The organism is Azospirillum brasilense, assembly GCF_005222205.1.
Classification (GTDB): Bacteria; Pseudomonadota; Alphaproteobacteria; order Azospirillales; family Azospirillaceae; genus Azospirillum; species Azospirillum brasilense_G.
The window spans coordinates 337,371-393,960 of record NZ_CP032346.1 but is presented as its reverse complement, the minus strand read 5'-3'; the positions used below and the strand labels follow the sequence as shown (position 1 = coordinate 393,960).

Annotated in this window: 50 protein-coding genes (2 of these 50 only partly in view); 14 read left to right on the top strand and 36 right to left on the bottom strand. The window is 69.6% G+C overall.

From position 1 onward, the window contains the following. The 4 genes from D3869_RS15860 to D3869_RS15845 all read left to right on the top strand — a co-directional run. On the top strand, positions 1 to 1,455 hold the 3' portion of the coding sequence (locus D3869_RS15860) for a DEAD/DEAH box helicase (RefSeq protein WP_137140953.1). Its footprint begins 108 nt before the window's first position; only the last 1,455 of its 1,563 coding nucleotides appear in the window; the start codon falls outside the window, past its left edge; its stop codon occupies positions 1,453 to 1,455. 5 nt (positions 1,456 to 1,460) lie between these two features. Continuing rightward, a complete protein-coding gene (locus tag D3869_RS15855) occupies positions 1,461 to 1,703 on the top strand; it encodes an Lrp/AsnC ligand binding domain-containing protein (protein WP_014198771.1) in 243 nt (80 codons plus the stop codon). Between the two features lie 172 nt (positions 1,704 to 1,875). Beyond that, entirely contained in the window at positions 1,876 to 4,284 is a 2,409-nt protein-coding gene (locus D3869_RS15850; protein ID WP_137140952.1) for an LPS-assembly protein LptD, read from the top strand. A gap of 96 nt (positions 4,285 to 4,380) precedes the next feature. Next, complete coding sequence (locus tag D3869_RS15845) at positions 4,381 to 5,106, top strand: hypothetical protein (protein WP_137140951.1); 726 nt, start codon at positions 4,381 to 4,383, stop codon at positions 5,104 to 5,106. 13 nt (positions 5,107 to 5,119) lie between these two features. On the opposite strand, the gene D3869_RS15840 is transcribed toward D3869_RS15845, so the two are convergent. The 6 genes from D3869_RS15840 to D3869_RS15815 form a co-directional block, all read right to left on the bottom strand. Then, a complete protein-coding gene (locus D3869_RS15840; RefSeq protein ID WP_247895652.1) occupies positions 5,120 to 5,704 on the bottom strand; it encodes an IS630 family transposase in 585 nt (194 codons plus the stop codon). A gap of 20 nt (positions 5,705 to 5,724) precedes the next feature. Beyond that, on the bottom strand, positions 5,725 to 6,084 hold the full coding sequence (locus D3869_RS15835) for an IS630 transposase-related protein (protein ID WP_137140950.1): 360 nt from the start codon (positions 6,082 to 6,084) through the stop codon (positions 5,725 to 5,727). 192 nt (positions 6,085 to 6,276) lie between these two features. Beyond that, a complete protein-coding gene (locus tag D3869_RS15830; protein WP_137140949.1) occupies positions 6,277 to 8,289 on the bottom strand; it encodes a tetratricopeptide repeat protein in 2,013 nt (670 codons plus the stop codon). Positions 8,290 to 8,302: 13 nt separating this feature from the next. After that, entirely contained in the window at positions 8,303 to 8,638 is a 336-nt protein-coding gene (locus D3869_RS15825; protein ID WP_137140948.1) for a YdbL family protein, read from the bottom strand. Next, complete coding sequence (locus tag D3869_RS15820; protein WP_137140947.1) at positions 8,635 to 8,901, bottom strand: YnbE family lipoprotein; 267 nt, start codon at positions 8,899 to 8,901, stop codon at positions 8,635 to 8,637. The genes D3869_RS15825 and D3869_RS15820 overlap by 4 nt, the downstream gene beginning before the upstream one ends. Then, positions 8,898 to 10,301 carry a YdbH domain-containing protein gene (locus D3869_RS15815; RefSeq protein WP_247895874.1) on the bottom strand — a complete coding sequence of 468 codons (1,404 nt, stop codon included), beginning with the start codon at positions 10,299 to 10,301 and terminating at the stop codon, positions 8,898 to 8,900. Before D3869_RS15815 ends, D3869_RS15820 begins: the two co-directional genes overlap by 4 nt. A gap of 300 nt (positions 10,302 to 10,601) precedes the next feature. Here D3869_RS15815 and D3869_RS15810 point away from each other — a divergent pair, with 300 nt between their 5' ends. Then, positions 10,602 to 11,129: a peptidylprolyl isomerase gene (locus D3869_RS15810; protein ID WP_247895873.1), complete on the top strand. Its 528-nt coding sequence runs from the start codon at positions 10,602 to 10,604 to the stop codon at positions 11,127 to 11,129. 100 nt (positions 11,130 to 11,229) lie between these two features. Here the strand turns inward: D3869_RS15810 and D3869_RS15805 are convergent, their stop codons facing one another. Continuing rightward, positions 11,230 to 13,890, bottom strand: coding sequence for a serine/threonine-protein kinase (locus D3869_RS15805; protein WP_137140944.1), 2,661 nt, complete (start codon positions 13,888 to 13,890; stop codon positions 11,230 to 11,232). A gap of 279 nt (positions 13,891 to 14,169) precedes the next feature. On the opposite strand from D3869_RS15805, the gene D3869_RS15800 reads away from it, so the two are divergent. After that, a complete protein-coding gene (locus D3869_RS15800; RefSeq protein ID WP_175426506.1) occupies positions 14,170 to 15,108 on the top strand; it encodes an aldose 1-epimerase in 939 nt (312 codons plus the stop codon). 16 nt (positions 15,109 to 15,124) lie between these two features. Here the strand turns inward: D3869_RS15800 and D3869_RS15795 are convergent, their stop codons facing one another. Both D3869_RS15795 and D3869_RS15790 read right to left on the bottom strand, forming a co-directional pair. Beyond that, a complete protein-coding gene (locus D3869_RS15795) occupies positions 15,125 to 15,934 on the bottom strand; it encodes a lysozyme inhibitor LprI family protein (protein ID WP_137140942.1) in 810 nt (269 codons plus the stop codon). 12 nt (positions 15,935 to 15,946) lie between these two features. Continuing rightward, positions 15,947 to 16,873 carry a hypothetical protein gene (locus D3869_RS15790; protein ID WP_137140941.1) on the bottom strand — a complete coding sequence of 309 codons (927 nt, stop codon included), beginning with the start codon at positions 16,871 to 16,873 and terminating at the stop codon, positions 15,947 to 15,949. A gap of 261 nt (positions 16,874 to 17,134) precedes the next feature. On the opposite strand from D3869_RS15790, the gene D3869_RS15785 reads away from it, so the two are divergent. The 3 genes from D3869_RS15785 to D3869_RS15775 all read left to right on the top strand — a co-directional run bounded on the left by D3869_RS15785 (position 17,135) and on the right by D3869_RS15775 (position 24,156). Further along, entirely contained in the window at positions 17,135 to 20,479 is a 3,345-nt protein-coding gene (locus D3869_RS15785; RefSeq protein WP_137140940.1) for a DUF2126 domain-containing protein, read from the top strand. A 124-nt stretch (positions 20,480 to 20,603) separates the two neighbouring features. Continuing rightward, positions 20,604 to 23,198, top strand: coding sequence for a circularly permuted type 2 ATP-grasp protein (locus D3869_RS15780; RefSeq protein ID WP_247895872.1), 2,595 nt, complete (start codon positions 20,604 to 20,606; stop codon positions 23,196 to 23,198). Positions 23,199 to 23,211: 13 nt separating this feature from the next. Further along, a complete protein-coding gene (locus tag D3869_RS15775) occupies positions 23,212 to 24,156 on the top strand; it encodes a transglutaminase family protein (RefSeq protein ID WP_137140939.1) in 945 nt (314 codons plus the stop codon). Between the two features lie 182 nt (positions 24,157 to 24,338). Here D3869_RS15775 and D3869_RS15770 read toward each other — a convergent pair whose 3' ends face one another. The 3 genes from D3869_RS15770 to D3869_RS15760 all read right to left on the bottom strand — a co-directional run bounded on the left by D3869_RS15770 (position 24,339) and on the right by D3869_RS15760 (position 29,125). Continuing rightward, positions 24,339 to 27,476 carry an efflux RND transporter permease subunit gene (locus tag D3869_RS15770; protein WP_137140938.1) on the bottom strand — a complete coding sequence of 1,046 codons (3,138 nt, stop codon included), beginning with the start codon at positions 27,474 to 27,476 and terminating at the stop codon, positions 24,339 to 24,341. Between the two features lie 4 nt (positions 27,477 to 27,480). Beyond that, complete coding sequence (locus D3869_RS15765; protein WP_137140937.1) at positions 27,481 to 28,614, bottom strand: efflux RND transporter periplasmic adaptor subunit; 1,134 nt, start codon at positions 28,612 to 28,614, stop codon at positions 27,481 to 27,483. 142 nt (positions 28,615 to 28,756) lie between these two features. Next, on the bottom strand, positions 28,757 to 29,125 hold the full coding sequence (locus D3869_RS15760) for a hypothetical protein (RefSeq protein WP_137140936.1): 369 nt from the start codon (positions 29,123 to 29,125) through the stop codon (positions 28,757 to 28,759). Positions 29,126 to 29,291: 166 nt separating this feature from the next. Here D3869_RS15760 and D3869_RS15755 point away from each other — a divergent pair, with 166 nt between their 5' ends. Continuing rightward, the gene (locus D3869_RS15755; RefSeq protein WP_137140935.1) at positions 29,292 to 30,107 is read left to right on the top strand and encodes a phosphodiesterase; all 816 of its coding nucleotides are present in this window, start codon (positions 29,292 to 29,294) and stop codon (positions 30,105 to 30,107) included. Here the strand turns inward: D3869_RS15755 and D3869_RS15750 are convergent. Next, positions 30,065 to 30,925: a glycosyltransferase family 2 protein gene (locus D3869_RS15750; protein WP_137140934.1), complete on the bottom strand. Its 861-nt coding sequence runs from the start codon at positions 30,923 to 30,925 to the stop codon at positions 30,065 to 30,067. The genes D3869_RS15755 and D3869_RS15750 overlap by 43 nt on opposite strands. Positions 30,926 to 31,186: 261 nt before the next feature. On the opposite strand from D3869_RS15750, the gene D3869_RS15745 reads away from it, so the two are divergent. Beyond that, positions 31,187 to 31,813, top strand: a complete 627-nt coding sequence (locus tag D3869_RS15745) for an ATP-dependent Clp protease proteolytic subunit (RefSeq protein WP_137140933.1) — start codon at positions 31,187 to 31,189, stop codon at positions 31,811 to 31,813. Between the two features lie 97 nt (positions 31,814 to 31,910). On the opposite strand, the gene D3869_RS33100 is transcribed toward D3869_RS15745, so the two are convergent. Together D3869_RS33100 and D3869_RS15735 are read right to left on the bottom strand one after the other, a co-directional pair. Then, complete coding sequence (locus D3869_RS33100; protein ID WP_175426505.1) at positions 31,911 to 32,123, bottom strand: hypothetical protein; 213 nt, start codon at positions 32,121 to 32,123, stop codon at positions 31,911 to 31,913. Positions 32,124 to 32,185: 62 nt separating this feature from the next. Next, complete coding sequence (locus tag D3869_RS15735; protein WP_137140932.1) at positions 32,186 to 32,743, bottom strand: hypothetical protein; 558 nt, start codon at positions 32,741 to 32,743, stop codon at positions 32,186 to 32,188. 222 nt (positions 32,744 to 32,965) lie between these two features. Here D3869_RS15735 and D3869_RS15730 point away from each other — a divergent pair, with 222 nt between their 5' ends. Then, positions 32,966 to 34,450, top strand: a complete 1,485-nt coding sequence (locus tag D3869_RS15730) for a tetratricopeptide repeat protein (protein ID WP_137140931.1) — start codon at positions 32,966 to 32,968, stop codon at positions 34,448 to 34,450. Between the two features lie 4 nt (positions 34,451 to 34,454). On the opposite strand, the gene D3869_RS15725 is transcribed toward D3869_RS15730, so the two are convergent. The 9 genes from D3869_RS15725 to rpoZ form a co-directional block, all read right to left on the bottom strand. Next, the gene (locus D3869_RS15725) at positions 34,455 to 35,483 is read right to left on the bottom strand and encodes a YcjF family protein (RefSeq protein ID WP_137140930.1); all 1,029 of its coding nucleotides are present in this window, start codon (positions 35,481 to 35,483) and stop codon (positions 34,455 to 34,457) included. After that, positions 35,480 to 36,895: a YcjX family protein gene (locus D3869_RS15720; RefSeq protein ID WP_137140929.1), complete on the bottom strand. Its 1,416-nt coding sequence runs from the start codon at positions 36,893 to 36,895 to the stop codon at positions 35,480 to 35,482. The genes D3869_RS15725 and D3869_RS15720 overlap by 4 nt, the downstream gene beginning before the upstream one ends. Before the next feature lie 79 nt (positions 36,896 to 36,974). Further along, positions 36,975 to 38,003: a GTPase Era gene (gene era, locus D3869_RS15715; RefSeq protein ID WP_040134152.1), complete on the bottom strand. Its 1,029-nt coding sequence runs from the start codon at positions 38,001 to 38,003 to the stop codon at positions 36,975 to 36,977. Next, the gene (gene rnc, locus D3869_RS15710; RefSeq protein ID WP_137140928.1) at positions 37,996 to 38,745 is read right to left on the bottom strand and encodes a ribonuclease III; all 750 of its coding nucleotides are present in this window, start codon (positions 38,743 to 38,745) and stop codon (positions 37,996 to 37,998) included. The genes era and rnc overlap by 8 nt, the downstream gene beginning before the upstream one ends. Positions 38,746 to 38,808: 63 nt before the next feature. Continuing rightward, positions 38,809 to 39,579 (bottom strand): signal peptidase I, encoded by a 771-nt coding sequence (gene lepB, locus D3869_RS15705; protein ID WP_137140927.1) that lies wholly within the window; start codon positions 39,577 to 39,579, stop codon positions 38,809 to 38,811. Then, positions 39,576 to 40,031, bottom strand: a complete 456-nt coding sequence (gene acpS / locus D3869_RS15700) for a holo-ACP synthase (protein ID WP_114859997.1) — start codon at positions 40,029 to 40,031, stop codon at positions 39,576 to 39,578. The genes lepB and acpS overlap by 4 nt, the downstream gene beginning before the upstream one ends. After that, positions 40,028 to 40,780 (bottom strand): pyridoxine 5'-phosphate synthase, encoded by a 753-nt coding sequence (locus D3869_RS15695; RefSeq protein WP_137140926.1) that lies wholly within the window; start codon positions 40,778 to 40,780, stop codon positions 40,028 to 40,030. Before D3869_RS15695 ends, acpS begins: the two co-directional genes overlap by 4 nt. Positions 40,781 to 40,921: 141 nt before the next feature. Next, positions 40,922 to 43,093 (bottom strand): RelA/SpoT family protein, encoded by a 2,172-nt coding sequence (locus D3869_RS15690; RefSeq protein ID WP_094302571.1) that lies wholly within the window; start codon positions 43,091 to 43,093, stop codon positions 40,922 to 40,924. A 105-nt stretch (positions 43,094 to 43,198) separates the two neighbouring features. Then, entirely contained in the window at positions 43,199 to 43,645 is a 447-nt protein-coding gene (rpoZ, locus tag D3869_RS15685) for a DNA-directed RNA polymerase subunit omega (protein ID WP_137140925.1), read from the bottom strand. Positions 43,646 to 43,942: 297 nt separating this feature from the next. Between rpoZ and D3869_RS15680 the strand changes: the two genes are divergently transcribed. Next, positions 43,943 to 44,524, top strand: coding sequence for an NYN domain-containing protein (locus D3869_RS15680; RefSeq protein ID WP_114860002.1), 582 nt, complete (start codon positions 43,943 to 43,945; stop codon positions 44,522 to 44,524). Between the two features lie 33 nt (positions 44,525 to 44,557). Here D3869_RS15680 and D3869_RS15675 read toward each other — a convergent pair whose 3' ends face one another. Beyond that, positions 44,558 to 45,580 (bottom strand): esterase-like activity of phytase family protein, encoded by a 1,023-nt coding sequence (locus D3869_RS15675; RefSeq protein ID WP_137140924.1) that lies wholly within the window; start codon positions 45,578 to 45,580, stop codon positions 44,558 to 44,560. Between the two features lie 244 nt (positions 45,581 to 45,824). Here D3869_RS15675 and D3869_RS15670 point away from each other — a divergent pair, with 244 nt between their 5' ends. Beyond that, positions 45,825 to 46,517, top strand: coding sequence for a sensor histidine kinase (locus D3869_RS15670; protein WP_137140923.1), 693 nt, complete (start codon positions 45,825 to 45,827; stop codon positions 46,515 to 46,517). A gap of 21 nt (positions 46,518 to 46,538) precedes the next feature. Here D3869_RS15670 and D3869_RS15665 read toward each other — a convergent pair whose 3' ends face one another. The 11 genes from D3869_RS15665 to D3869_RS34465 all read right to left on the bottom strand — a co-directional run. Next, on the bottom strand, positions 46,539 to 46,943 hold the full coding sequence (locus tag D3869_RS15665; protein ID WP_137140922.1) for a NifB/NifX family molybdenum-iron cluster-binding protein: 405 nt from the start codon (positions 46,941 to 46,943) through the stop codon (positions 46,539 to 46,541). A gap of 78 nt (positions 46,944 to 47,021) precedes the next feature. Then, a complete protein-coding gene (locus D3869_RS15660) occupies positions 47,022 to 47,555 on the bottom strand; it encodes a MarR family transcriptional regulator (RefSeq protein ID WP_014198729.1) in 534 nt (177 codons plus the stop codon). A 159-nt stretch (positions 47,556 to 47,714) separates the two neighbouring features. Beyond that, positions 47,715 to 48,548 carry a DUF2076 domain-containing protein gene (locus tag D3869_RS15655; protein ID WP_137140921.1) on the bottom strand — a complete coding sequence of 278 codons (834 nt, stop codon included), beginning with the start codon at positions 48,546 to 48,548 and terminating at the stop codon, positions 47,715 to 47,717. A gap of 92 nt (positions 48,549 to 48,640) precedes the next feature. Next, entirely contained in the window at positions 48,641 to 51,058 is a 2,418-nt protein-coding gene (lon, locus tag D3869_RS15650) for an endopeptidase La (protein ID WP_137140920.1), read from the bottom strand. Positions 51,059 to 51,068: 10 nt separating this feature from the next. Beyond that, entirely contained in the window at positions 51,069 to 51,476 is a 408-nt protein-coding gene (locus D3869_RS15645; protein ID WP_137140919.1) for an Hsp20/alpha crystallin family protein, read from the bottom strand. 33 nt (positions 51,477 to 51,509) lie between these two features. Then, a complete protein-coding gene (locus tag D3869_RS15640; protein WP_137105237.1) occupies positions 51,510 to 51,701 on the bottom strand; it encodes a DUF2934 domain-containing protein in 192 nt (63 codons plus the stop codon). A gap of 167 nt (positions 51,702 to 51,868) precedes the next feature. Continuing rightward, positions 51,869 to 52,120 carry a hypothetical protein gene (locus D3869_RS15635; protein WP_137140918.1) on the bottom strand — a complete coding sequence of 84 codons (252 nt, stop codon included), beginning with the start codon at positions 52,118 to 52,120 and terminating at the stop codon, positions 51,869 to 51,871. A 93-nt stretch (positions 52,121 to 52,213) separates the two neighbouring features. Next, entirely contained in the window at positions 52,214 to 53,038 is an 825-nt protein-coding gene (locus D3869_RS15630) for a universal stress protein (RefSeq protein ID WP_137140917.1), read from the bottom strand. A gap of 147 nt (positions 53,039 to 53,185) precedes the next feature. After that, positions 53,186 to 55,015 carry an autotransporter domain-containing protein gene (locus D3869_RS15625; protein WP_137140916.1) on the bottom strand — a complete coding sequence of 610 codons (1,830 nt, stop codon included), beginning with the start codon at positions 55,013 to 55,015 and terminating at the stop codon, positions 53,186 to 53,188. Between the two features lie 220 nt (positions 55,016 to 55,235). Then, positions 55,236 to 55,826, bottom strand: a complete 591-nt coding sequence (locus tag D3869_RS15620; RefSeq protein WP_137140915.1) for a cytochrome b — start codon at positions 55,824 to 55,826, stop codon at positions 55,236 to 55,238. Between the two features lie 203 nt (positions 55,827 to 56,029). Continuing rightward, positions 56,030 to 56,590: the 3' portion of a PP2C family protein-serine/threonine phosphatase gene (locus tag D3869_RS34465; protein ID WP_137140914.1), read on the bottom strand. Its footprint extends 1,428 nt past the window's final position; the window shows 561 of its 1,989 coding nt (coding positions 1,429–1,989); its start codon lies beyond the right edge, outside the window — the gene reads right to left on this strand; it ends in the stop codon at positions 56,030 to 56,032.

Genomic DNA, 56,590 nt, shown 5'->3' with positions numbered 1-56,590 from the left:
CAAGGCCGCGACGTGCTCGGCTGCGCGCAAACCGGCACCGGGAAGACGGCCAGCTTCACCTTGCCGATGATCAGCATCCTGGCGTCGGGCCGGGCGCGGGCGCGCATGCCCCGGTCGCTCATCCTGGAGCCGACTCGTGAGCTGGCGGCGCAGGTCGCCGAGAGCTTCGAGACCTACGGCAAGCACCACAAGCTCAGCATGGCGCTCCTGATCGGCGGCGAGACCTTCACCGAGCAGGTGAAGCGGCTGGACCGCGGGGTGGACGTGCTGATCGCGACGCCGGGCCGTCTGATCGACCTGTTCGAGCGCGGCAACATCATGCTCAACGACATCAAGGTCTTCGTCATCGACGAGGCGGACCGGATGCTCGACATGGGCTTCATCCCGGACATCGAGCGGATCGTCAGCAAGCTGCCCAAGCTGCGGCAGACGCTGTTCTTCTCCGCCACCATGCCGCCGGAGATCCGCCGTCTGGCCGACGCCTTCCTGTCGAACCCGAAGGAAGTGACCGTCGCCCCGCCCGCCTCCCCGTCGGAGACGGTGACCCAGGCCATGGTGCTGGTGCACGAGGAGGACAAGCGCAAGGCGCTGCGCCACCTGCTGCGCACCGAGGACGTCAAGAACGCCTTCATCTTCTGCAACCGCAAGCGCGACGTCGCCATCCTGCAGAAGTCGCTGGAGAGCCACGGCTTCAACGCCGGCGCGCTGCACGGCGACATGGTGCAGTCGAAGCGGATGGAGACGCTGGAGGCCTTCAAGAAGGGCGAGATCACGCTGCTCGTCTGCTCCGACGTGGCGGCGCGCGGCCTCGATGTGCAGGGGCTCAGCCACGTCTTCAATTTCGACGTGCCGATCAGCGCCGAAGATTATGTCCACCGCATCGGACGCACCGGCCGGGCCGGTCGCTCGGGACGCGCCTTCACGCTCGCCAGCCCGCTGGACGGCAAGCAGGTTTCGGCCATCGGCCGTCTCATCAAGCGGGAGATTCCGTTGATCGCCATTGACGGCCTCGAGTCGGCCGAGTTCCTCAGCGAGGACGAGGCGCGCCGTGGCCGCAGCCGTGGCCGTGGCAAGGACAAGGAACGCGGCGACCGCGCGCCGCGTGGCGAGCGCGCCGAACGCCCTGACCGCGAGGAACGGGCGCCCCGTGAGGAGCGTCAGGCCCGCGACGATCGTCAACCGCGCGAGGAGCGGCCCAGCCGCGACGAACGTCCGGTGCGCGAGGACCGGCAGCCCCGTGAGGAGCGCCAGCCGCGCGAATCGCTGGCCGCCGCCGAGAGCCGCCGGCAGGAACCGCGTCGGGATCGTGACCGCGATCGCCGCCGCCGCCGCGACGAGGACGAGGACGACACACCCGTGATCGGCTTCGGCGACCACATGCCGGCCTTCATGCTCCGCTCCGCGCGGCGCCCGGCCCCGGCCGAACCCGCCGAGCAATCCTCGCAGGAGGGCTGACCGCCATGCAGACCATCTTCGTCATGGTCAAATGCGAGCTGGGCAAGGCCTATCAGGTGGCCGATCAGGCCGTTCAGGACATCGAGCAGGTGTCGGAGGTGCACTCCATCTCCGGCCAGTACGATCTGCTGATGAAGTGTTATCTGCCCCAGGATCTGGACATCGGCCGATTCGTGACCGAAAACATCCAGACCCTGACCGGGGTGCGCGACACCTTCACCCTCATCGCCTACAAGGCGTTTGCCTGAGGGTCGGAGGGCGGTCGGACCGCTTCGGAAAAGGCTTGTACAAGGGACCGTCCGCCGGTTGCGGGCGGTCCCTTTTTTCATGACTCGCCCGGCCGGCAACAGACGTCGGACAATTCGCGAAACATGCCGCGAAACCGTTGACTTGGCCGGTTGGTTACCTCAAACGTTCCGCATGTCCCAGCTCCCGTCCCGACATGCCCGGCGCGCCCGCGCCACCAGCCCGAAGATGCACCGCCCGTTGGACCGCCGGTCGCTGGTCCTGCGATCCGGCATCGTCGCCCTGATGGCCGCCTGCGGCGTCGTCCTGGCCGATCTGGCCGATGCGCAGCAGCCCCCCCCTCCGGCAGCGCAGGCGGACGCCGCGCCGCCCGCCGGGGCGGACCAGGGCGGACGGCTCGAAGTGGTGGTTCCAACGCCGGGCCCGTCCAACGGAAGGCCGCAGGACCCCCCGGTCCTTCTGGGAGCGGACACGGTCACCTTCGACGAGGCGAACAGCCTCGTGACGGCGTCGGGCAACGTCGAGCTGTCGCAGGGCGCGCGGACGGTCCACGCCGACACGATCACTTACAACCAGAAGACCAAGGTGGTCATCGCCTCCGGCAACGTCCGTCTGGTCGAGCCTTCGGGCGACATCCTGTTCTCGAACTACGCGGAACTGACCGACGACATGCGCGACGCGTTCGTCGAGAACGTCCGCGTGCTGATGACCGACAACAGCCGCATGGCCGGCACCGAGGGCGAGCGGCGCGGCGGGCGGCTGATCCGCCTGAATCGCGCCGTCTACAGCCCCTGCGAACTCTGCCAGACCGATCCGACCCGTGCGCCGATCTGGCAGATTCGTGCCGCCCGCGTGGTGCAGGACAACGAGGATCACGAGGTCCGCTACCGCGACGCCGTGATGGAGATGTTCGGCGTTCCGTTCTTCTACACGCCCTACCTGTCCCACCCCGACCCGACGGTCGACCGGCGCTCCGGCTTCCTGACGCCCAGCTTCCGGAACAACTCGAATCTCGGTTTCGGGGCCATCTCCCATTACTATTGGGACATCGCACCGGACCAGGATGCGACCTTCGACGTCGGCGGCTACTCCGAACAGGGACTCTTCCTGGGCGCGCAGTACCGCAAGCGCTTCGAAAACGGACGGCTGCAGCTCGATGTGTCGGGAACGCAGGGTGAGATCCCCAACGGCACGCTGAAGGGCGCCGACGACCGCCGGTGGCGTGGCCATGCCTTCGCCAGCGGCCTGTTCGACATCGACGAGACGTGGCGCTGGGGCTTCAACCTGAAGCGGGCCAGCGACGAGCTGTATCTGCGCCGCTACTTCAACATCCGCGACGAGGTGCTGACCAGCCGCGCCTTCGTCGAAGGCTTCAACGGGCGCAACTACGCCGCGGTCAACGCCTACGCCTTCCAGGATCTGCGCTGGGGCAACCCGGTCCAGGAGCCCTACGTCCTTCCCGAAGCGCGCTACAACGCGTTGGGTGAGCCGGGAAGTCTGCTGGGCGGGCGCTGGTCCCTGGACAGCAGCCTGCTGGCGATTGCCCGGCCGGGCAGCGGCGGCCCCGACACCCAGCGGCTGGCCATGCAGCCCGGCTGGCAGCGGGACATCTATTCCAACCTGGGTTTCGTCACCACCATCGAAGGCAGCGTCCTGCTGGCCGGCTACACCGCCCAGCGGTTCGATCCGAACGACCCGGCCGGAACCGGCGGCAACGACAGTGTTCAGCGCCTGCGCTTCTTCCCGCAGGCCACGACCACGGTCCGCTACCCCTTCGTCCGCTATGGGGAGAGCAGTTTCCAGACCATCGAGCCCATCGGGCAGGTCAGCGTGTCGCCGAAGGTGGACAATGATCCGGCTTTCCCGAACGAGGACAGCCTCGACGTCGAGTTCGACGAGGTCAACCTGCTGATGCCCAACCGCTTCACCGGCATCGACCGGCTGGACGGCGGCCTGCGCGCCACCTACGGCCTGCGCACGACGTTCCAGGGCTACAAGACCGGGTCGGCCAGCCTGTTCGTCGGCCAGAGCTTCCGCGCCGACGACACGGAGAATTTCCGCGGTGGGTCGGGCCTCGACAAGAAGTCGTCGGATTACGTCGGCCGCCTCGACCTCCGCCCGGCGGACTGGCTGGATGTGAATTACGGCTTCCGCATCGACCATGACACGCTGAAGCCGCGCCGACACTCGGTCAACGCATCGGCCGGCGTGCCGCTGCTGCGCGTTGCCGGCACCTACACCTATGTCGACCAGACGGAAAATCCCTACGTCGTCGAACGGAACGAGGTGGAGCAGGCAGGCATCTCGGTGTCGTCGCAGTTTTCGGAACACTGGTCGATCGGCGTGTCCCATTCCCAGGCCTTCCGTCCCGATGCCGGGCCGCGCTCCAGCGCAGGCGTGCTCCGCTATCAGGACGAATGCCTGATCTTCGAAACCATCGCCCAGCGCGACTACACCGTCATCCAGAACGGCGAGCAGGAAGGGAACACCATCTTCTTCCGCTTCGTGTTCAAGAATGTCGGCGAGTTCCGCACGCCGGGCATCAGCGCCGGATTCCTCGGGCCGTCCGGGGCCAGCAACTGATCTGGGGCGGCGTCTCCAGCCAAGGTCAAGGGGTTGCATCGGGCGGCCGATCTGGGTAGCCATAGCACCCTCCTCTTCCGCTCGGGTTTGCTGCACATGGCCTTGGGACGCTACGACTACGAACGCCGTTATCGCCGCCGCTTCTGGGCGGGGTTCGCGAAGTTCGGTCTGTTCGCCGCCGTTCTCCTCGGTGTCGGTCTGTTCGCCTACCAGATGGGCATCGAGCAGTTGAAGGGCCGCGACGTCACGTTGCGGGAAGAGATCTCCACCCTGTCGCGCCAGAAGGCGGAGCTGGAACTGCTCGCCAGCCAGATGCAGCACGCCGCCCGCACGGCGGAGGCTCGCGCAACGGAGCTGGAAGGCCGGCTCCAGCGCGAAGTGCCGTCGGGCGATCTGGCGCGGCTGGCCGGCCTGGTGTCGGAACGGCTGAAGGGCGGCATGGACCCCAACCGCCTCGCCTTCGTGATCGCCCAGGTCCAGGCGGTGCGCAACTGCCAGCCGGCGGAAACCAAGCGATTCGCCCTGGCCACCCCTCTCCTGAAGTCGGGCAACCGCAGCACCAGCTTCAACAACGGCGCGGTGACGGTCAGCGGCGAGGGCCAGTCCTCGCGCAACGCGCAGGGCAACGCCGAAAGCTGGTTCGACCCGGCCCAGCCGGTGACCATCAAGATCGCCGGCATGGGCGGCAAGGAGACGGTCGCCAAGGGCGTTCTGCCGCTCCACCAGACGGTGGTGATCGACAACACCGAGTACCGCTTCACCTTCGCGCCCGGCGCCCGCTCATTCGTCGAGGTGACCGCCGACCGCTGTCCCTTCCCTTAAAGCGGATTTCGGCTCAGTTTAGATTCGGGTAGCCGCATAGCTTGAACCACGCTTTGGCGTCGGTGGCGGTGATCGCATTGAGGGCTGGGCCGAGTTCCTCGTTGAGGGCCTCGACGGTGCGGGCTTCCTTGGCGCGCAGGATTCCTTTGAGCTTGGCCCAGCCGGGCTCGATGGGCGACAGGTCGGGCGAGTAGCGCGGGAGGAAGCGGACACGGATCCCTGCGGTCTCAAAGGCGGCGAGGATATCGGCCCGCTTGTGAGCGGAAAGGTTGTCCATCACGACCACGGCGCCGGGTTTGTCGCGCCGGAGCACGGGCAAGAGCACCTGCTCGACAAAGGCGAGAAACACGGCCGAGGAGGTAGACGCCTCGATGCTCATGGCGGCCAGCATGCCTTCGGCGCTCAACGCCCCGAGCACCGTGACGCGGTGCCACGACCCACAGGGCACGGACCCGAGCGCCCGCTGGCCGCGCGGCGCCCGGGCCTGGGTGGGCGTCATCTGGGTGTTGATGCCGGTTTCATCGAGGAAAACCAAACGCGCCGGTTCGTGGACCACCGCATCGTCCCGGTAGGCCGCGCGTTCCGCGGCGATATCCATGCGCTCTTGCTCGCTGGCCCTCAGCGTCTTTTTTTGCGCGCCAACCCCAGCCGCTTCAAGGTGCGGCACACCACCGCCGGGCTCAGCGCGATGCCGGTGCGTGCGGCCAACCGGTCGCGGTACTGTGCCAGTGTCGCGTCATTATCCTCCCGCACCAAGGCCCGCAGCACGCTCACGCCCTCCGCGTCCAGTTTGGCTGGTACGCCGCCGGCATGGGGCTTGGCGACCCGCCGCCCCTCAAGGCGCGCGGCCCGCACCCAGTTGTACGCGCAGGCTCGGCTGATCTGGAAGCGCCGCGCCAGCAACTCGGGGCCGCCCTCGTGGCGCTCATAAGCCAGCAGAACCCGTTCGCGCAGATCGGCGGAATATGGCTGGCCCATGGCGCGCGGTCCTTCAGCGGTGTCTTCCTCCAACCGCTCAGGCCAGCCAAAATTCCGTCTATACTCAGCGACAATCCGCTTTAAAGCGAACGTCCGTTCGCTTTAGATTCACATCGCCTCACTCGCCGGCGGGCTTCGGCCGCACGTGCGGCCGGGACCGCCGTCGCGGTGCAAAGCGGATTGCAATCCGCTTTAATCCTCGTCAGCGACGGTAAAGGGGCGAGGCGGCTTTCCCGTCGCATGGATGTCCCACATCGTCGCGTAGGCGCGCTCCAGGGCGCGGGCGAAACGATCGGTGTCGAACAGCGGCGCGCGGTCCCGTTCCGCCGACAGCCGCGCTTTCAACCGGGCGAGGCCGTCCGGATCGCGGGCCAACCGCAAGGCCATGGCTTCATAATCGGCAAGCGAGCGGACGGCCAACTCCGGCAGGCCGGCGGCGCGCAGCAGGCTTGCCCCGACGCGGGACGCGAACCCTTCCCCCGGCACCGTCAGCACCGGCAGGCCCGCCCACAGCGCGTCGCTGGCCGTGGTGTGGGCGCCGACCGGCGTGGTGTCGAGGAACAGGTCGGCCAGGCGGTGGCGCGCCAGATGCTCCGCCGGTGGGCGCCGGGGGGCGAAGACCAGCCGGTCCGCCGCCACGCCGCGGCGCACCGCCTCCCGCCGCAGGTTCCCGCTCGCCTCCGGGTGGCTGTCGAGCAGCCACAGCACGCTGTCCGGGACCGCGGTCAACAGACGGCACCACAGCTCGAACACGGCCGGCGTGATTTTGTAGGCGGCGTTGAAACAGCAGAAGACCATGCCCCGCTCCGGCAGGCCGCAGGCGGCGCGGGATGGGGTCGGGCCGATCGGCCGGTTGCGGTCGTTTGGCTGGTAGCAGACCGGAAGCTGAACGATCCGCTCCGTGTAGAAGGGCTGTTGGTCGAGCGGCGTCACCAGAGGGTCGCCGATCACGTAGTCGATGAAACCGGCGCCCATCGTCCCCGGATAGCCCAGCCATTGCACCTGCACGGGGGCGGGCCGGTGGGCGGTGATCTCCGGCCGGGCGTGCTGGGTGTAGCCCTTGAGGTCCACCAGGATGTCGACTCCGTCCGCACGGATGCGCGCCGCCGCATCGGCATGGGAGCAGCCGGTCAGATCCACGAGGCGGTCGAAACCGGCGGCCAGCCGGCGCCGCATCCGGCCGCCGTCGTCCGGCCCATAGCTGTAACCGACGGGCTCCACCCGCTCCCGGTCGTGGCGCTCGATCAGTTCGGCGATGAGGGCGGCGGTGGCGTGCTCGTGAAAGTCGGCGGACAGGTAGCCGACGCGCAGCCGGGCGCGCGGTCCGGTGTCGCGGCGGGCCGGCATGGCGGCGATGCCGCGGGTCCGCCAGTCCGCGTAGCGGCCGGCGCAGGCCAGTTCCGCCGCCGGTCCGGCCCCCTCGCCGAGGAAGATCCAGGGATGGGCCTGCCGCGTCGCGCCGCCGCGCACCAGGGCCGCCAGTTGCGCGGACCGCTCCGCCAGTCCGGTCCAGCGGCAGAGATGCCGCATTTGCTGAACCAGCTGGGCGAGCACGCCGCCCGCGTCGGTCAGGCCGACCGCCAGGGCGCGCTCGAAGGCCGGCAGGCTGTCCGCGAGGCGTCCGGCCTCCTTCACCACCAGCCCGAGATTCGCCTGGGCCTCGGCCAGATCGGGACGCAGGGCCAGGGCGTTGCGATAACAGGTGGCGGCGGCCTCCGCCTGCCCCCGTTCCTGGACCACCGCGCCGAGGTTGAGCCAGCCGGGAACCAGCGTGGGATCGAGCGCCACGGCCCGGCGCAACGCCGTCTCCGCCGCCGCGCAGCGGCCGAGCGCGCGGAGCAGGACGCCCTGGTTGCAGGGGGCCGGGGCGAAGCGCGGCATCAGCCGCGCGGCCTCGCCATAGGCGTCGGCCGCCTCCGCGGTGCGGCCCAGCGCCTGGAGAGTCAGGCCCAGATTGAAATGGTTGCCGCCGAAATCCGGCAGCCAGGACAGGGCGGCGCGATGGTGCGCCTCGGCCTCGGCCGCCCGACCCTGCCGCCGCAACGCCTCGCCGAAGGCGGAGCGGGCCACCGCCTCCTCCGGGGTTCCGGGCTCGCCCAGCGCGTCGAGCGCGTCGAACAGCCCGGCTAGCGCTCCGGACTCGCCCGGCGCGGCGGCCAGCGCCTTGCGGCACTCCCCGATCCGCGTGCGGAGGTCGGCGATCATGCCCCTTGGCGGCTTACTTGCGGACCCAGCGCCCGCCCGACAGCACATACTGGCCGGCGGGGGTCCGCTCGATCAGCTGCTTTCCGGCCAGGGCCTGGACCTGATCCACCGAGGTGCCGTTGCTTCCGGCGATCTCGCGGTAGCGGGCGATGCGCTGGGCGTTGACCTGCTCGGCGAGTTGGGCCGCGGCGGCCGGCGCGCCCGGGACCGCCCCGACCAGCCCATCCGGACGTTCGCCGATCTGCCCGGCGGCCTTGGCGGCGCCCAGGGCATCCTGGGCCGGCGCCGGGGCGGGACCCGACAGGGCAAGCGCCAGGACCAGCCCGGCGGCGGCAAGCATGCGCTTCATGGCTTTTTCCCTCCCTTCGCACCGCCCGAGCCGTCCTGGGCCGGCGGCAGGCCGAACAGGGCCGGATCGTCCGCGATGGCCTTTTCCAGGTCGCGTTCGACCTTCACCCGGACTTCCTGCTCGATCCGGATGTTCAGGTTGATCTCGATGGGCTTGTCGGGCGCCTCGACCTTGACGGTCGGGGTGCAGGCGCCCATTCCGGCCCCCAACCCGGCGATCAGTGCGGCGGTCAGGACGCGCCGGCTTCGAACCGTGTGTCTCATGGATTCTTTCGTTGGAACTCCGTCATGCGGTCGCGCACCGTCTCGGGTATGCGGTAGGTGTCCAGGCTCTGCCGCAGGATCCGGTCGAGCGCGCCGCTCACCTTAAGGTTAAGCGCGACCGGATAGCCATCGTAGAATGCCGGGTTGGATCCGCGGATGGCGATTCCGACCGCCAGCTCGCCGCCGGCCTGCCCTTCGACGGTGGCGCTCAGCGTGTCGTAGCGGAAGTCGGTCAGCGCCCCCATCAGGAGCGCCGTCGGGCTTCCCTCCTCCCCCTTCAGGAAGCCCGGCGGGTTCTCGGGGTCGTAACGCAGTGTGCCGGGACCATCGGCCTCCAGCAGCCCGCCGTCCAGATCGACGGAATTGGCGCCGATGCGCACCGGCAGGCGCCCGCTGACCGTTCCGCTCGCCTCCAGCCCGTCCACCGCGACCATCGCCAGCATCGGGCCGAGATGAACGCGTTCCGCCCGCAAAGTGACCGTCCCCCGCGGCGCCACCGGGTCGATGGCGAAGGGGTCGGCCCGCAGCACCCCGCCGGCCCAATGCCATTCGGCGCGCTCCACGCTCAGCCGGCCCTTCGTCCCGTAACCGAAGCGGAGGGTCCCGTCGGTCAGCGGCAACCCGACGTCGAGCAGCTTCACCGCCAGCGTCTGGCCGGGCGCGATCACCGGCGGGAACAGGCTGGGCAGCGACAGAACCCCGTTGATGCCGCTGGCCGACACCGGTCCGAATTGCCCGGCGAGGTCGGCGAGCAGAAGGTCGCCCTGGGCCTTCAGCGCCGCCCCGTCCCAGGTGAGGCGCGCCTTGGCGGTCAGGGTGCCCACCGTCTCGGCGATCGTGCCGGCGCCCGTCCAATGGGTCAGGACCGACAGACCCGTGGCCGGGGCGGTCAGGGTCGCCTGCCCGCGGTGCAGCGCGCCGTCGCGGGTCATGGTCAGGCGCAGCGTCCCGTTGGCGGTGCCCCGCGGTGTCGCCAGGGTCACCGCGGCGTCGCCGAGCTGGAGGGTGTCGATGGGAATCGCGACGGTGTCCTGGCCCGCCGCGTCGCCGCTGCCCGCCGTCCCTGCCGAACCGGTCACCGGGTAGCCGGCGATGCGCAGGCTGCCGTCCTTGGCCACGTCCAGCCTCAGGCGGACATCGGCAAGGTCGAGGCGCTCGATTCGCCCCTCCCGAAGCGCGTCCAGAGGGTGACGGACGATGAGGGTTCCCCCGACCGTCCCCTGACGGTCCAGCCGGACCAGGGCGCGGGTCCGCTCCACCGACAGATCGGTCACCGTCACGACGGCGTCCGGAAATCCGGCGCGGCGCAGCGCCTGGGTGGCGGCGGTGCCGGCCAGATCGGTCCGGTGCTCGACGAACAGGGCGGCCGCCCCGCCGATCAGCGCCAGCTTGACCAGCACCAGACATCGCCTCAACCACCGCAAGCTTTGCTGCCGCACGCCCTGCCCCTCGCCGTCGAATTGGCCATCGGTCTCTTTCGGGTATGAACACCCGAAGGGCAGTCTATCGTCCATCGCGGGCGCGGCGCGACCGTGCAGAGCTGCGACAACGGTTGGCCGGCGGTGCGCCAAGGGTCGGACATCCGCCGATGAAGGCAGCCCCGCAGGGCGTCTTTGCATCCGCGTCGGTTTCCCCTATGGTCGCGTCCGCGGAATCGGCACATCGGAGTGTTTCGCATGTTGCGGTGGACGCGCATTCTCATGGCGGCACTGTTCGCCACTTTCATCTTCGCTCAGGGGGAGGCCAAGGCCTTGGATCCGGAAAACACCCTCTATCTCGACCTCAAGGACGGCCGCGTGGTCATCGAACTGCGGCCCGACCTGGCACCGACCCATGTCGCCCGCATCAAGGAACTGACCCGCCAGGGCTTCTACAACGGCGTCGTCTTCCACCGTGTGATCGACGGCTTCATGGCCCAGACCGGCGACCCGACCGGCACCGGCACCGGCGGCTCCGGCAAGAAGCTGAAGGCCGAGTTCAGCGGCGAGCCGCATGTCCGCGGCACGCTGTCTATGGCCCGCACGCCGGACCCGGACAGCGCCGACAGCCAGTTCTTCATCTGCTTCGCCCCGGCCCCGTTCCTGGACAAGCAGTACACCGTCTGGGGCAAGGTCGTCGAAGGCATGGAATTCGTCGACAAGATCAAGAAGGGCAGCCAGTCCCGCAACGGGCAGGTCAGCGACCCGGACAAGATCGTCAAGATGCAGGTTGCCGCCGACGCCAAGTAACGGCGGCGGTTCGGGATCGCCGACCGCGGCGGTCCCGTTCAGGCGATTGGGGCGGTGAAACCGCGCGCCGCCCCGTTTCCTGCCAAACCGGTTGGGGCCGTCACGGCCCGTTCATCGCCGCGGTCAGCGCCACCAGGAGATCCCGCATGCTGCGGGGCCGATCCTGCCAGCGCATGGACAGGCCACTCAGCAGCACCTTCTCGAACCCCGGCGGCACCGTGGCGCCACCCTCGGCCAGACGGGGCACCCGATCGTTCATGAAGCGGCTGGTGGCGTCGGGCGGGGTCTTTCCGGTCAGCGCGTAGTAGACGGTGGCGCACAGCGCGTAGACGTCCGTCCAAGGCCCCTGCTTCCCATCCGGCGCGTACTGTTCCGGCGGCGCGTAGCCCGGCTTCAGGATCACCGTCAGGTCGGCGCTCTTGCCCGCGGCGTGGCGCGCCGCGCCGAAATCCAGCAGCTTGCGCTCGCCGGAGCTGGTAAGGAAAATGTTGTCCGGGCTGATGTCGCGGTGGATCAGTCCCTGTTCGTGCACGGCGTGCAGCGCCTTGATGATCGGCGACAGCAGGGTCAGCGTCTGCCGCGCCACGAGCCGGCCGCCGCTATCGGCGACATGCCGCTTCAGGGTCCGTCCGTCGAGCAACTCCATGACGAGATAGGCGGTCTCGTTCTCCTCGAAGAAATCCTGAACGCTGACGATCTCCTTCACCTCGCGCAGGCGGGCGAGCATCCGCGCCTCCTCCAGGAACTTCGCCAGCCCGGCGGCAAAGCCCCGCGCGTGCTCGTCGGAGAAGGGAACGACTCCCGGCGATCCTGCGGCGCGGGACACCAGATTGGCCGGATAGAACTCCTTCACCGCCACCTTGATCTGAAGCCGCTCGTCCCAGCCGAGATAGGTGGCTCCGAATCCCCCCTGCCCCAGGACCCGGCCGACGAGATAGCGCCCCAGCAGCCGCGTGCCTGGGAGCAGATGGATGCCGGCCCGGTTCTGGCCGCGGACCGGATATCCGCAATCCCGGCAGGTCTCGCGCGGAGCCTTTGGCCCGAAGCAGGCCGGGCACAGGCCCGACGCGGCCGCGGTCACCGGCAACTCCACCGTCAGCGCGGCGGCACCGGCCGGAGGAGCGAGGCCGCGGACCAGCGGCGCGACGACGGTCGGCAGCGCCGTTGCCCCACAGGGCTCGAAGGCGGAGCCTGGTCCCGACTGGACGGCAAGCGACTGAGGAGCCGGCGACGGCTTGGCCGAAGGCAGCGGCATCTGGCTCAGCCGGTCCAGCAATTCATAGAGGCGCCGGACCTCCGCCTGGGCGATGTCGTCGCCCTGGGCCGCGGCCAGCTCGGCCTGGAATTGCGGCTGGCGGACCGTTTCCAGGATGTGCTGGCGCAGGACCGAAAGCGCCCCGTCATCACCGACCAGACCGCAGCAGGCCAGTTCCGCCAGTCGGATGATGCGGCGGCGCGGCAGCGGTTCGATCTGGCGCAGCCGCTGGACGAGCCGGCCCCGGCGGACGAACTCGTCGACCACCGAGGCCGCGCGGGCGGCGATCCGCTCCCGGTCCTGGTCCGGCAGGGCAGCCCCCCGAATGGCCTCCACGGCGCCGGCCAGGGCCTGCCGGACCAGCGCCGTGTCGGGAGTCTGGAGCACCATGTTCTCCACCAGCAGCTCGTTCTTGAGCGCGGCGTCCAGAGCGTCCACGATCTCGCCCCTGTGCCGCTCCGCGGCGGGCACCGCGGAAACCGCGGTCAGATAATGGATCCGGCAGATCAGGTCCGCCTGCGTTTCGCTGAGCCCGACGATGGAACGCCGGTAGGCGCTCGCCCCGCCCTGCTCCAACCGGCGGGAGTAGCGGACCGTCAGGGCGTCGGCCATCGCTCCTCCACCGGTCAGCCCAGCCGGGGACAGCAGATGCCCCATCACCGTGCGCAGCAGGTCCGACTCCTGTTCCGCCGTGCCGCGTCCAAGCGCTTGCGGCGCGCGGAGCTGGCGCCGGATGCGGTCCAGCACCATGCCGCGGGCGGCGGGGAGGCGGCCCTGGCGGAACAGGCCATTGAGGACGCCCAGCCGGTTCGGCCCGAACGCGTCCATCGGCACACGCCCGAACAGAAGGTTGCACAGCGTCACCAGCGGCGCCCCGCCGGCCGGTGTGTTCCCGAACAGCTCCTGCGTGGCGGCGGGCGAGGCCAGCACATCACCGATCAGCTCATCCAGAGCCACGGACAGCGCATCCTGCCGCTCCGCCGGGAAGAGCTGAATCAACGCGTCGAGCTTCGACGTCCAGGTCCGGCACTCCTCCAGTTCCATGGAGAGCGCCGCCCGCAGGTCGAACCCGGCGTCGCCGGTCGGCGACTTTCCCGGCGCGGCGCGCAGGATCGAGTCGATGAGAGCACGCCCCCGCGTCTGCCCGGCGAAGGCGGTCTGGGCGGCGCGCGCCTTCGCCGTGGTTTCGGCAACCGCGCTGTCCAGCGCGCGGCGGCGGGCCTTGGCCTCCTGACCGGGAAGGCGGGCCTGCACCGTCGCGACCCGCCCCAGGGCGGAGTCCATCAGCGTGGTCTTGAGCTGAAGCGCCTTCAGATGCCGGCTGTTGTGGATCAACTCCGTCGGGGTCAGCACAAGGCCGTCGAGATGCGGACGCAGGACGATGCCGATGACCATCCGCGCCGGCCCCCCATGATGATCGGCGAGCGTGTGGCACAGCGCCGCCTCGTCGAGCGTGCCGACGGGGCCGGGTGCCCCTGCGGAAGCGGGCGTCCTGGAGGCTGGCATTGACACGGGCGGCCTTTGGCGGATTCGGCACGGCAGCGGATGGCGTGGACGGTCTGCCATCATCAGGGCGATCCGGTAAACAGCCGGTATACGGGGGGCAAAATGGCCGAACGCTCCGGTTGCGCGGCGATCCGGACCGCTAGCGCAAAGGTGTGGCAAGGGCCCATCGGGCTTGGTTCACGACACACTTTTGCGCGCAGCACCGCCCTTCCCTTCCCCTGCGGGCTGTGCGATACCCGGACGATACCGGCGCCCAACCACCGCCGGCAGGAGGTCCGGATGCAGCAGGTCGAGTTGGACCAGGGAATCGGCGCCCACACCCTCACATTGAATCGCAGCGCTGCGAACGGTTCTCTGGAGTGCACGCTGTGCCCAGGGCGCGGCGGCGTCGTGTCCCGCCTCGCCTGGCGCGGCGCGACCGGCACGATCGACCTGCTTCGCCCGGCCTCCGACTGGGCGCTGCACCACGGCTCGGCCATCGACATGGGCTGCTTTCCGCTGGTGCCCTTTTCCAACCGCATCGCCGGGGGGGAGTTCACTTTCGACGGGCGCCGGGTGCGGCTTCCTCTCGACGGAGACGGCAACCCGCACGTCATCCACGGCCATGGCTGGCGCGCCGCCTGGACGGTCGAGGAGGCCACCGAATCGGCCGTGCGCATGGTTTTCCGACACCCTGCCGACGCCTGGCCCTGGCGCTACCGCGCGACGCAAACCGTGGCGCTGGAGGAGGACGGGGCCAGCCTGACCCTCTCCCTCGTCAACGAGGACGACACGCCGATGCCCGCCGGGATCGGGCTGCACCCGTATTTTCCGAAGCCGCCGGGCACCCGGCTGACCGCCCGCGTCGGCGGCGTCTGGCTGAACGGCCCGACCATCCTTCCGGTGGAGCGCGCCGCCGTGCCGCCCGGCTGGGCCTTCACGGACGGGATCGTCATGGACCGGACCGTTCTCGACAACGGCTTCACCGGCTGGGACGGCAAGGCGGCGCTGGACTGGCCGACTCTCGGCCGGCGGCTGTCGATCGAGACGGAGGGGCCGTTCGGCCATCTCATCGTCTACGCCCCGCCGGACGCGGCTTATCTCTGTGTCGAACCGGTGTCCCACATGACCGATGCGGTCAACCGCCCGGAGGAGCCCGATACCGGCCTGCGCCGTCTCGAACCGGGCGGGGAGCTGAGCGGCACCCTGCGCCTGCGCCTGGAACCGCTCGCCCCGTGAAACCCTGAAGCCGGCGTTACCGGCAGCGGACGAAGGTGGCGCCGAACGCCGGCGGGTCCAGTGTCAGGAAGAGACGGTCCAGCCGCGGCGCCTCGGCGGCGTCCAGGCGCAGCACGCCTTCCGGCAACCCTTCCTCCCCGCCGAAGGACAGACCGTCCGCCAGATCGCCCTCGCCGGGCGCCAGGGGGCCCTCCAACGGGAAGGCCGCGATGCGCGGGTCGTGCAGGCTGAAGCCGCCGTCGCTGGTGATCTCCAGGTAGGAGGTCCGGCAATCGTCGATCGGCGTGCGGGTGGCCGGATCGGCCTTGGCCCAGCGGCCGGTGAGGGCCGGCAGGTCAGCCGCGCGCTTCGCCGCGCCCGGTCTCGCCGTTCCCGGCAGGCTGGCCGGAGCCGGCCGCTGCGGGGCTGCGGCCGAAATGGTCAGCGGCTCGTCGGCCACCGGGGCGCGGCGGGCGGCCAGTTCGGTCTCCAGCGCCTTGGTGCGCTCGGCGATCTGGCGCGCCAGACAGGAGGCGCGGTCCTTGCCCTTCTTAGGGTCGGCCAGATCGGCCTCCGCCACCGGACAGGCGGCGTCCCGCCGTTGGACCCACGCGCGCTGGCCGGCGGCGACCGCCTCCTCCCCGGCCTTCCCGGCCTCGTCGGACAGCGCCCGCAGCGCCGAATCGAGCTTGTCGCCGGCGCCGGCGAGGGCCGCGTCCCTGCAGAGCAGCAACGCAACCGGCGTTTCGCCGGCGCACTCCGCGGGCTTGGCAGCCTCCCCGCTGGTGTCCGCCGCCATGGCCGTTCCGGCCATCAGCATGCCCGCCAGAAGAATCGCTGCCCGCATCGCACCCATCCCTTACGCCGGAAACGCTTCCAGGACGGCCTTCACCTGCCTCTGGAAATCCTGGTCGCTGCGATAGCGCGTCAGGACCGTCTTGTCACGCTGAACGAGGAAAAAGATGTCCTCGCGGCTGGGCAGGGAGCGCGGGTTGGGCTTGTCCAGCAGCTCCCCGTTCCAGCCGATCCGCGCCATGAAGTAGACGGCGCGCGAGTTCAGCATGAACAGCTTGTTGTCCGGCGCCAGCTTCTCCCGGCGCAGCAGCGCGTAGAGGTAATAGTTCCGCCCGTGAAAATAATTGACATAGATCGACTGCAGCGCGGCGAAGCGCTCGTCGGGGCTGGTGTATTTCTTAATCTGCCGTTCCAGCTTGAAACCGGCAAAGAAATATTCCCGCGCCTCGTTCTCGAAGGAAAAGGCGGAGCCGCGGATCTGGGTAAGCTGCTCCCCGTATTTGCGCAGGACGCGCCCCATCAGCAGTTCGAGGAAGCGCCGCTCCGCCGCGAGATCGTCGGGAGTCTGCAGGATCATCTCGAAGACATGGCGGAGATGATAGGGATGACGGACCACGATGACCGGAACGCTCGACGCCGGACGTTTTTCCCGTCCCCCCCGCTCCCCCAGCATGGTCGCCGCCGGCGACACCGAGGCGATCACCGAGGAGATGGTGTCCTGGATCTTCCAGCGCCGCTTCACCTGGGCGGACTGCTTGCCGATGTGGAAACGGGCCAGACGGCGCTGCCACCGGTTGCGCCACGTCTCCTTCGGCGCCTTGTGGGTCGGCAGGTTGGCGACGACCAGCGGGTTGCCGAGCATGTCCGGCGGCGGTGGCAGCGGGTTGAAATTGAAGTATTTGCCGGTGACGACGCCGCGCGTGGCACCGCCGGGCGCTCCGTCGCCCGCCGAAGCACCGCCACCCAAGGACAGGCCCGCCAGCGTCGCCATTTCCGATTCACACTCTGCCTGGGTCGCTCCCGTCCGGCGGACAGGGCCGACGGTCAGGGATCAGGTCTTTATAAAGCGGGCCGGGCGGTGATGAAAGACGCAACCGATCCACTCTGGCACTGCATGTTTTTTGTGCAACCAGTTCGTGCCGCGTTTGCGAAGGCGCTCTGGTCTGCGCGAACTCTTCGATGGTACTATGCCCTTGTCCGTGCGGCGGAGAGCCGCAGGGGACCGGCCAGCGCAGACAACGGGTGGAACTTCATGGCGATCCACGTCGCTCTCAACCACAAGACCGTCTACCGTTACGACCGTTTGGTCAATCTGGGGCCACAGATCGTCCGGCTCCGCCCGGCTCCCCACTGCCGCACCCCGATCCTCAGCTACTCGCTGCGCGTCACCCCGAAGCATCATTTCCTGAACTGGCAGCAGGACCCGCAGTCCAACTATCAGGCCCGCTTCGTCTTCCCGGAACAGACCCGCGAATTCGTCGTCGAGGTCGATCTCGTCGCAGAGATCGCGGCGATCAACCCCTTCGACTTCTTCCTGGAGGAGAAGGCCCAGACCATCCCCTTCGCCTACGAGCCCTGGCTGGAGCGCGAGCTGCGCCCCTACCTGGAGGTGGAGGAGCCGGGGCCGCTGCTGGCCGACTACATGACCGGCATTTCGCGGGAACCGGCGGCGTCCATCAACTTCCTGGTCGACATCAACCAGCGCCTCCAGAAGGACATCGGTTACGTCATCCGCCTGGAACCCGGCATCCAGACCTGCGAGGAGACGCTGGGCAAGCGCACCGGCTCCTGCCGCGATTCGGCGTGGCTGCTGGTGCAGATCCTGCGCAACCTCGGTCTCGCGGCGCGCTTCGTCTCCGGCTACCTGATCCAGCTCACCGCCGACCAGAAGGCGCTCGACGGCCCGTCCGGTCCGGAAGAGGACTTCACCGACCTGCACGCCTGGACCGAGGTGTTCCTGCCCGGCGCCGGCTGGGTCGGACTCGACCCCACCTCCGGCCTGCTGGCCGGCGAAGGGCACATCCCGCTGGCCTGCACGCCCGATGCGTCCTCCGCCGCCCCCATCTCCGGCCTCATCGACGAGTGCGAGGTGGAGTTCGGGCACGAGATGTCGGTCACCCGCATCTATGAGGCGCCGCGCGTCACCAAGCCCTACACGCCCCGGCAATGGGCGGGGATCGAGGCGCTGGGCCACCGCATCGACGAGGAACTGGCTGCCGGCGATGTGCGCCTGACCATGGGCGGCGAGCCGACCTTCGTGTCCATCGACGACATGGACGGGGCGGAGTGGAACACCACGGCGCTCGGGCCCAACAAGCGCAAGCTCGCCGCCGACCTCGTGCACCGTTTGGCCAACCGCTTCGCTCCGGGCGGGCTGCTGCATTTCGGCCAGGGCAAATGGTATCCCGGCGAATCGCTGCCGCGCTGGGCGATGACCGTCTACTGGCGCCGCGACGGCGAGGCGCTGTGGGCGAACAGCGACCTGCTGGCCCGCGAGGACACCGATTACGGCCACACGGCGGAGGACGCCGGCGCCTTCCTGGTCACGCTGGCCAAGAAGCTGGGGCTCGACCCGGCGCTGGTGCTGGCCGCCTACGAGGACCCGTGGCACTACCTGCGCCGCGAATCGCTGCTGCCGGTCAACGTCGATCCGCTGGACAGCAAGCTGGAGGACAAGGAGGAGCGGGCGCGCCTCGCCCACGTCTTCACCCGCGGCCTGAACGAGCCGGTGGGCTTCGCCCTGCCGATCAACCGCAAGATGACCCAGCAGGGGCCGGTGTGGTTGTCCAGCGCCTGGCCGCTGCGCCAGGAACGGCTGCTGCTGATGCCGGGCGACAGCCCCGTCGGCTACCGCCTGCCGCTCGGCTCGCTGCCCTGGGTGGCGCCGCAGGACTATCCCTACTCCTGGGAGACCGACCCGTTCGAGGAGCGGGCGCCGCTGCCGCCCAACCGGGTGCCGCTGCGCCAGCACGCGCTGCGCGAGCAGGCCGAACGGCAGGACGCCTCCCGACGCAACGAACGCGTCCAGCGCGCCATGGCCGAGGTGCGCAGCGAGATGCCGGAGCACGGCAAGTCGGCGTGGTGGGTGGTCCGCACCGCCCTGACCTGCGAGGCGCGCAACGGCCGCATCCACCTGTTCATGCCGCCGATGAACACGCTGGAGGACTATCTGGCGATGCTGGCGGAGATCGAGGCGACGGCGGTCGAGCTGGACATGCCGGTGGTGATCGAAGGCTACCAGCCGCCGAAGGACCCGCGCCTGAACTCGCTGGCCGTCACCCCCGACCCCGGCGTGATCGAGGTGAACATCCATCCCTCGCACAATTGGGACGAGCTGGTCCGCAACACGCTGGAGCTTTACGAGGATGCCCGCCAGTCGCGGCTGGGTGCGGAGAAGTTCATGATCGACGGGCGCCATTGCGGCACCGGCGGCGGCAACCATGTGGTGATGGGCGGTGCCACCGCGGCGGACAGCCCCTTCCTGCGGCGGCCCGACATGCTGCGCAGCCTGATCACCTTCTGGCAGAACCACCCATCGCTGTCCTACGCCTTCTCCGGCCTGTTCATCGGCCCGACCAGCCAGGCGCCGCGCGTGGACGAGGCCCGCGACGACGCTCTCTACGAGCTGGAGATCGCCTTCAACCAGATCGACAAGGCCGCCGCGACGGGCGATTGCCCGCCCTGGATGGTCGACCGCGTGCTGCGCAACCTGCTGACCGACGTGCAGGGGAACACCCACCGGGCCGAGTTCTGCATCGACAAGCTCTATTCGCCGGACAGCTCCACCGGGCGGCTCGGGCTGGTCGAGTTCCGCGCCTTCGAAATGCCGCCCCACGCGGAAATGAGCCTGACCCAGCAGCTTCTGCTGCGCGCCCTGGTCGCGCGCTTCTGGAAAGCGCCCTACAAGGGCAAACTGGTGCGCTGGGGGACGGAGCTGCACGACCGCTTCATGCTGCCCTACTTCGTGCAGCAGGACCTGGCGGACGTCGTCGCCGACCTGCGCGACCACGGTTATCCCATCGAGGAGCGCTGGTTCGACCCGCACATGAACTTCCGCTTCCCGGTCTACGGCCACGTCAACCAGCGCGGCATCTCGCTGGAACTGCGCATGGCGCTGGAGCCCTGGCACGTCCTGGGCGAGGAGCCGGGCGGCGGCGGCACCGTGCGCTACGTCGACAGCTCGGTCGAGCGGGTTCAGGTGCGGGTCGCCGGCCTGACCGACGCGCGCTACGCCATCACCTGCAACGGTCGCCGCGTGCCGCTGATCCCCACCGGGACGGAGGGCGAGTTCGTGGCCGGCGTGCGGTACCGGGCGTGGCAGCCACCCTCCTGTCTGCACCCGACGATCCCGGTGCACACGCCGCTGGTCTTCGACATCCTGGACCTGTGGGCGGGCCGCTCCATCGGCGGCTGCACCTACCACGTCATGCATCCGGGCGGGCGCAACTACGACACCTTCCCGGTCAACGCCAACGAGGCGGAGGGGCGGCGCCTCGCCCGCTTCTTCCCCTTCGGCCACACCCCCGGCCCGATGGACGCACCGGCGGAGGAGCGCAACCCGCAGTTCCCGATGACCCTGGACCTGCGGCGCGGTTGACCAGGCATCCCCCCGGCCGGAATACGCCTTTCGGCCGGGGGGCACCGATGCGCCGCTTGCATCGGCGGGACCGGGCGTTCACACTTGCTGCGCATTGCACCGCCGTGAACGTACGATCCGAACCTTGGCTGACCGCGATTCGCCCTTTCCTGACCCCAGCGCGCCCCCTCCTCCGGGGCTGCGTCCGGTGCCGTTCCTCCAGGGATCGCTGTTCGGCGAGGCCGACGCCATGGGCTACGGCCGCGGCGAGGTCTATGACGAGATGGTCACCGGCCAGGGCCGCCTGCGCCCGCACTGGCAGACCTTCATGGGCACGCTGGGTCCCCTCGACCCGGAGTTGATGGCCGAACGCTGGGAGGAGGCGCGGCGCCTGCTGCACCAGAACGGCGTCACCTACAACATCTACGGCGACCCCAAGGGGATGGAGCGGCCCTGGCCGCTCGACATGGTGCCGCTGCTGATCCCCTCCCACGAGTGGAAGGCGGTCGAATCGGGCCTGATCCAGCGCGCCACGCTGCTGAACGCCGTCCTGGCCGACATCTACGGGCCGCAGACCCTGACGCGCAGCGGGCGGCTGTCCCCGGCGGTGATCCACGCCGATCCCGGATTCCGCCGCGCCGTGCACGGCATTCCGGTGCCCAACGACATCCACCTGCATTTCTACGCGGCGGACCTCGCCCGCGCGCCGGACGGGCGCTGGTGGGTGCTGTCCGATCGCACCCAGGCGCCGAGCGGCAGCGGCTACGCGCTGGAGAACCGGGCGGTGCTGGCCAAGGTCCTGCCGGACAGCTTCCGCCACTGTCAGGTGGAGCATCTGTCGCCCTTCTTCGAAGCGTACAAGGAAACGCTGCTGTCGCTGAGCCCGCGCCGCGACCAGCCGCGGATCGTCCTGCTGACGCCCGGCCCCTACAACGAGACCTATTTCGAGCACGTCTATCTCGCCCGCTATCTCGGCATCACGCTGGTGGAAGGGGCGGATCTGACCGTCCGCGACCGTCAGGTCTTTCTGAAGACCCTGTCGGGGCTGGAACCGGTGGACGTCATCCTGCGCCGCCTGGACGCCGATTTCGCCGACCCGCTGGAGCTGCGCGCCGACAGTTCGCTGGGCGTGGCCGGGCTGATCGAGGCGGTGCGCGCCGGCAACGTCGTCGTGGCCAACTCGCTCGGCTCCGGCTTCCTGGAATCCATGGCGGTCAAGCCGTCGCTCCCCATGCTCTGCCGCCATCTGCTCGGCGAGGAGCTGAAGATGCCGGGCGTCGCCGTCTGGTGGTGCGGCAACGACGACGAGCGCGCCTACGTCATCGAGCATCTGGACGGGCTGGTGGTGAAGCCGGCCTTCCCGTCCCTGTCCTTCGAGCCGATCTTCGGCGCCGACCTGTCGGCGGCGGAACGCGCCGCGCTGGTGGAGCGCATCAAGGCCCGCCCCTGGTGCTACGTCGCGCAGGAGCGGCTGGCCCTGTCCACCGCGCCGGTCTGGCAGGGCGGGCGGCTGCAGCCGCGCCCGCTGGTGCTGCGCGTCTTCCTCTGCGCCCGTCCGGACGGCAGCTACACCGTCATGCCCGGCGGCCTGACCCGCGTGTCCACCGAATCCGGGAAGCTGGTCGTCTCCATGCAGCGGGGCGGCGGCAGCAAGGACACCTGGATCCTCTCCGGGCGCCGCGCCGAAGCCATCCCGGCGACGCCGCGCCCCCAGCCCGCGCAGGAGCCGCAGCCGGCGCCCAAGGCGGCGTCCGCCGACCTGCCCAGCCGGGTGGCCGACAGCCTCTACTGGCTGGGCCGCTACGCGGAGCGGTCGGAGGGCACGGTGCGCCTGCTGCGCTCCACCCATTCCCGCCTGACCGACGGCAACGTGCCGGGCGCGTCGCTCCAGCTCCGCCCGCTGCTCCACCTGATGGCGTGGGAGGGCATGATCCCCTGGGACCTGACGCGGGTCACGTCGCTTGGCGGCGGGAGGGCGCTGCGGGCGGCGCTCTACAGCTCCGTCGTCGATCCCGACCATCCCAACAGCTTGCGCGCCCAGGTGCAGCGGGTGCACCGCACCGCCTATTCTGTGCGCGACCGCCTGTCGCTCGACATGTGGCGGGTGGTGACCATGCTGGAGCGGCAGAGCCAGCCGCCGGCGCACAAACTCGACGCCGCCGCCATGCTGCTGCGGCTGGACGACCTGATGACCAGCCTCGCCGCCATCGCCGGGCTGGAGCAGGAGAGCATGACGCGCGGCCAGGGCTGGCGCTTCCTTGACATCGGCCGGCGCATCGAGCGGGCGCTCCACATCATCTCGGTGATGCGCGGCATCCAGGTCCACGCGCTCGACCGCCAGGACGAGCCGGTCCAGGTGGCGACGCTGAGCGTGCTTCTGGAGTTGGGGGAAAGCGTAATGACCTACCGGTCGCGCTACCTGACCAGCGTGCGCCGCCGCCCGGTGCTGGAGCTGCTGCTGGCCGACGAGTCCAACCCGCGCGCCCTGGATTTCCAACTGGCGGCGCTGGAGCGGCACGTCGCGGCCCTGCCCAGCGGTTCGCAGGCCGTGCCGGGCGACACGGCCGCCTCGGCCCGCTCGATCCTCGGCGCTGCCCGCGCCTCCCTGCGCGCACCGGACGCCCTGGAGTCGGGCACCGCCCTTCACACGCTGCTCGACTCGCTCGCCCTGTCGCTGCCCGAAATTTCCAACCTCCTGACCCACGCCTATTTCAGCCATGCCTTTGCCCGACCGGCCTGACCTTTCCCCGACCGTGGCCGGCGCGGCCCCCGCTGACGATCCCTCCGGCGATGGATTCGGCGTCCGCTTCCGCGTGCGCCACACGACCCGCTACGAGTATGGCGAGGACGTGTCGGTGTCGCACCACCTGCTGCACCTGACGGCCCGCCCGCACCCGCGCCAGCGCGTCCACCGCAGCGCGCTGACCATCCTGCCGGCCCCGGCGGTGCAGTCGTCCCACGCCGACTATTTCGGCAACACGGTCACCTACGTCGCGATGCAGGAGCCGCACCGGCAACTGGTCGTCACCGCGGAAAGCGAGGTGGAGGTCGGGCCGCCGCCGCCGCTGGACGCCGCGTCGACGCCGTCCTGGGAACATGTGCGCGATTCGCTGGGCGGCCTGAGCGGCCCGGAGGACGGGGCAGAAGTGGTCCAGTACCGCTTCGACAGCACGCTGGTGGCGGCCAGCCCGACGCTCCAGGAGTACGCCGCGCAGTCCTTCACGCCCGGCCGCCCGGCGGCGGAGGCCGCGCTGGACCTGATGCGGCGCATCCACGACGATTTCACTTTCGACCCCACCGCGACAACGATCGCCACCCCGATGGCCGAGGTGATGCGGCACCGCCGCGGCGTCTGCCAGGACTTCGCCCACATCGTGGTCGGCTGCGTGCGCGCCATGGGACTGCCCGCCCGCTACGTCTCCGGCTATCTGCGCACCCTGCCCCCGCCGGGCCGGCCGCGCCTGATCGGCGCCGACGTCAGCCACGCCTGGGCCTCCGTCTGGTGCGGCGCCGAGGCCGGCTGGATCGACGTCTGCCCGACCAACGCGCGCCGCGCCGACCAGGACTTCATCACCATCGCCTGGGGCCGCGACTACGACGACGTCAGCCCCGCCCGCGGCGTCCTGATGGGGGCCGCCGGCCACACGCTGTCCGTCAGCGTCGACGTCGAGCCGCTGAACGGGCTCGGGGCGCCCTGATGGCCTCCTTAACCCTTTCCCCTTCCGGGGAGAGGGTGGCCCGAAGGGCCGGTGAGGGGGTTGCGCTTCTGCCGGACGTGCCGCGACGCGCAACCCCCTCACCCTAAACTCCCTCCCCAGAGGGGAGAGGGAACCTCGCTTCCATTCACACCGCTTATGAGATGCAACTCCTTGGCCGACGATCACTCCGCCGGCTGCGGGTGCGCGCCTGTGGGCGGATGGCCGGTCGGGTGGCTGGCGGAGCCGTCCACCGCCGGGAGGGGCTTCTTCCTGGCGATGTAGCTGTAGACCGTCGGCACCACGAACAGCGTCAGGAAGGTGCCCAGCAGCATGCCGCCGACGATCACCGCACCGATGGCCTGCCGGCTCTCCGCGCCCGCCCCATGGGCGTTGGCGAGCGGCACGGCGCCCAGCACCATGGCGCCCGTGGTCATCAGAATCGGGCGCAGGCGCAGCACGGCGGCCTCCTCCACCGCCTTGCGGATGTCCACCCCCTCGCGCTGGAGCTGGTTGGCGAACTCCACGATCAGGATGCCGTGCTTGGTGATGAGGCCGACGAGCGTCACCAAGCCGATCTGGCTGTAGACGTTCATCGTCCCTCCGGTGAAATGCAGGGCGGCCAGCGCCCCGGTCATCGACAGCGGCACCGTCAGCATGATCACGAAGGGATCGATGAAGCTCTCGAACTGCGCCGCCAGCACCAGATAGATGAAGGCCAGCGCCAGGATGAAGACGAAGTACAGGCCGGTCGCCGATTCCCGGAACTCGCGGCTCTGCCCCGCATAGTCGGTCTGGGCGGTGGCCGGCAGCACCCGGTTCGCCGCCGCCTGGAGATAGCCCAGCGCCTCGCCCAGCGAGGTGCCCGGCGCCAGCGTGGCGGTGATGGTGACGGAGCGCAGCTTGTTGAAGTGGTTCAGCTCCTTGGGCGCCACCCGCTCCTCGATGCGGACGAGGTTGGCGAGCGAGATCATCGCCCCGGTGCTGGTGGCCACACCGGCTTCCGACGCCATGGTCGGCGTGCCGCGGACATAGATGGAGGCGATGTCGTCCGGGTTGCGGCGGTCGACGTCGCCGACCTGGACCACCACGTCGTACTGCTTGCCCTCCTTCTTGAAGCGGGTGACCTGCCGCCCGCCCAGCAGCGTTTCCAGCGTCCGGCCCACCGTCTCCACGTCCACCCCGAGGTCGGCGGCCTTGTCGCGGTCGATGGTGATGCGCAGTTCCGGCTTGTTCAGCTTCAGGTCGGTGTCGAGGTTGGTCAGGCCGGGGAACTTCCGCGCTTCCGCCATCAGCCCGTCGACCATTTTCTGAAGCTCGTCGTAGGGCAGCGAGCTTTGGATGACGAAGTTGACCGGCTTGTCCACCGGGCTCTGGCCCAGCGACGGCGGGTTGGTCACGAAGGCGAGGATGCCGGGAATGCCGAACATTTTGGGGAAGAGCTGGGCGGTGATCGCCTGCTGCTTCACGTCGCGCTGGTCCCAGTCGATCAGGCGGACGAAGGAGATGCCCTGGTTGACCACCGGGAAGCCGACCACGACGAAGAACTTCTCGACGATGGGGATCTGGCGGAACAGGTCCTCCATCCGCTTGGCGTAGCTTTCCGTGTAGTCGAGGGTCGAGCCCTCCGGCGCGATGGCAATGCCAACGATGGTGCCGCGGTCCTCGACCGGCGCCAGTTCCGACTTCAGCCCGGTGAACAGCGTGTAGCTGAGCCCCGCCACCACCGCGCCGACCAGCAGCACCAGCGGGCGCGCCTTCAGCGACAGGCGGAGGACGGACCGGTAGCCGTTGGTCAGCCCGTTCAGCAGCCGCTCAATGGCGTTGTAGAGCGCGTTGTGCTTGGTCTGGTGCTTCAGCAGCTTGGAGCACATCATCGGCGACAGCGTCAGGGCGACGAAGCCCGACACGATCACCGCCCCCGCCAGCGTCAGCGCGAACTCGGAGAAAAGGCGGCCGGTGCGCCCGGTCATGAAGCCGATGGGCGCGTAGACCGCGGCCAGCGTGATGGTCATCGCGATGACCGCGAAGCCGATCTCCTTCGATCCCTGCAAGGCGGCCTGGAAGGGCGGCACGCCCTCCTCGATGTGGCGGTAGATGTTCTCCAGCATCACGATGGCGTCGTCCACGACGAGGCCGATGGCCAGCACCATGGACAGCAGGGTCAGCGTGTTGACCGAGAAGCCGAAGGCGTACATCAGCGCGAAGCCGCCGATCAGCGACACCGGGATGGTCACCAGCGGCACCAGCGTGGCGCGGAAGCTGCGCAGGAACACGAAGATGACCAGCACGACCAGGACGATGGCCTCGAAGATCGTGCTGAACACCGCGTCGATCGACTTGGCGATGAAGACGGAGCTGTCGTAGCCGACATCCACCCCCATGCCCTCGGGCAGGGCGGCGCGAATCTTCGGCAGCGCCTCGTTCACCGCCTTGGAGACGTCCAGCGGGTTGGCGGTGGACTGCTTGACCACGCCGATGGCGACGGCCCCGCGCCCGTTGAAGCGGGCGCTGACCCGCTCGTCCCGCGCGCCCAGCTCGGCGCGGCCGACGTCCTTCAGCCGGACCAGATAGCCGCCGTCGTCGCGCAGGATGATGCGGTCGAACTCCTCCGGCGTGCGCAGGTCGGTTTCGGAGACGACGGTGAACTCCCGCGCCTTGCTCTCGACGCGGCCCGCCGGGATCTCGACGTTCTGCTTGCGCAGCGCGTTCTCGACGTCCTGCGGGGTGACGCGGTAGGCGGCCATGCGCTGCGGGTCGAGCCAGAGACGCATGGCGAAGCGCCGCTCGCCGAAGATTCGCACCTGGGCGACGCCGGGCAGGTTCTGCAGCCGGTCCTTGACGTAGCGGTCGGCGAAGTCCGTCACGTCCAGCGGCGAATGGCGGTCGGACGAGAAGGCGAGATAGATGATCGGCTGCGCGTCGGCCTCCACCTTCGCGATGACCGGCTCGTCGATCTCGTTGGGAAGCTGGGCGCGCACGCGGCCGACGCGGTCGCGCACGTCGCTGGCCGCCGTGTCGACGTTGCGGTCCAGCCGGAAGCGCAGGGTGATCTGGCTCTTCTCCGCCCGGCTGATCGAGGACATCACGTCGATGCCCTCGATGCCCGACAGCGAATCCTCCAGGATCTGGGTGACTTGGCTTTCGATGATTTCGGCCGAGGCGCCCTTGTAGGTGGTCTCCACCGTGACGACGGGTTCGTCGATCTTCGGGTATTCGCGCACGGACAGGCGCTGGTACGACACGATGCCGATCAGCATGAGCGCAAGGCTCATGACCGTCGCCAGGACGGGCCGGCGGATGGAGATGTCGGAGAGGACCATCGGCTCAGCTCCCCGCCGGCTTGTTGTTGATCACCACCACCGGCGCGCCGTCGCGGATCTTCAGCTGGCCGGCGGTCACCACCACGTCGCCGGGCTGCAGGCCGGCGGTGATCTCCACCTCGGCGTTGCGCCGCTCGCCCAGCGTGACGGTGGTCTGCACCGCCTTGCCCTCCACCACCTTGAAGACGAACTGACGGTTGCCGAAGGCGCTGACCGCCTGCTCGGGCACCAGCACGGCGTTCGGGGTCTGGTCCAGCGTCAGGGCCACCCGCGCGAACAGGCCGGGGCGCAGCGCGCCGTCCTTGTTGGGGACGCGGGCACGGATCACCACCGCGCGGCCGTTCACGTCCACCAGCGGATCGATGGCGTAGACCGTGCCGTCGAAGGTCCGCCCGCCGAAGGAGTCCACGGCGACCTTCAGGGTCTGGCCGGTGCGGACGGTCGGCAGATACAGCTCCGGCACCCGGAAATCGAGCTTCAGGATCTCGATGGCTTCCAGGTTCACGATGTCCTTGCCCGCCGCCACGACGTCGCCCACCGAGACCTTGCGCAGGCCCAGCACGCCGTCGAAGGGCGCGGTCAGGGTCAGCTTCTCCAGCTGCGCCTTGGCGAGTTGCACCGCCGCCTCGTCGGACTGGAGCTTGGCGAGCGCCTGCTCGCGGTTGCGGGCGGGGCCGGTGCGCTGGCGGTACAGCTCCTCGGCGCGGGCCAGTTCGGCGCGCGAGAAGGCGATGCTCGCCTGCGCCTGGGCCAGCGTGGCGCGGGCGATGGAATCGTCCAACCGGATCAGCACCGCGCCCTTCTTCACCGCCTGCCCTTCCAGGAAGGCGATCTCGGAGACCTTGCCCGCCACCTCGGGCCGGATGACCACCGATTCGCTGGACAGCAGCGAACCGACCGCGGTGACCTGACGCGACACGGTGCCGATCTTGACCGGCAGGGCCTCCACCGGCATCGGCGGCGCGCCACCCGGCGGTCCGCCCGCCGCCGGGCCGCCGGCCGAGGCGCCGCCGGGGGCCGGAACCTTGCCGGCGAGCAGCGTGTTGATGGTTCCGCCCTGCTTGACGAAGTACCAGTAGGCGCCGCCGCCGAGAGCGACCAGGACCAGAAGGGCGACGATGCGAAGCGTGTGGCGCATGGATACGGAACCCGCACAGGCCCGCCGGCCCGCCGGGCGGGCGCGCGGGGCGTTTCGTGTCAACCGGGCCGCTGTGAGGGGCGGGCGGTGAACTGAACTATATCGTTCAGTTCAGTTCCGGAGTCGAGACGGTTGCAAGGGTTCAGGCGCGCGACGGCGGCGGATCGGGTTGCACAACCCGGCCCTTTTCCATCTCCAGCCGCTCCCCATCGGGAAGAATCACCGTCAGATCAGCGGGTTGACCGGGGCCGACCGCGGTGCAGCCACCGCGCGGGCGAACCGGTCCGCCATCAAGGCAGAGGCCTGGGGCGCAGCAGGGCGCTTCGCCCGCCGGTAGAACCGCACGAATCCGATCGCCTTCGATGCGAAGATCGGCCAGCAGGGCGCCGTCCGCTCCGGGTGGCGGAGCGCCCTCGCCGAGGTCCGGGGAGGCGATGCGGGCGCGCTTCAGCCAGAACTTCCCGGACGCCAGCAACCGTGCGAGCAGGCAGGAGGAGGTGGACGCGCTCATTCCCCGATCCGATGCTGTGGCGGCAAGACCGTCGTTCGGCCGACGGCTCAGCCTGTCACGGAAGCGTAAAGGAAGTTTTGCTCCGGTTGGACTCTTGAAGACATCCGGGAAATCGGCGATGTGACAATCCTTGGTCCTCCGACCCTCGCGTCCCCAGGGGTGCCCGATGCTGATCGCCCAGATGTCCGACCTGCATGTGACGGCCCCCGGCACCGCCCCGACCACCGCCTACGACACGAACGCCCGCCTCGCCGCCGCGGTGGCCCACCTCAACGCGCTGCTGCCGCGCCCCGACCTCGTCCTGATCACCGGCGACCTCGTCAACGGGCCGAAGCCCGGCGAGTACGAGGCGCTGTCCGCCCTGCTGGAGCCGCTCACCCTTCCCGTCCGCGTGCTGCCGGGGAACCACGACGACCGCGCGGGGCTGCGCCGGACCTTCGCCGGCACCGGCTGGATGCCCATGGAGGGTCCTTTCCTCCACCACGCGGTGGAGGAGTTCCCGGTCCGTGTCCTGATGCTCGATTCGGTCATCCCCGGCGCGGCGGTGGGCGGCCTGTGCGCCGACCGGCTGTCCTGGCTGGCGGAGCGTCTGGCCGAACAGCCGGAGCGGCCGACCGTGCTGGCGCTGCACCACCCGCCCTTCGACACCGGGCTGGCCTTCCTCGACACGCTGCGCTGCCTGGAGGGGGCGGAGGAGCTGGGTCGGCTGGTGCGGAGCCATTCAAACGTTCGGGCCGTTCTGTGCGGCCACACCCACCGCCAGACCGCGATCACCTGGAATGGAGCGCACGGCTATGTGGCTCCGTCCGTGGCCTACCAGATCGCGCTGGATCTGGCGCCGGAGCCACCCTACCGCTGGACGGACGAGCCGTCCGCGCTCGCCCTCCACATGTTCCGCCCGGACGGCGCCGTGGTGACGCATCTGAGCGTGATCGGCGACTATCCCGGCAGGGAGTTTTCCCGCAAGGCCAGGAACTCCTGAAAATTGACGCAGCGCCCGGCGGCCTGCGCGGCCATGTAGGCGGCGTTCAGCGCGCGCTTGGCGTCCAGGGCGGTGGCGAACCGGCGGCGCAGCGCGGCGTCGGCGATCCGCAGCCCGTCGCCCGCCAACCGCTCCAGAACATGCCGGTAGCAAAGGTCCGCCCGCGCGCCGCTGTCGGCGGAGCAGGTGATCGACCCCTCCCGCTGCCGGTATTCATACAGCGGCTCCAGCACCAGCGGCAGGCGGCCCAACCGGTCGAGGACCTGGACGTTGAAGACCACGTCGTCGCAGAAGTCGACACCCTCCTCCCAGCCGGGGACGAGGTCGCGGCGGACCACGAAGAACATCGGGACGGAGGTGTCCAGGAAGCCCGCCGCGTCCAGCGTGGCGGTCCCGGCGCCGGGCGGGAACAGGGTGGAGAGCGGCGAGCCGTCGCCGTCACGCACCACCGCCACATTGTCCGCCGCAGCCCCCTGCGCCGCCGCCAGAAGGGCGAGCCGCGCCAGCCGGTCCGGCTCGAACCGGTCGTCGGCGTCCAGCGGGGCGATCAACGGCAGGCGCGCGCAGCGCAGCCCGGCGTTGCGCGCCGCCGGGGCGCCGGACCCGACGCGGCCGGTCCCGGTGAAGGTCAGGCGCGAATCGGCGATGCCGGCAGCCGCCAGAAGGGTGCGGTAGTCGGCGCCGTCGTCGCTGACCACCACCGCCTCCCAGTGGGGAAAGCTCTGCGCCAGAAGGCTGGACACGGCGCGGGCGATGGTTCCCTGCGCCCGGTAGGCCGGAATGATGACCGAGACGCCGTCCCCGCTGCCCCCATCCATGCACCGCCCTCCGATTGTGCAAAGGGCAGTGTGCCTCTCCTTCGCGATGGTCGGCAAGCGGCGAACCGCACCGATACGGCTAGCCTGAGCGCGACTATGAGGGTGCGGGGGTGGGATTTGGCGTCGCGGCCCGTTGAACAAGGAACCGATACGGGCTATGTGGAGAAACGAGTGGCGTGGTTCGGTCCCCATCCGACAACCCAGGCCCCCGCAAGCCAAAGCCCCCCGGTAGACACGCCGACCTCAGGGAGTTCAAAAACGATGGCGCAAGACGGATACACCCGCTTCGACGACGAACCCGAGCAGGAGCCGGACGAGAAGTCGAAGGAAAGCGCCCCGCCGCCGTTCGCTGCCGTGCAGTCGAACCTGTTCAAGGCGTGCACGGTGCTGATCTTCGGGCAGATCGACATGAAGCTGGCGCAGGCCGTCTCGGCCCAGTTGCTGGCTCTGGCCCACGAGAGCAACGACGACATCACGGTCGTGGTGAACTCCCCCGGCGGCCACGTCGAGGCGGGCGACACCATTCACGACATGATCCGCTTCGTGAAGCCGCGCGTGAAGATGCTGGGCACCGGCTGGGTCGCCAGCGCCGGCTGCCACATCTTCCTGGCCGCGAAGAAGGAAGACCGCTTCTGCCTGCCGAACACCCGCTTCCTGATCCACCAGCCGCTGGGCGGCACCGGTGGCCGGGCGACGGACATCGCCATCGAGGCGAAGGAAATCATCCGCATGCGTGAGCGGTTGAACCGCATCATCGCGCGCGAGACCGGCCAGCCGGTGGAGAAGGTGTCCAAGGACACCGACCGGAACTACTGGATGCTGGCCGAGGAAGCCCGCGAGTACGGCATCGTCAGCCACGTCATCGAAAGCTTCGACGAGCTGAAGTAAGCGCTCCTCCGGAACGCACAAAGCCCCTCTCCAACGAGAGGGGCTTTTTTTATGGCCGCGGTTTGGCGTGAGCGATCAAGTCCGTCAAATCAACCATTTACACGACGATGTTCAGATTCTGTCCGCGCGTGGCGGTGACGTTGCCGCCGGACGAGGAAGCGTCCGAACCGCCCTGAAGCAGCGTCGCGATCGCCTGATCCTGCTGCTGCGCGGTCTGGTTCAGCGTCTTCACGCCGAAATCCATCTGCCCCTGCGCCTGCCGCAAACCGATCGCCGCGCCCAGGGTGGAGGATGAAACATCGAGAGCCATTGGAGGATGCCTTCAAGGAAAACAAGCGGCCGACGCCGACCGTCCGCGCCGTGCCGTGCCGATCAGATGACCACGTTGACGGAACCGGCCCCCGCCGAGGGAGCCGCCGCCATGTGGGTCACCATCGGGGGCGAGGCTACCACCGGCGACGTGTGCGCGGAAGTCCCCTGTGACGCGCCGGAGCGGCCTCCGCCGGTCCCGGAGTGGCCCGCGGCCCAGCGGTGCACGGGCGAACCGTTTGCGGAACTCCCGCTTTGGCCGGCACCGTTCGGCTGGTCCTGCCCGTCCGAGCCGCCAACCAGAAGCTCAAGCGACGCCTTGCCGCTCTTCCGGTCCTTCTGCGCCTCGCGGTACTGCCGCAGCGCCGCCTCGGTCGGGATCTGGTCGAGGGTTGCCCCGTCCTCCGGGCTGCGGAACAACAGCACCAGCCGTGACGCGTCGGCGTCGTACCGGTAGGCGGTCTTCGTGTAGCGCCCGGCGAGCGGTTCGGACTGTCCGGTGACAGGGTCCTTCGCGGACGGAGTCCCGGCGTCGGCCGCGTTTTCAACAGCGTCGCTGTTGCGGGCCGTCATGAAGGCCAACGGCCTTGCAGCCGTTGCGGTGGCGATGGCCACGTTCATGACATTACACCGATGATTGGACAATCCAGATCATATATTGCAGCCGCACTCGTGCATTGTAAAGGGTTCGTTCACCTTTTTTCCGGCTATGCCGAAGGACCCAATCCCACAGGCTGTTTCCGGCACCAAAGCTTCGCATTCCAGGACCATCGGGATCGCCTCCCACCCTTCTCACAGCCGTGACGCTTGCGGAGGACCGCCCCGGTGCTTAAGCCTGTAGGCATGGTTACGATCGCGGAAGCGCTGACGCTCGCCCTGGACCACCATCTGGCCGGCCGGCTGGCCGAGGCCCAGCAACTCTACAACCGCATCCTGGACGTGGACCCGGATCAGCCGGACGCTCTGCATTTTCTGGGTGTCCTGGCCGGGCAGGTGGGAGAGCAGACGCTCGGTCTGCAACTCATCGCCCGCGCCATCGTCCAACGGCCCGAGGCGGCGGACATGCACGCCAACAGCGGCAACATCCGCCGGTCCGTCGGGCAACCGGAAGCCGCGGTGGAGGACTACCGCCGCGCCGTCGCCCTTCAGCCTGATTTCGCGGAAGCCTGGACCGACATGGCGAACGCGCTGCGCGGCCTGGGCCGCACCGCCGGGGCCATCACCGCCCTGGAGCGCGCCGTCGCCTCCGCCCCCGCCCTCACCATCGCCGTGGAACGGCTGGGCGCGCTGCGCCACGAAGAGGGGCGCCTTCTGGTGGAGCAGGGGCGCGGCACCGAGTCCCTCCGCCCGCTGGCCCGGGCCGCGGAATTGCTGCCGCTGGACGCCGACATCGCCTTTCTCTACGGCAACGCCCTGTTCGCGATGGGACTGCGGGAGGATTCCACCCTCGCCTACCGCAACGCCCTGGCCATCACGCCGGACTTTCCGTCCGCCGCCTTCAATCTCGGAGTCGCGCTGGGGGGCGTGGACCGGCTGGAGGACTCCGCCCGCGCGCTGGAACGGGCCGCCCGCCTGGACCCTCGCCATCTCGACGCCATCGACCGGCTCGTCGTCGCCCTCGCCCTTCTCGACCGGGAGGACGAAGCCGCCGCCTGGGGCGAGCGCGCGCTGGATTTGAAGGACCGCACAGCCATCGACACGGCGCCCGCCCTGCCCCCTCTGCCCGCCCGTCCACGCGGGGCCGAGGCGCGGCGGCACAATGTCATCGCCTTCAGCCTGTGGAGCGGCCAACCGTCCGGCCCCCACGACCCGGCGGAGATTTTGCGGCGAACCGTGGCGCTCTATCCGGGTTGGACCTGCCGGGTTCATCACGACGCCACCCTTGCCGCCGACCGGTTGGCCGAGCTGGCCGCGGCGGGGGCGGACCTCGTGGCGGTGGCCTCCGACGCGCCGACCGGCGGTCCCTATTGGCGCCTGACCGCCGCCGACGATCCCACTGTGGCCCGCTTCCTCTGCCGGGATTGGGACGTGCTGCCGTCCGCCGACGGAAAGGCGGCCGTCGATGCCTGGGTCGCCTCCGGCCAGCCCTTCCACGTCCTTCGCGACGGGGTGCTGCACACGGAGGTGATGACGGGCGGTCACTGGGGCGGCGTCGCCGGATTGCTGCCCGACCTGCTGCCGCTGGCCGAGCGCCACGCCGCCGCCGAAGCGGACCGGGCGCAGGACCACCGATTCCTGCGCCGCATCGTCTGGCCGATGATCCGCGACCGCGCGCTGATCCACGACCGCGCCCACCCCCGGCACGGCCTGCCCTTTCCCACGCCGTGAGCGGCTACAGCACCTGCTTCGGCAGCGACAGCAGCTCCTTGCGGATCTGGCCCATGCTCGGCCGGTTGTCCGGCCCGAAGGCGATGGGGCGGCACAGATGCATGGCGGTCAGCCCGACCCGCGCGGTCAGCAGACCGTTGATCACCCCCTGCCCCATGCGGGTGGAGATGGCCGCGGCGATGGAGCCGCCCAGCGCCTCGACGGCGACATGGTGGGCGCTCTCGGCCACCCCGGCCACCGCGAGGTTGGCGAGCATCCGCCGCAACAGCCGCAGCGACCCGACATAGCCGGGCCGCGCGCCGTAGAGCGCCGCGATCTCCCGCACCAGCTTCAGGTTGCGCCACAGAACCACCGCGAGGTCGACGACCGCGGCCGGGCTGAGCGCCGTCGCCACGGCCGTGTCGCGCGACGCCCGCAGGACGGTATGGTAGGCGCGGCGATCGAGCGGCCCCATCACCTCGCGGTCGAGCAGGCGCAGGATCTCCGCGTCGTCGTGGGCGTCCGTCACATGGTCGCGCACCCGCTCCAGCGAGGGCGCCAGATCAGGGCGCCCCTCATAGAGGCGGGTCAGCGACCCGGCGAAGCGCTCGGCGTGGCCCGGCTCCCCGGCCTTGGTCACGATCTCCATGGACAGGCGCCCGGCCTCGCCGCGCAGCTCCTCGATCCTGCGCAGGCGGCGCAGCGCGCGCAGTTCGCGCAGCAGCATGGCGAGCGCCGCCCCGCCCGCCACCGTCACGGCGGCGGCCACCAGGACGCCCAGCGCGGCGCTGGTGGCGAAGGCGCGGTTGAACAGGTCCCAGGTGTCGAAGCCCAGTGCGATCAGCACCAGCGCGGCGACCGACCCGGCGAGCCAGCGGCCCAGCCGGCTGCGCGGCCGGTCCTCCGCCAGCAGCGCCGGGAGGCGTTCCGCCGCCGAACCGGCCAGGGGGCCGGCGATGATCGCCTCCTCCTCCGCCGCGGGGACCGGAGCGGCGCGGGTGGGGTCCAGCTCCATCGGCGGGACCCAGTGGCGGTCGCGCGTGCGCTCGCTCATTCCAGATAATCCCCCAGCAGGAACTGCATGGCCTGATCCAGGCGGATGTGCGGCAGACCGCGCGCCTCGCGGGCGAGGTCGGCGGGCGGCTGGAAGGCCATGAAATTGTAAGGCCGCTCCTGCCCCGGCGGGAAGTCGGCGTCCTCCGGGATCTCGCCGGGGAACAGCACAGTCGGGCGGTCGCGGCCGAGCGGCACGCCGCGCACGCAGCGCAACTGCCGCCCCTCATGCTCGGTCACCACCGTCTCGGTCGATTTCAGGGCGGCGATCGCCATGGTCTCCACCTGCGCCCCTTCGAAGCGGATGCCGGCGCGGGCGTCGGAGACCAGCCGGTCCAGCAGATGGCGCAGGCTGTTGTGCTGGTGCGAGGCGACATGGTCGGCCTTGGTCGCGGCGAACAGCACGCGATCGATCTTCCGGCCCAGCAGCCAGTCCAGCCAACTGCTCGACCCGTGGCGGAACGGCTCCAGACTCAGCTCCAGGGCACGCTTCATGTCCGCCATGCCCGCCGGTCCGGAGTTCAGCGCGCCCAGCACGTCGATCAGGACGATCTGGCGGTCGAGCCGCGCGAAATGCTCGGCGAAGAAGCGGCGGACCACCTTGGACTTGTACGCCTCGTAGCGGTCCTCCATCAGCGCCCACAGGCTGCCGCGCGCACGCGGACGGTCGCCCGGCAGCGGGCAGAAGGTCAGCAGCGGCGCGTTGGCCATGTCGCCCGGTTCGACGAAGCGCCCCGGCTGGATCAGGCTGAGCAGATTGTCGGAGCGGCGACAGGCGTGCAGGTAGTCGGTGAACAGCGCCGCCCCGCGCCGCGCCTGCTCCTCCTCCGCCGGGGCCGCCGTGTCGATGGTGGCGAGCCAACCGCGCCAGGACACCGACAGCTCGTCGCGCGGCGCCCGCCCGGCCAGCTCCAGGGTCAGCGCGCTCCATTCCGCGAAGGACTGGTGGAGCAGCGGCAGGTCGAGCAGCCATTCGCCGGGATAGTCGACAATGTCCAGATTCAGGGTGGCGACCGGCTGCACCGTGCGCTTCAGCACGGCGTTCGGGCGGTAGCGCATGGACAGGCGGAGCTGGCTGATCCCCCGAGTCTCGGTCGGCCAATGGGGCGACGGACCGGCCAGTTCGGCCAGCCGCTGCTCCACCTCGAAGCGGGGGACCTGGGCGTCGGGCTGCGGACGCAGCCGCGACGCCTGGAAGCGGCCGGAGGACACGACGTCGAGGAAGGGGAGCCGCCCGGCCTTCAGCAGGTTGTCGACGAGCGAGGTGACGAAGACGGTCTTGCCGGACCGCCGCAGGCCGGTGACGCCGAGACGGACGTCCTGCTCCAGGATGCCGCCGGAAACGAGATCGCCGGCCCGCCCCAACAGGCGCGAGCCGGCGTCGTACAGGTCGTTGAAAATGGGCACGCGCACGGTCAGCCGGTCACTGTTGGGGACGATCGCCCCTCTATATGGGGGACCGTCCGCCCGCGCCTATACCCTGACCGGCGCTTTAGGACGCGCCGAAGTCGAGGTTCCACGCCTCGTAGCGCTCCGGGTCGTTCTCCCAGTCCTCGCGCACCTTGACGAACAGCATCAGGTGCACGCGCTGCTCCAGCATCTCCTCCAGCTCGGTGCGGGCGGCCTGCCCCAGCGCCTTGATGCGGGAGCCCTGCTTGCCGAGCACGATGGCCTTCTGGCTGTCGCGCTGGACATACACGACCTGGGAGATCTTGACCGACCCGTTCTCGAACTCCTCCCACTGCTCGGTCTCGACCGTCGCCGCGTAGGGGAGTTCCTGGTGAAGCTGCTGGAACAGCTTCTCGCGGGTGATCTCCGCCGCCAGGAGACGCATCGGCATGTCGGAGATCTGGTCCTCCGGGTAATGCCAGGGGCCTTCCGGCATGCGGGCGGCCAGGAAGCCGCGCAGATGCTCCACGCCGTCGCCGGTCGAGGCGGACAGCATGAAGATGTCGGTGAAGATGCCTTCCTGGTTGAAGCTGTCGGCGAGGCCCAGCAGCTTCTCGCGCGGCACGAGGTCGATCTTGTTCAGGATCAGGATGGCCTTGCGCCCCTGCTCCTTCAGCCGGGCGATGATGCCCTGCGTGTCCTGGTCGATGCTGCGGCGCGACACGTCGAACAGCAGGCCGACCAGATCGGCATCCTCCGCCCCCTGCCAGGCCGCGGCCACCATGGCGCGGTCCAGCCGGCGCTTCGGCTTGAAGATGCCGGGGGTGTCCACGAAGATGATCTGGCTGTCGCCGGCGATGGTGATGCCCAGCACGCGCGTGCGGGTCGTCTGCACCTTGGAGCTGACGATCGACACCTTGGAGCCGACCATCGCGTTCAGCAGGGTGGACTTCCCGGCGTTCGGCGCGCCGACCAGGGCGACGAATCCACAGCGCGGGTTCTCGGGCACATAGGCAGCCTCTTCGGCGCCTTCTTCGGCACCAGTGTCGGCACCCTCATCCACGCTCTCGCTCACGCCCTCGTCCTTATCGTCGAAATCGTCGTCTTCAAACTTGTCGCGGCCGTCAGTCATCGACCTGCACTCCCAATTGGCGCAGCAAGGCGCTGGCCGCTTTCCGTTCGGCGACCCGCTTGGACGGGCCGGTGGCCGTCACCGGCTCCATGCCCTTCAGACGGACCGCGATGCGGAACACCGGCTCGTGCGCCGGGCCGCTCTGCTCGATCAGTTCATAGGTGGGAAGGGGCCGCTTGTTGCCCTGCGCCCATTCCTGCAACGCCGTCTTGGAATCCAGCGGCGGCGGGTCCGCGCGGTCGATCTGCCCGGCCCAGGCCCCGCGGATGAAGTCCCGCGCCTTGTCCATGCCGCCATCCAGATAGAGCGCCCCGATCACCGCCTCGCAGGCGTCCGCCAGGATGGTGTTGTTGCTGCGCCCGCCGCCCTGCGCCTCGGACGGGGACAGGCGCAGGTAGCGCCCCAGCTGCAACGCGTCGGCGACGCGGCTCAGCGCCTCCCGCCGGACCAGCGAGACATGCCGCTTGGCAAGCGCGCCCTCGCGCTCGTTGGGGAAGCGCTCCAGCAGCCATTCCGCGATGACGAGGCCGAGCACCCGGTCGCCCAGGAACTCCAGCCGTTCATAGGCGAGGCCCGGCCCCTGCTCGGGCCGTCCACCGCGAACGTTGCGTTCCAGCCCCATCAGGCTGGGATGGGTGACCGCGTCGGCCAGCCGTTGCGGGTCGGCAAAGCGGTGGCCGATGGCGGCGGCCAGCCCCGCAAGGTCGGCGGAATCGGCGCTCACGTCCGCGTCGGACGCCATGGGTGTCCCCCGTTCTTCAGCGCTCACAATAATCGGTCTCCGCGCCCCGGTGCTGTGCGGGGCTCACTTCACGGCGTTGAACAGGCGGCTGAACCGCAGGTCCGCCGGCCAGCGCCACACCTCGAAGAAGCGCGTCCCGTCCTCCAGCGAGAAGAACAGGAATTCGGCGCGTCCGACCAGATTCTCCATCGGGACATACCCCACCTGCGACGGGACGCGGCTGTCCAGCGAGTTGTCGCGGTTGTCGCCCATCATGAACAGGTGGTTCGCCGGCACCTTGAAGGCCGGGGTGTTGTCGAGCGGACCGTTGTCCGACTCCTCGATGATGCGGTGGCTGCGCCCGCCCGGCAGGGTCTCCACATATTGGGCAATGCGGACCTCGCGGCCCAGCGCGTCGCGGGACACATAGTCCTCGATGCGCTCGCGCTTCACCGGCTGGCCGTTGATGTGCAGAACGCCGCCGGTCACCTGGACGGTGTCGCCCGGCAGGCCGATGACGCGCTTGATGTAGTCGGTCTTGTTGTCGCGCGGCAGCTTGAACACGGCGACGTCGCCGCGCTCCGGCGCGTGGCCGAGGATGCGCCCCTCGAACAGCGGCAGCCCGAAGCCGACCGTGTACTTGCTGTATCCGTAGGAGAACTTGGACACGAACAGATAGTCGCCGATCAGCAGCGTCGGGATCATCGACCCGGACGGGATGTTGAAAGGCTCGAAGGCGAAGGTCCGCACGCCGAAGGCGATGATGACCGCGTAGAAGACCGTCTTCACCGTCTCGGCAAAGCCGCCTGTCTCTTTGGTTTTGCCGGTCAAGGCGGTCTCTCTGTTCATGGTCATGCGGATGGTGCCGTGGAGGTGGTGATGGAAGTGTCGGCCGGCTCGGCGCTGATGATGACGAAGGCCTCGGCCATCGGGTACTCGTCGGTCAGCGTCACGTGGATGCGCGCCTGCATGCCGGGCGGCGTGATCGCCTGCAGCCGCTCCAGCGCCCCGCCGGTCAGGCGCATGGTCGGCTGGCCGGAGGGCAGGTTCACCACCCCCATGTCGCGCCAGAACACGCCGTCGCGGAAGCCGGTGCCCAGCGCCTTGGAGCAGGCCTCCTTGGCGGCGAAGCGCTTTGCGTAGGTCGCGGCCCGCGCGCTGTGCTTGCCGGCGGCGCCGGCGCGGCGCTCGGACTTCGCGCGCTCCACATCGGTGAAGATTCGGGCGATGAAGCGGTCCCCGAACCGGTCCAGCGACTGCTCGATCCGGCGGATGTCGATCAGGTCGTTCCCGATGCCGAGGATCATGAGACGCTCCTCGCCGCAGCGCGGGCGTCCTTCATGACGGCGCGCATGCGCTGGAGCGTGTTGCCCAGCCCGACGAAGATCGCCTCGCCGATCAGGAAATGACCGATGTTCAGCTCGACGATGGTCGGGATGGCGGCGACCGCCCCGACCGTCTCGTAGCTCAGCCCATGACCGGCGTGGCACTCCAGGCCGATCGCCTCGGCGTGGGCCGCCGCCCGGACGATGCGCTCCAGCTCCGCCGCGCGCTCCGCCCCGGCGGGCGCGTCGCAATAGGCGCCGGTGTGCAGTTCCACCACGGGCGCGCCCAAGGCCTTCGCCGCGTCGAGCTGCGCCGGCTCCGGGTCGATGAACAGCGAGACGCGGATGCCCGCGGCGCCGAGATCGCCGACGGTGCGCTTCAGATTTTCCATCTGCCCGGCGACGTCCAGCCCGCCTTCGGTGGTGACCTCGGTGCGCTTCTCCGGGACGAGGCAGCAGGCGTGCGGCTTGTGGCGCAGCGCGATGGCGAGCATCTCGTCCGTCGCCGCCATCTCCAGGTTCAGCGGCAGCTTGATCTCCGCCATCAGACGGTCGATGTCGGAATCGGTGATATGGCGGCGGTCTTCGCGCAGATGGGCGGTGATGCCGTCGGCCCCGGCCTCGGCGGCGAGCTTCGCGGCGCGCACGGGATCGGGGTGGCGCCCGCCCCGCGCGTTGCGGACGGTCGCCACATGGTCGATGTTCACGCCGAGGCGCAGAGGGCGGGGCATAGGCTCGAAACTCCGGTGTCGCGCCGGTCCCGCATCCTGCATCCGGCGGGCACCGGTTCTCCCTGCTATATAGCGGCGGTGCAGCGTCGCGTCACGCCGTCATTGTCGGGCTTTCGCCCCGGCGGTGCCGCGCCGCCGGAGTCACCGCCCCCGCGCCCGCTCCACCGCGTTGATGGCGGGGGTGGCGCGCAGCGCCGCCATGATGTTGGTCAGATGCTTGGCGTCCTTCACGTCGATGTCGATCAGCAGCTCGAAGAAGTCGGTGTTGCGGCTGGTGATCTTCAGGTTCGTGATGTTGCCGCCGTTCTTGCCGATGACCGTGGACAGCGTGCCGAGCGAGCCCGGCTCGTTGTTGACCACCAGCGAGATGCGCCCGACATGCTCCTCCGGGCTGTCCGGACCGATGTCCCAGGCGACGTCGATCCAGCGCTCCGGCGACTCGTGGAAGCTCTCCAGAGTCTCGCAGTCGATGGTGTGGATGGTCACGCCCTTGCCGGTGGTCACGATGCCGACGATGCGGTCGCCCGGCAGCGGGTGGCAGCAGCGGGCGTAGTGGACCGCCATGCCGGGGATCAGGCCGCGGATCGGCAGCGGCGCGTTGTTGCCCTTCGCCTTCGGCTTGGGCTTCGGCACCGTGATGGCGTTCTTGTCGTCACCTTCCTTCGGCGTCGCCACATGCGGCTTGTGGCCGGGGAAGACGGCGTGGAAGACCTCGCGGCCGGAATGCAGGCCGGACCCGACGCTGGCCAGCAGGTCGTCGGCGCTCGGCTGCTGGAAGATCTTGATGACGCCTTCCAGCGCCTTTTCCGAGAACTCGTAGCCTTCCGACTTGAACTGGCGCTGCAGGATGGCGCGGCCCAGCTCGATGTACTGGGTGCGCTGCTGGGTGCGCAGGAACTTGCGGATGCGCGCCCGCGCCTTGCCGGTGACGACGAAGCGTTCCCAGCCCGGAACCGGGGTCTGGGCCTTGGAGGTGATGATGTCGACCTGATCGCCGTTTTGCAGCTGCGTGCGCAGCGGCAGCATGCGTCCGTTGATCTTGGCGCCGACGCAGTGGTCGCCGACCTCGGAATGGACGGCGTAGGCGAAGTCCACCGGAGTCGCCCCGCGCGGCAGCGCGATCAGGTCGCCCTTCGGCGTGAAGCAGAAGACCTGGTCCTGGAACAGCTCCAGCTTGGTGTGCTCCAGGAACTCCTCGGGCTTCTGGGCGTGCTCCAGGATGTCCAGAAGCTCGCGCAGCCAGCGGTACTCGCGCCCCTGCTGGGTCCGCGGCTCGCCCTGCTTGTAGGCCCAGTGGGCGGCGACGCCGAGTTCGCAGATCTCGTGCATGTCGCTGGTGCGGATCTGCACTTCGATCCGGTTGCGCTCCGGACCGATCACCCCGGTGTGGAGCGAGCGGTAGCCGTTGGGCTTGGGCGTCGAGATGTAGTCCTTGAAGCGCCCCGGAACGACCGGGTAGTGGGCGTGGATGACGCCCAGCGCCTGATAGCATTCCGGCACCGTGTCCACCATGATCCGGAAGGCCATGATGTCCGACAGCTGCTCGAAGCTGACGTTCTTGCGCTGCAGCTTGCGCCAGATCGAATAGGCGGTCTTCTCGCGCCCGGTGACCCCGGCGTTCGGCAGCCCCTCCTCCGCCAGCGTGCCGCGGAGTTCCTGGATGATCCGCTGGACGCGGTTCTCGCCCTCGGTGCGCAGGCGGGAGAGCTGGGCCAGGATGCTGTCGCGGGCGTCCGGGTTCAGCTCCGCGAAGGAGAGATCCTCCAGCTCGTCCTTGACCTGATGCATGCCGATGCGCTCGGCGAGCGGCGCGTAGATCTCGATCGTTTCGCGGGCGATGCGCTTGCGCTTGTCCGGGTTCTTCAGGTGGAACAGCGTGCGCATGTTGTGCAGGCGGTCGGCCAGCTTCACGAGGAGGACGCGGATGTCCTCCGACATGGCCAACACCAGCTTGCGGAAATTCTCGGCCTGCTTGGCCTGCTCGCTGTGCAGTTCCAGGCGCGACAGCTTGGTCACGCCGTCGACCAGACGGGCGATCTCCTTGCCGAAGTGCTTTTCGATGTCCTCCAGCGTGGCGACCGTGTCTTCGACCGTGTCGTGCAGCAGCGCCGTCGCGATGGTCCCGGCGTCCAGCTTGAGCTGGGTGAGGATGCCGGCGACTTCCAGCGGGTGGAGGAAATAGGGATCGCCCGAGGCGCGGGTCTGCGAACCGTGCGCCTTCATGGAGAAGACGTAGGCGCGGTTGAGCAGCTCCTCGTCCGCCGAGGGGTCGTACGCCTTGACGCGTTCGACAAGCTCATATTGCCGGATCATGCCACCCGACCCGGCGCAGCGTGCGCCATGAAGTTTCGCAAATGAATGGTTGGTCGACGGAAACGGGGGCCGTTGGCCCCCACAGCCGGTCGCAGTCGGTCAGCGTCAGAGATCTCCGTCCGCATCACGGCCGACGACATCGTCCTCGGTCATGCCGAAGGCCGCCGCCGGATCGCTCTCCATGTCGGACAGCAGGTCGTCGCCTTCGCCGACCTCCTCCGCCTCGCTCATCCCGTCCTCGTCCTCCAGCGACGTGTCGCCGCGGGCGGCCCAGTCGTTCTCGCCGGCCATCAGCTCGACGATCTCCTCCTCGGGCTCGTCCGGTTCGACATGCTTCTGATGGCCCTTGATCAGGGCGTTCTTCAGATGCTCCAGCATCACCGTCTCATCGGCGATCTCGCGCAGGGCAACGACCGGGTTCTTGTCGTTGTCGCGGTCGATCGACAGCGGGGCGCCGGACGCGATCTCACGCGCGCGCTGGGCCGCCATCATGACCAGCTCAAACCGGTTCGGAACCTTGAGGACGCAATCTTCGACGGTAACGCGGGCCATACCAAACCAACTCCGGGATCTGCGAAGGGAACCGAATATATTGATGCGTTCGCGCCGGCGCAAGCGCTTCGAGCTTCGCCGGCCCCACCCGCCGTACCCCGCCCGCAGAGGCCCCATGCCCGCGCGCCCCCTTGCTCGCGCGTAGACGAACCCCTACGTTACTTATCTGGTGAATCGCAATTTCGCGTATGCCCGACATATAATTCAATCCATCGTGGAAGGATTACGGAATTGGACCGCAATACGACTTTGCCGAAAGATGTTACGAAGCTCTTTTATAAGGAAGAGCGTCTGGCGATGTTCATCGACGGCGCCAATTTGTACGCAGCCGCCCGGTCCCTGGGCTTCGATATCGACTACAAGCGCCTGCGCGACGGCTTCGCCTCGGAAGGGAGGCTGGTGCGCGCCTTCTATTACACCGCGTTGGTGGAGGATCAGGAGTACTCGCCGATCCGGCCGCTGGTCGATTGGCTGGACTACAACGGCTACACCATGGTGACCAAGCCGACCAAGGAGTTCACCGACGCGTCGGGCCGGCGCAAGATCAAGGGCAACATGGACATCGAGCTGGCCATCGACGTGATGGAGATGGCCGAGCGGGTCGACCACATCCTGCTGTTCTCCGGCGATGGCGATTTCCGTCGGCTGGTCGAAGCGGTGCAGCGCAAGGGCGTGCGGGTCAGCGTCATCAGCACCGTGCGCTCCCAGCCGCCGATGGTCGCCGACGAGTTGCGCCGTCAGGCCGACAACTTCATCGAGCTTCAGGACCTCGCCCCGAGCATCGCCCGCGTCCATCACCACCGCGAGCCGATGGGAAGCCCGGGCGCTCCGGGGGCGCCGGACCTGTCCGCCCAGGGCGGCCCCTACGCCAACTTCTGAGCCGCACCGCACCCCGTGGGGCGCGCCGTCCGGTCAGCGCCCCGCGATGGCGGGCTTCAGGGCATTGGCCCGAAGCTGGAACATCATCAGATAGGTCCGCTGGAGCGGGCTGCGGTTGTCGTCGGAGACGATGTAGACCAGCGTGTCGCCGTCCGGCCCGGTCCGCACCGCCATCCCTTCGAAATTGTCGGTCGGCAAGGGCGGCTCCAGCCGGGCCAACTCCACCCCGTCCATCGTCGCGCCGCCGCGCAGCGAGTCCGCCGGCACATGAACGATGCGCGCCGCCCAGCCGCCCAGCAGGGACACCCGCCGTTCCAGCACCAGCACCCCGCCGTCGGGCAGGGCCGCTGCCGCGGTCGGGCGGAAACGCGGTGCCGCGCGGTAGGTCAGGGGTTGCCAATCCCCGCGCGCCTTCGGATTCGCGGGGGCGATCCAGGCGTGGCGTTCCCGAACACCGTCGTCCTCCCCTTCCTCGATGGCCAAGATGCGGCCGTCCGGCAGCGCCGCCAGAGCCTCGACCCCGCCGTTCGACGGCGCTGTCTCAAGGCCCGGCGGAATCGGAAGCTTGCGCGGCGCTCCATCGGGGCGGTCGGCTCCATCGTAACGGAGAATGCGGTGATTGCGTTCGAACGACACCAGCCAGCCACCCTCCGGCAGACGGACGAGGTCCTCCGAGTCGTTGAGGCGGCCGCGGTAACCCGGGTCTTTGTCGATGACCAGAGGGCGGACCTCGTAGTGTCCGGCGCCGGCCAGACGCCCCTGGGCATCATAGGACAGACGCCCCGCGACGCTCTTCCCGTTGTCGGAGACGGCGACGAAGTGGTCCCCCGAGTCGCTGACCCACAGGCCGGACAGCCCCCCCACCCCCGCCCCATCGGGCAGACGGAGAGCGCCACGGAACCGCAGGGCACCGACCTCCGCAAGAGCCGGGCGGTCCGGATCCAGCGCAATCGGAACGGAGGGGGTGGACGGTCCGCCGTTTCCGGCCACCGCGGCGCAGCCGCCGGCTACAGCCAGCAGGGCGCAGAAAGGAATCGCCAGGGTTCTCAAACGCATGGCGGCACTCATGCCACGACGGGGCGGCCGTGGAAACGCATTTTCCGGCTTGCCCCGCCTGCCCGCGATTCCGACCCTTCGTCCGCCGGGCTCATAAGCCCTGCCCCTCCGTCCGAACGTGGACGAACGAATTGGCTATGCGCAGAGGGTTACTTCCTCAGAACCAATTCGGGAGTGGGTTCAAGCGCATAAATTGTTCTGTACCTAAGTAAAACATTGCCCAGCTTCAGCCGAGAATTGCGTGATGCTCAATCCCCTCCGGTCCCAGCCGGTCGCCCTGCCTGCTGATCGCCCCGCCACCGGTGCGGGGGCGCCGGAGGACCCAATCGCGGAGCGCATCCGTGAGTTGGAGGCCGAACTGCGCGAGCTTCAGCACCGGGCCAAGAACAGCCTCCAGCTGGTCATCAGCCTGCTGAAGCTGCAAACGGGCCGCATCCGCGACCCGGACGCCCGCGCCGCCTACGAGCAGACGCTGGTCCGCATCGAAGCGCTGGCGATCCTCTACCGCCAGCTCCACGAATCGGGCACCGGCACCCATGTGAATCTGGGCCGCTACATCGAATCGCTCGCCGACGCGGTGAAGCACGGGACGCCCGGCGGCCTCGCCAACGTGCCGATCGAGGTGAAGAGCGACCCCATCCAGATCGGTCTGTACGAGGCCATGCCGCTCGGCCTGATCACCGCGGAGCTGATCACCAACAGCCTGCACCACGCCTACCCGGAGCAGGGCTGGATCCGCGTGTCGGTGACGCAGGAGCACAACGGGCGCGCCCGCCTGATCGTCGAGGACAACGGGCGCGCCCTGCCCGCCGGTTTCGACACGACGGCGGAGGACGGGCTGATGCTGGCCGAAGCGCTGGCCGCCCAGCTCGGCGACACGCTGAACACGGAAAGCGACGCCGCCGGCACCACCGCCAGCGTGTCCTTTCCCGTGTGACGGCTCAGCCGGCCCGATGACTCAGGCCGGCGCCCCGTGGCACTCATGCGGGGCCTCGCCGGGGCCGTGGTCGTGATGCTCGTGGGGATGCTCGGGCGGCGGGGCCGTCTTGACGGTCCCCGCGAACCAGTCGCGGATCGCCTGCACCGGATCGCTCTCCAGCGTGGTCACCGGCTCGATGCCGCGGCGCTTCATGTGCTTGATGAAGCCCTCGCCGGAGGAGCCGGTGATGACCACCCGCACCGCGTCGATGGGATGGGGGCGCCCGTCACCGGCGAGGTGGAGCACCTCGTCCTCGGCCAGCTCGATCCGATGGACCTCGACGGGGTCGGCGCCCGCCTCGGCCTCGAAGACCAGGAAGCGGCGGGTGCGGCCGCCATGGGTGGCGATGCTGCGGTAATCCTGCGTGCCGACGGCGAACTTCATCCCACATCCCCCTCAATGCCCAGCGGCCCCACCGTGGCACGGCGCACCGACGCGCACACTGAGGGAGGTCAATGCGCGCTAGAGGATTTCCGTTTCGTCGGAGCGGATGACGTCCGTCCATTTGCGCTCCAGTCGGCGCAGCGTGCGGTAGGTGACCTCGAAGTCCTGGCTGTCACCGTCGGTGCGGATCAGCCCGTCGGAGTGGACCGACGCCATGTGGCGCAGCCGCTCGCACAGCTCCAGCCCGCGGGCCGACAGCTTCAGCCGGGCGGCGCGCTTGTCGCGCGGCGAGGCGGAGCGGTCCACATAGCCGCTGTCCACCAGTTGCTTCAGGTTGTAGGAGGCGTTGGAGCCGAGGTAATAGCCGCGCTCGATCAGGTCGCGCACGCTGATCTCGCCGTTGGAGATGTTCAGCAGCATCATGACCTGCACCGGGCTGATGTCGTCGATGCCGATGCGGGACAGCTCGATTCGCAGAACGTCGAGGAACCGGCGGTGCATCCGTTCGATGATCCGCGCCACCTCATGGTACATCTGGGTGGCGGAGGCCTTGCGCTCAGCGTCGCTGCGCTCGGCGTCTTCGGTCGGCTGGGGCTGAACGAGCGTCGTCATGGGCCTCGGGTCTGCGTGGGGATCGGGGAATATGGCCTGCCTTGCCCAACGCACCGTAGGGACCTAACTGTTTAATTTATATTAACTGTGATGGCGGCACGAAGGCGCACCGGACCTTTTCCAAAGGTTGGCACGCCTTCCGCCAAGGACTGGATAAGGTCAGATCCAGCTGTCGTCTCCACCACCGTCGCCGCCGCCGTCATCGAACGAGGAATCGTCGGTTTGATAGTCGACGTTCTGGAGGTTGTTGTCCTCCGGCGGGAGACCCTGGTCGGCGCCCTGGTCGGCGGAGTCGCCGTAGTAATTGTTGATGATCGTCTCGCCATGGCTGGCCGTCTGGCCCGCCGCCGCCGCGGCCTCGCCGAACGGTCCCGGCGAATGGCTGAGCATCGAGGAGATGGCGCTGGCCGCCAGCATGCCGCCGGCCACGCCGGCCGCCGTCTGGGCGGCACCGCTCAGGAACCCGCCGCCGCGCGGCGCGTAGCCCTGCGGGCCGAATCCGGGCTGCGGAGCGTAACCGGGCTGGGGCGGATAGGCGGGCTGGCCGTAACCGGGTTGCCCGCCGGCTTGCGGAGCGGCCCCCCACGGGCTGCGCGACGGGGGCTGCATCGGGTTGTAGGCCGGCCCCTGAGGAGACTGAGGCGACGGCGCGGGCGGCTCCGCCGAACGGTTGCCCCCGCCGGCCCACGGGCTGCGCCCCAGCCCGAGCGCGTTGGACAGGAAGCTGCCGCCGCTGGGGGGCTGGGCCTGGCTCTGTTGGGCGCGGGCCTGCGCCTCCCTCACCTGCCGCTCCAGATCCTCGATGCGCTGCTGGGCGGCGGTCAGCGCCTGCTGCTGCACCAGGACCGACTGCGCCATGTAGTAGGCGGCGGCGGGCTGGCCCTGGATCATCTGCTGGATGAAGCGTTCCGCCTCCAGATCGCGGGGCTGATTCTCCACCTCGCGCAGGTGCGTGAACAGATCGGAAAGGAGGGTGCGTTCCTCGGGCGTCATGATCGTCTCCTGTGCGCGCTCCGTGCGGGCGCGCCATTGATGTGGCGCACCGCACCCCCGGTGCGCAAGGGTTCCGGCCCCTGCGGAGAACGCTACCCGGCCTTGCGCTCCGCCGCCTCCACGGAGGGCTCCGACACCAGGGCGGCGCGGACGGCGTCGTCCACCCGCTCCAGCCAGACGAAGCTCAGCCGCTCGCGCACCGCCGCGGGAATGTCGTCGAAGTCCTTGCGGTTGCGGGCGGGCAGCATCACCGTTTTCAGCCCGGCGCGCTGGGCGGCCACCACCTTCTCGCGGATGCCGCCGACCGGCAGCACCAGACCGCGCAGGCTGATCTCCCCGGTCATCGCCGTGTCGGAGCGGATGCAGCGCCCGGACAGCAGCGACACCAGCGCCGTGAAGATCGCCACGCCGGCGGACGGCCCGTCCTTCGGGATGGCGCCGGCCGGGACGTGGATGTGGATGTCGAAGCGGTCCAGCCCCTCCGGGTCGAGGCCGAGGTCCTTCACCCGCGACTTGACGAGGCTGAGGGCGGCCTGTGCGCTCTCCTTCATCACCTCGCCGAGCTGGCCGGTCAGGATCAGCCGCCCCGAGCCGGAAAAGCGGCTGGCCTCGATGAACAGGATGTCGCCGCCGACCGGAGTCCAGGCGAGGCCGGTCGCCACGCCGGGCACGCTGGTGCGCATCGCCACGTCGTTCTCGAAGCGCGGCGGCCCGAGGATCGCCGTCAGGTCCGCCGGCTCGACCCGCATCCGCTCGACCTCGCCCTCGGCGATGCGCACCGCGGCGTAGCGCCCGACCGCGCCGATCAGCCGTTCCAGCTGGCGGTTCCCCGCCTCCCGCGTGTGGTCGCGGATGATGGCTCGCAGGGTGTCGTCCGGGATCTCCAACTGCTCCGCCGTCAGCCCGTTGGCGGCGAGCTGGCGGGCCAGCAGGTAGCGCTTGGCGATCTCCAGCTTCTCGTCCTCGGTGTAGCCGGACAGCTCAATCACCTCCATGCGGTCGCGCAGCGGGCCGGGGATGGTGTCCAGCATGTTGGCGGTGGCGATGAACATCACCTTCGACAGGTCGAAGGGCACGCCCAGGTAATGGTCGCGGAAGGTGGCGTTCTGCTCCGGGTCCAGCACCTCCAGCAGGGCGGCCGAGGGGTCGCCGTGGAAGCCCTGCCCCAGCTTGTCCATCTCGTCCAGCATCAGCACGCAGTCGCGCGTTCCGGCCTTGCGGATCGCCTGGACGATGTTGCCGGGAAGCGCGCCGACATAGGTGCGGCGGTGGCCGCGGATCTCGCTCTCGTCATGGACGCCGCCCAGCGAGACGCGGGCGAAGGCCCGCCCGGTCGCCCGCGCGATGCTCTGGCCGAGCGAGGTCTTGCCCACCCCCGGCGGCCCGACGAAGCACAGGATGGGGCTGCGCCCCTCCGGGTTCAGCTTGCGCACCGCCAGGAATTCCAGGATGCGGCGTTTGACCTTCTCCAGCCCGTAATGGTCCTCGTCGAGGATGCGGCGCGCCTCGGCGATGTCGATGCGCGATTCCGACCGGCGGTCCCACGGCATTTCGATCAGCCAGTCCAGGTAGCTGCGCACCATCGAGTATTCCGCCGCCGCCTCCGGCATCCGCTCCAGCCGGCGCAACTCCTTCTCGGCGTGCTCGCGCACATCGGGGGGCATGCCGGCCTTGGCGATGGCGTCCTGAAGCTCGCCGATCTCGGCCTGACGGCCCTCGTCGGCCTCGCCCAACTCCTTCTGGATGGCGCGGAGCTGCTCGCGCAGCAGATATTCGCGCTGCCGCTCGTCCATCGCCTCGCGGGTGCGCTCGCGGAGGTCGCGGGACAGACGCAGCACCTCGATCCGCCGGGCCAGCAGGCCGCCGACCTTGTCGAGCCGTTCCGGCAGGTCGACGGTCTCCAGCACCTCCTGCTTCTCGGCGGGCTTCAGGTCCATGTAGCTGGCGGTCATGTCGGCCAGCTCGCCGGGGCTTTCGATGGCCTGGACGGCGGCCAGAAGCTCCTGCGGGGCCTGGGGCAGCAGTTGCAGCGCCTCCACCGCCTCGTTGCGCAGGTTCAGGAAGCGGGCCATGACCTCCGGCGTGGCGGTGTCGCTTTCCTCCACCATCTCGACACGGGCGGCCATGAAGGGATGGCCGGGCACCCACTCGACGATGCGAAAGCGCTGCTGTCCCTGGCAAACCAGATGGTGCGAGCCGTCGGGCGTGGTGACGTAGCGCAGGATGCTGGCGGTCGTACCGACGCGGTGCATGTCGACTCCGGTCGGGTCCTCCACCGCCTCGTCGCGCTGGAGCAGGATGCCGACCGGCCGTTCGGTGCGGGCCGCCTCCTGCGCTGCGGCGACCGAGCGCGCCCGCCCGACCGTCACCGGCAGCACCACCCCGGGAAACTGCACGAGGTTCCGCACCGGAATGACCGGGATCACATCCTCCGGCAGCCCGGAGACGGGCGGCGAGGCTGGCGGCGTCTGGGGAGTCGGCGTCGCTTCGGCAGCGTGCTCATCAGTCATTGGACGTCCTTCATCCCATCTTGTCGAGCGTCAGCACGAGGCAGCCCGCCGACAGCTCGCGCCGTCCCATGCGGAAGGCCCCGGCGGGCAGCTCGATCCGCCGCTCGAAGCGGCCGTGGGGAATCTCAAGCCGGTGGATGATCCCGTCGCAGCCCAGCGGCAGCGTCCGCTCCCCGGCAACCACCAGAACGCCGTCCTCGACCGCGACGTGAAGCTGGTCCGCGCCGACGCCGGGAAGGGCGACGACGATGGTCACCGCGTCCTCCGTCTCGTAGACGTCGACGGGCGGAGTCCAGCAGGCGCGGCGCGGGCCGGGCGGGGCCGGGCGGAAGAACTGGCGGTGCAGCCGCTCGGCACGGTCCAGCAACTCGACGGCCTCCGACCACATGAAGGAAGCGGGATCACGGCGGGGCGGCATGGCGACTCCTCGGAGGAAAAGATGTGATGGGCGTCAGATGCCGGCGCCCGAATCCGCGGAGGCTCGGGCGAGGTCGCGCGGCGCGGCGCCCTCCTCCTTCGCCCGCTCGTCCTCGTCCCGGAGTTCGCGGCAGGCCCGCTCCCAATGCTCGGCGCGGCGCCCTTCGGGGCGGCCCTCCCGTTCCCAGATCTCGTAGGCACGGTGGCGGATGCGGTGTTCGTCCATCGCGGCTTTTCCCTCCTTCCCGCCCCGGCCACAGGCATGGCCCGTCCGGCCGCAAGAACCGGGGCTCCTTCGTCCCTTTAGCAACGGCAGGGTGTCGCAGGCGTTCCGCCGACCTTGCGGACATCAGACGGAAGGAAGGGGAAATGGCCCCTTTCGAGGCCGGGGCTTTAGAACCGGTCCGGCCCATCCGTGGGATCGGGGCGGCCCGCCGCCTCGTCGTGGCCGCTTCGGTTGCTGAGGAAGACCAGGGCCATCAGGCCGATGGCGACGGCGCTGGTCAGCACGGCGCCGCCCACCAGGGCGAGCAGACCCGGCAGGCTGAGGCCGAACAGGTCGAAGCCCGTCGCCGCCCAGGCGGCGAACAGCGCCACCAGGACGAGGACGGGACAGGCGATCAGGAAGACGCGGAGCCAGGACATGCACGCTCTCCAGCCGGTGCCGGGACAGCCTCTACATGGCCGCCCGGCACGGCGGAGGAAAGCCCGCCGCCCGTTTCCGTCGACCGGACGGGGTCAGTGGGAGAGCAGCAGCGGCACCGGGCAGGTGCGCAGGACGTGGCGCGTGCCGCCGCCGCGGTGCAGGAAGGGGAAGCCGTAATGGCCGTGCGCGCCCATCACCAGCAGATCGGCCCCGGAGTCGATGCTGCGGGCGAGAAGCGCGTCCATGGCGCCGATGTCGGTCACCGTGAAATGGGTCTGGTCGGCCGTCACGCCGTGCAGCGCCAGATGGTCGAGCAGGCCGATGCGCTGCGGCTCCGACCCGGCAGGCGGGGCGGCCTGGGTCAGCACGGTGATGACCGTGACCTCGTCGGCGGCCTGGAGGAAGGGCATGGCGTCGGACAGGGCGCGGGCGGCCTCGCGCTCGGCGTTCCAGGCGACGGCGACCCGCTTGCCGATCACCGGGAAGGTGCCGGCGAACGGCAGCACCAGCACCGGGCGGCCGGAGTTCAGCACCACCTGCTCGTTCAACTCCTCCGGCGCCACGCCGTCGGCGGCGCTGCGGTCGAACTGGCCCAGCACCGTCAGGTCGGCAAAGCGCGACCAGATGATGACCTCGCGGATGACGTGGTTGTGCTCGCCGTGGGTCAGACCGTGCCACTGGCCCTGCAGGCCCGACGCCTGGAGCTTGTCACGGAACATCGCCTCGCTGCGGGCGGCCGCCTGCTCCAGATGGTCGCTGGAGCGGCGGGCGATGACGCTGGTGGCGCTGCGGTCCGGCTGGGCGAACAGGCCGCGCAGGAAGGCGCCGCTGCTCTTCGCCAGCGCGATGGCCGCGTCGAGGCGGGTTTCCACCTGCGGGCCGGAATCGAGATGCACGAGGATGTGCTTGTAGGCCATGAAACTCCTCCCTTTGTTGTTGTCTGGGCCGTTGTTCTTGTTCGGGCGGGCGTGCCCGGTGGCGACGCGCCGGCACCGATTGTTCCTCTTGCGGCGCCGCAACGCCAGCAGGAAAAAGCCTTCCGGAAGGATGGAATAGACGTTTCCTCAGAAGCTCATGCGCAAGCGGGCGGTGAAGGCGTGGTTGTGGCCGTCCGCCCCCGACAGTTCGCCGCGGTAACCCACCGTGGCACCGACCGCCTGCCAGAGCTGGGCCGACAGGCCGGCGCCGATCACCAGGGAGTCGCGGCCGTCGCCGCTGGGGCTGACGCTGTTGGCGGCCCCGCCGGGCAGGCGGACGGTGACGGTGCGCGCGTCCTCGGCGAACTGGTGCTCCCAGGCGATGCCCAGGCTGGGCTGAAGCACCGTCCGCCCGATCTCCACGACGGTGGAGGCTTCGGCCCCGACGCTGCTCTCCAGGGATTCGGCGCTCTGCCGCTCGACGCCGAGCGACAGCAGGCCGGCGCCGCTCTCCTGGTAGTCGTCGATCCGCGTGTGGATGTAGCGCAGGCCCAGCCGCGGCCCCAGCGCCACCGGCCCGAGCTGCGCCGTGTAGCCCCCGGCGACCGACAGGGCGTAGGTGCGCCCGTCGGTCTCCGCCGAGGCGTTGGGGAACGGCGCGAAGCCGGTGGTCCGGTCGATGTCGCCGTAGCGGTCGAAGGAGACGCTGCCCGCCACGGCCAGTTGGAAGCCCCGTGCCTCGGTCACCGCGTGCAGGCCGATGATGGTGCTGGTCATGTCCAGCGTGCCCGCCCCCTCGTCGAGCTTGGCGTGGCCGCGCGACCCGCCGACCGACAGGCCGATGCGCGACGCCGGCCCGACCGGCAGTTCGGCGCCGACGCCGCCCGACTGGGTGTTGAAGCGGAAGCCCTGGCGCTCCGCCGTGCCGCCGAGGCGGCCCCAGGCGGCGTCGCCGATCAGGAAGGCCCTCAGCTCCCCATTGCCGAGCGGCGCCTCCACCCGCGTCGCGGCGGGGCCGGCGATGGAGCCGAGCAGCGCGCGGTGCCAGCTCCGCGCCGCCTCGAAGGCCAGTTCCGGCTGCATCGCCACGGTCTCCGCCGCGTCGTTCAGGGCCAACAGGGCACCCTGCATGTATTGCGCGATCAGCAGATGGGCGGCGCGGGTCGGATGGATCTCGTCCCAGTAGACGGTCTGGTCGGCCTGCGCCTCGGTCCCGCAGGCGCCGGTCGGCGCGTTGTCCGACAAGCAGGGCGTCACGGCGTTGGTGAAGCCGTAGGCCGTCGGGTTGGCCGCCACCGCGCGGTACAGGGCGTTGACGTCGGCCACCACGACGGTGACTCCCAGCCGCTTCTCCACGTCGGCCATTGCCTGGGAAAGCAGCGCGTTGTGGGAGGCGGTGGCGGCGTTCAGCAGGGCGGCGCGGTCGGAATTGCGGGTGTCCGGGATGGTGCCGAGGTCCGGCAGGTTCGGCACCAGGAAGGTCTTCCCGCCGAGCGCCGCCAGACGCTCCACCGTGGTGACGATGTTGCCGACCGTCTGGGTGACGAGGCCCGACGGGTCCGACCCGGCGGAGACGCGGTTGAAATAGTCGTTGCCTCCCGCCCACACCGCGAACAGCCCGCCGCCGGTGCCGCTCGGGCGGCTGAGCAGGAACTGCCCGACCTGCCCCTGGATGCCGGGAACGCCGGTCTGCGACAGGGTCCCGGTTTCCGCGCCGCCATAGGCGAAGTTGGTCTTCTGGTCGGGCTGGCTGCCGATCAGCGGTGCCAGCCGCTCGACCCAGACGGGGCCGTTGGAGAAACGCCCGTCGTAATAGGGCGGACTCTGCGGAATGCCGCCGCGCGTCAACTCGTAGACGCGGCCGGTGTCGGACAGGCTGTCGCCGAAGACGAACACCCGGTCGAACGGCACCGCACCGGCGGGCGCCGACACCAGCAACGCGGCTCCCGCCGCCATACCAATCGCCTTACCCGTCACCGCCTCACCTCCCCCCGCTGGACAGCCGGAAAACAGCGGCGGTGCGTCAAAGCGGGGGGCGTTACCGCCATTGCGCCGGGAAGAGAAGCCGCTTGGGCGGGTTCATCAGACCATGGGGGACCCGAGCATGGGTCCATCCATGGAGGAGGCAGGACCTCGCCACTCGGCGGGCGGCGCCCATCGGCACCCCGGTGCCAGCGCCGCCCGCCCTTTTCTCCTCTCAGCGGTTTCCCCAGGGCAGCATCCGGTTCAGCGTCCCGTCCTTCAGCACATACTGGTGGACCAGGGCGGCGACCGCGTGCAGGCCGGCCAGCACGATGATGGCGGTGCCGAGAAGCTCGTGCAGCTTTTCCAGCGTGTCGCCGAAGGCATGGTTTTCCCCCACCAGCGTCGGCAGGGTGAAAAGGCCGAAGAAGGCAACGGGATGGCCATGGGCCTGGGTCATCGTCACGCCGGCCAGCGGCACGGCGATCATCAGGGCGTAGAGCGCCAGATGCCCGGCCTTGGCCGCCAGCAGGAGCAGCGGCGCGGTGTCGGCGGGCATCGGCGGCGGAGGGCTGACGGCGCGCCAGACCATGCGCAGCGCCACCAGCGCCAGAACGAGGACGCCGAGCGAGCGGTGGACATCCATCAGGGCGGTCCGCTCCGGCCCGCGGGGTACCAGCCCGCGCCCCTGGGCGATGGCGAAGGCCACCAGGATCAGCAGGGCGACGCTCCAGTGCAGGAACAGCATCACCCCGTCGTAGCGCGTCTTGACGGGGCGCGTCTTGACGGGCGGCCGGACGGCGGCCTCGGAATAGGCGTCGGACATCGGGAGTCCCCTCATCGGCAAAATCGTGCAAGTCCTGCCGATCCTGTCCGGGGGCGACTGAACCGAAGCTGAACGGCGGAACCCGGGACTGAGATGGGGGCGCGAAGCGGATTCGCGCGGTGGTCGCACGGGTGACCCGGCCCGCCAGCCGGATCACCACCATCAGAGAGAGGCGCCGCGATGCCGGCTTTGACCAGCCCGCGTCACACCGCCGCTTCGGACTCCGGCGCCAGTTCGGACGCCGGCAGCAGGCGGCGGACGGTCAGGCACACGATGTCGCCGGTCTGCCCGCCACCGCCCACATGGGCCTCCACCGCGCGCAGCAGCAGTTCGGAACGGTCGCGCGCCGACAGGCCCCGGCCCTGGTGCAGGACGGCCGCCAGACGCTCCTCACCGAACGGCTCGCGCTGGGCGTTCACCGCCCGCAGCACGCCCTCGGTGCACAGGAACAGCGTGTCCTCCTGCTCCAGCCGGGTCACCGCCTCGCCATAGGGGATGCCCTTGCGCACGCCCAGCGCCGGGCCGCCGGCGTCGGCCAGCGTCAGGACGCTGCCGTCCGCCCGGATGCGGCAGGGCGCGCGGTTGCCGGCGCTGGAATGGCTGAGCATCCCGGTCTCGCGGTCGTAGAGGGCGACGAAGGCGGTGGCGAAGCCGTCGAAGGGGCTCTGCCCGCACAGCCGGTCGTTGGCCGCGGCCAGGATGGCCGCCGGGGTCATGCCGGGCCGGGCCGTCGCCTCGCGGATCGCGCCGCGCACCAACAGCAT

Bases quoted from the DNA above. Each gene is read 5' to 3' on its own strand.
- D3869_RS15785 (WP_137140940.1), top strand. From the start codon at position 17,135: ATGGCGATCCACGTCGCTCTCAACCACAAGACCGTCTACCGTTACGAC.
- D3869_RS15655 (WP_137140921.1), bottom strand. From the start codon at position 48,548: ATGACGCCCGAGGAACGCACCCTCCTTTCCGATCTGTTCACGCACCTG.
- D3869_RS15760 (WP_137140936.1), bottom strand. From the start codon at position 29,125: ATGAGCGCGTCCACCTCCTCCTGCCTGCTCGCACGGTTGCTGGCGTCC.
- D3869_RS15820 (WP_137140947.1), bottom strand. From the start codon at position 8,901: ATGAGACACACGGTTCGAAGCCGGCGCGTCCTGACCGCCGCACTGATC.
- D3869_RS15850 (WP_137140952.1), top strand. From the start codon at position 1,876: ATGTCCCAGCTCCCGTCCCGACATGCCCGGCGCGCCCGCGCCACCAGC.
- D3869_RS15745 (WP_137140933.1), top strand. From the start codon at position 31,187: ATGGCGCAAGACGGATACACCCGCTTCGACGACGAACCCGAGCAGGAG.
- D3869_RS15735 (WP_137140932.1), bottom strand. From the start codon at position 32,743: ATGAACGTGGCCATCGCCACCGCAACGGCTGCAAGGCCGTTGGCCTTC.
- D3869_RS15670 (WP_137140923.1), top strand. From the start codon at position 45,825: ATGCTCAATCCCCTCCGGTCCCAGCCGGTCGCCCTGCCTGCTGATCGC.
- D3869_RS15680 (WP_114860002.1), top strand. From the start codon at position 43,943: ATGTTCATCGACGGCGCCAATTTGTACGCAGCCGCCCGGTCCCTGGGC.
- D3869_RS15620 (WP_137140915.1), bottom strand. From the start codon at position 55,826: ATGTCCGACGCCTATTCCGAGGCCGCCGTCCGGCCGCCCGTCAAGACG.
- era (WP_040134152.1), bottom strand. From the start codon at position 38,003: ATGACTGACGGCCGCGACAAGTTTGAAGACGACGATTTCGACGATAAG.
- D3869_RS15810 (WP_247895873.1), top strand. From the start codon at position 10,602: ATGGCGGCACTGTTCGCCACTTTCATCTTCGCTCAGGGGGAGGCCAAG.
- D3869_RS15660 (WP_014198729.1), bottom strand. From the start codon at position 47,555: ATGACGACGCTCGTTCAGCCCCAGCCGACCGAAGACGCCGAGCGCAGC.
- D3869_RS15825 (WP_137140948.1), bottom strand. From the start codon at position 8,638: ATGAAGCGCATGCTTGCCGCCGCCGGGCTGGTCCTGGCGCTTGCCCTG.
- D3869_RS15795 (WP_137140942.1), bottom strand. From the start codon at position 15,934: ATGCGGGCAGCGATTCTTCTGGCGGGCATGCTGATGGCCGGAACGGCC.
- D3869_RS15690 (WP_094302571.1), bottom strand. From the start codon at position 43,093: ATGATCCGGCAATATGAGCTTGTCGAACGCGTCAAGGCGTACGACCCC.
- rpoZ (WP_137140925.1), bottom strand. From the start codon at position 43,645: ATGGCCCGCGTTACCGTCGAAGATTGCGTCCTCAAGGTTCCGAACCGG.
- lepB (WP_137140927.1), bottom strand. From the start codon at position 39,579: ATGACCATGAACAGAGAGACCGCCTTGACCGGCAAAACCAAAGAGACA.
- D3869_RS15630 (WP_137140917.1), bottom strand. From the start codon at position 53,038: ATGGCCTACAAGCACATCCTCGTGCATCTCGATTCCGGCCCGCAGGTG.
- D3869_RS15835 (WP_137140950.1), bottom strand. From the start codon at position 6,084: ATGGGCCAGCCATATTCCGCCGATCTGCGCGAACGGGTTCTGCTGGCT.
- D3869_RS15790 (WP_137140941.1), bottom strand. From the start codon at position 16,873: ATGGCGACGCTGGCGGGCCTGTCCTTGGGTGGCGGTGCTTCGGCGGGC.
- D3869_RS15800 (WP_175426506.1), top strand. From the start codon at position 14,170: ATGCAGCAGGTCGAGTTGGACCAGGGAATCGGCGCCCACACCCTCACA.
- D3869_RS15725 (WP_137140930.1), bottom strand. From the start codon at position 35,483: ATGAGCGAGCGCACGCGCGACCGCCACTGGGTCCCGCCGATGGAGCTG.
- D3869_RS15675 (WP_137140924.1), bottom strand. From the start codon at position 45,580: ATGCGTTTGAGAACCCTGGCGATTCCTTTCTGCGCCCTGCTGGCTGTA.
- D3869_RS15755 (WP_137140935.1), top strand. From the start codon at position 29,292: ATGCTGATCGCCCAGATGTCCGACCTGCATGTGACGGCCCCCGGCACC.
- rnc (WP_137140928.1), bottom strand. From the start codon at position 38,745: ATGGCGTCCGACGCGGACGTGAGCGCCGATTCCGCCGACCTTGCGGGG.
- D3869_RS15765 (WP_137140937.1), bottom strand. From the start codon at position 28,614: ATGCGCCACACGCTTCGCATCGTCGCCCTTCTGGTCCTGGTCGCTCTC.
- D3869_RS15635 (WP_137140918.1), bottom strand. From the start codon at position 52,120: ATGTCCTGGCTCCGCGTCTTCCTGATCGCCTGTCCCGTCCTCGTCCTG.
- D3869_RS15695 (WP_137140926.1), bottom strand. From the start codon at position 40,780: ATGCCCCGCCCTCTGCGCCTCGGCGTGAACATCGACCATGTGGCGACC.
- D3869_RS33100 (WP_175426505.1), bottom strand. From the start codon at position 32,123: ATGGCTCTCGATGTTTCATCCTCCACCCTGGGCGCGGCGATCGGTTTG.
- D3869_RS15855 (WP_014198771.1), top strand. From the start codon at position 1,461: ATGCAGACCATCTTCGTCATGGTCAAATGCGAGCTGGGCAAGGCCTAT.
- D3869_RS15645 (WP_137140919.1), bottom strand. From the start codon at position 51,476: ATGCCGCCCCGCCGTGATCCCGCTTCCTTCATGTGGTCGGAGGCCGTC.
- acpS (WP_114859997.1), bottom strand. From the start codon at position 40,031: ATGATCCTCGGCATCGGGAACGACCTGATCGACATCCGCCGGATCGAG.
- D3869_RS15830 (WP_137140949.1), bottom strand. From the start codon at position 8,289: ATGATCGCCGACCTCCGCACGCGGATCGGGGAGTGCCGCAAGGCGCTG.
- lon (WP_137140920.1), bottom strand. From the start codon at position 51,058: ATGACTGATGAGCACGCTGCCGAAGCGACGCCGACTCCCCAGACGCCG.
- D3869_RS15640 (WP_137105237.1), bottom strand. From the start codon at position 51,701: ATGGACGAACACCGCATCCGCCACCGTGCCTACGAGATCTGGGAACGG.
- D3869_RS15805 (WP_137140944.1), bottom strand. From the start codon at position 13,890: ATGCCAGCCTCCAGGACGCCCGCTTCCGCAGGGGCACCCGGCCCCGTC.
- D3869_RS15665 (WP_137140922.1), bottom strand. From the start codon at position 46,943: ATGAAGTTCGCCGTCGGCACGCAGGATTACCGCAGCATCGCCACCCAT.
- D3869_RS15750 (WP_137140934.1), bottom strand. From the start codon at position 30,925: ATGGATGGGGGCAGCGGGGACGGCGTCTCGGTCATCATTCCGGCCTAC.
- D3869_RS15730 (WP_137140931.1), top strand. From the start codon at position 32,966: ATGGTTACGATCGCGGAAGCGCTGACGCTCGCCCTGGACCACCATCTG.
- D3869_RS15840 (WP_247895652.1), bottom strand. From the start codon at position 5,704: ATGGATATCGCCGCGGAACGCGCGGCCTACCGGGACGATGCGGTGGTC.
- D3869_RS15770 (WP_137140938.1), bottom strand. From the start codon at position 27,476: ATGGTCCTCTCCGACATCTCCATCCGCCGGCCCGTCCTGGCGACGGTC.
- D3869_RS15845 (WP_137140951.1), top strand. From the start codon at position 4,381: ATGGCCTTGGGACGCTACGACTACGAACGCCGTTATCGCCGCCGCTTC.